Raw genomic sequence first — 54,695 nt, 5'->3', positions numbered from 1 at the left:
ACGGCATCCGCACCAACGTCATCTCCGCGGTGGAGAACATGACGGGCTTGGAAGTGACGGAAGTCAACATCACCATCCACGATGTCCATTTCGCCGACGACGACGATGACAGCAGTGCCCGCGCCGGCGAGCCCCGCGTCCAGTGACCGAACCGACGATCGGTGATCGGGTCGACCGGGTGGTAGCCGCGGTGACCGCCGTCGACGGTGTGGTCGGGTTGCACAGCGGCCTGGGTGTGCCCGCCACATACCTGCCAGGACGCACCATCGGGGGAGTGCGCCTGAACAGTGATGGCGGTCAGGTGCACGTGGTCCTCGAACTGCGGGGAGTGCTGCTCGAGACGGCGGAGAAGGTCCGGCAGGCCGCGACATCGGCGGCAGGCGTGCCCGTCGATGTCGTCGTCGGCGACGTCGTCGCGGTCACCGGGTCGACGAAGCGGACGCGGTGACCGACGTACGGCGCGCCCGCCGCGCGGCCATCCGGCGTCACCATCCTGATGCGGGAGGCTCGGCGCCGGCCTTGATGGCGGCACTGGCAGCACTGGACGACCCGCGCTGTGGACGCGCGGTGATCCGCGTGCACCGCACCCGGCGGGGCCGGTGGGCGGCATTTCTGACGCGCCACCGCCGCGGCCACCGGCGCGTAAAAGCTTTGCAGGAGAGGACTACACGATGAACACAAAACACACCGCCATCGGTCTTGTCGTCGGCGTGCTGCTGGCGATCGCGGCGGTCGCCGGCGGGATGCTCGGCCTGCTGCTGGCGGTCGTGCTCGGCGGCGCCGGCGCTGCCATCGGCGCCCATCTCGACGGGACCATCGACCTGACCGCACTTGGTCGCCGGCCCAGGAGCTGACGGTGGGATCGCTGATCACCCCGTCGCCGGGCCCACCGGCTTCACGGGGACGCACCGTGATCGCCGATCGAGTCCGGCGACGATTGATCGAGCGTGCGGTGTTGTCGGTAGACGGCGTCGCGCATCGGCGCGCCATCGTGCCCGGGCGTACTCTGCCGTCGATCACTGTGCGCGGCGCAGGGCATTCGTCACTGACGGTCGATGTCGAGATCGCGGCCCGCTGGCCCGTCGACACCGCAACTGTCGTCGAGGATGTTCGCGGTGCCGTGGCTCGCGAGTTGGCAACACTGGCAGAACATCCCGCCCGGATCGGCGTGGAGATCACCCGTATCGACACCGACCGGACGCCGGCACAGGTCGCCGACGCGTATGCCGCCGACGATTGCGCTGAGGGCGCGGCGGGAGCGCCTGCGGCGCCGACACGTCATTCGCCACGCCGGATTGCGGGCTCGACCATTACCGGCGTGCTCATCGCATTGGCACTGGTGGCCGTTGGATGTATCGCGATTCGCGATACTGCGGTCGCAGCAGGCTGGATCACCGGTGGTGCATGGATCAGCCCGGCGCTGCACTGGGCGCCACGAGCGCATTGGCAGTGGTGGGTATGGCCGTCGGCGGTCTTGGGTGTCGGAGTGGGGCTGACATTGCTCGTGGTTGCGCTCAAACCCCGCCGCCGCACCCATGTTCATGTCGGTGACGGCGTCTGGGTTCCGCGCGCCATGGCGCACCAGTGGACGGACGACGATGTCGTGCCACCGCTCGTGGACGTCGAGGCAGGTGCGCGATGACACCAACACTGCGAGTAGTCGACAGACTTCTCACCGGGCTGGTGGCGGCGATGTTGCTCGGCGGTTCGGTCTGGCTGATCGGATATGGTGCCAACGTCGCCGCCGCGCACCGAGCGGCGGAGCGGCTCGATCCCGGTGCCATCGGCGCCGTCGGCGACTGGCATTGGTGGCCAACGGTTCTCGGGGCCGCCGGAGTGGTCGCGGTGCTGCTCGGGACGTGGCTTGTGCTCCTGCATCTGCGGCCCCGCACTGTACGATCACTGCAAACATCTTCGGGCGCAGTAGATCTGGCTCGCATCGCGCAAGCCGCTGCAGAGGACCTGGGCCGCCATCCTGCGGTGCAGTTCAGTAAAGGCGTCACCCGGGCAGAGGGCGGACGGCCCATCGTGCGTGTCTCGGTCGGTGTGGCGCCCTCCACCCCGTCAGCCGAAATCCGTCGACTGGCCCGTCGGGTCGGGGCTGACGTGCGGTCCGCGGCTGCCGGCGATGTCGACGTCCAGGTGGTGATAGCTCCCGTGGCCGCGCACAAGGTGCGATCACAGGTCACCTGAGAACGTCCAGTGCAGCGTATGACGAGGGGACTGCACTGGATCCAAAGTAGTTGGGGCGACATGCATTCGCATTCAACCCAACCCCATTGGTAGCGGAGCAACGCTGCCACCAACGAGAGGAAACACCGAATGGGAATCGCCGACGACGCACAGAACACCGCGGCCGACCTGAAAGGACGCGCCAAAGAAGCCGCCGGGGCCGTCACCGGAAACGACGACCTCAAGGCTGAAGGCCAGGCCGATCAGGCTGTGGCCGCCGTCAAAGATGCGATCGCTGACGCCGCCGACAAGATCAAAGACGGTATCGACGCGGTCAAAGACAAGCTGACCGGTAGCTCATAACGGCGCTCACACGGTGCCGGGTCGCCTGATCGGGCGTCCCGGCACCAGAGTGCATGCGCGAGCGGCGTTGCCTGCGCAATTGAGCAAAAGGGGAGGACCCTCATCAATGGCTGTACGCATCGTCGTTCTGTCGTTTTGGATCATGGTCGCCATCATCGGCTACGCCACAGGACACTCCTGGTTGATGGTGATAAGTCTGGTTGCCTTCGCGCTCAACAGCGCAGTCGCGTTGAGTCGCTGGCCGTCCGACCCGCCATGAGGCGCGATCACTCGTGAGGAGGTCCACGAAGGCTGATCGGAGCCATTAAGGATCGTAATCCAACTCCGGCGTTCAACCACATACCGTATGGACTCCTTGGTGCCGTTACAAAGGAGTTCACACATGACGCAGCTCGCCCAGGACATCGAGGTGGTGACGCTCGGTGACCGCGACATCACGATCGAGGAGTTCGTCGCCGTGGCGCGCCATCGCGCCCGGGTCGAATTCGCGCCCGCCTATGTCGGCCGGGTCCTGCACTCGCGCAAGCTGACCGAGCGATTTCTCGCCGAGAACCGGCTGGTCTACGCCGTGACCACCGGATTCGGTGACAACGTTTACGGGCGCTGGATCGGCCACAGTGAACCGCTGAGCCGGCTGATGAAAAGGCATCGAATGGACGTTGAACTGTTTCAACCTTTATCTGCTGCGGCGGCTCGGACGGTGAGCGCCATCGACACACCAGCGATTATTGCTGCGACGCGAAGTGCTTCCAGGATCGTCTCGCGCTCAACACCTGACTCCCGGAGGACGCGCTCGTGTGCGCTGACGCAATGCCCACACCCGTTGATTGCGGATACGGCGAGTGCCCAAAGCTCGAACTGTGTCTTTTCGACACCGGGATTGGCGATGATGTTCATGCGCAGGCCGACTCGCAGGTCGTCGTACCGTCCGTCCAGAAATCCGCGTGCGCGGTAGAAGACGTTGTTCATGCCCATGATGGACGCGGCTCCCAGTGCTGCATCGTAGGCGTGTCTCGGTAAGACTTCGGCTGCATCGGTGGCGATGTCGGCCAAGACGGTGTCGTTACGGGCGGCAGCTGCCGAGGCAAGCAATGTGCCCCATAGCTGTTGCTGGTTTAGGGCGGTCGATCGGCGAATCGATCCGAGATTGAGTTTGAGGTCTTTTGCGTACTCGGGTAGGCGGTCTTTCAGATTCTCGATGGTCATCGTAGCGATGTCAGGCGTTCTCGGTGAGCAGCGCGCGTGTGTCGATGGTGGGGTCGCCCTTGCGCCAATTGCAAGCGCACAATTCGTCGGACTGGAGGGCGTCGAGAACTCTTAGGACTTCGTTGACGTTGCGTCCAACGGAGCCTGAAGTTACTGACACGAACTGCACGGTGTTGTCTGGATCTACGATGAAGGTCGCCCGGTCGGCAACACCGTCCTCATTCAATACGCCCGTAGCGGCGCAGAGTTCGCGCTTGATGTCGCTCAGCATGGGGAACGGTAGATCGCGGAGATCGCCATGCTGTGCTCGCCATTGGAAGTGCACGAATTCGTTGTCGACCGATGCGCCCAGGATCTGGGCGTCGCGGTCGGTGAACTCGTCGTTGAGGCGGCCGAAGGCCGCAATTTCGGTGGGGCAGATAAAAGTAAAGTCCTTGGGCCAGAAGAAGATAACACGCCATTTTTCGGGATGGTCATCACTGGTTACTCTTGTGAAATAGTCGTCAGGTTGGGAAGCGTTGATTGCGCCCAAGTTCCCGCCGATCAGAGCGACGAGGTCGTATGCGGGGAACTGGTCTCCGATGGTCAGTAGTGCCATGGTGATTTCTTTCGTCCGAATCGATTGTCGATGGTGCCGGTCCCGTTGGATTCAAACACCTTGTACTGCAACGATAGTGATGCCTTGGATGCTTGACAACGTGACGTGTGACCCACTTTTCATAATGCGGTAGTCACGTAATAGCGCTGTGGTACAGGGTCTTTCGTATCGATCTAGAAAATTGCGAGTTCTCGTTGCACTTGGTGGACCAGGGCTGCGGTGGCCTGGCGTATGAGACGTGCACTCAGTGTCGGGTCAGAGGAGCAAAGGGGGTCCATGCTGTCCAGCGCAATGACAGCCGTGAACGGGGAGTTGAGGCCGTGGTCGTTGAGGCGGTTGGTGCCGACGATGGCTGCCGAGGGTACCGAGAGCTCGGATGCCAGCGCTGCGACAGCGAAAGGTGCTTTGCCAAGGGCGCTTTGGTCGTCCATGCGGCCCTCGCCGGTCAGGACAAGGGCGGCACCTTCGATGGTCTCGGACGCGCCCAGCATGTCCAGAAAGAGCTCGGCCCCGCGGCGCAAATGTGCACCGAGCAGAAGCCCGGCCCACGCAAGGCCTCCGGCCGCGCCGGCACCGGGGCGCAGGTGCTCGTCTGGTCGGCCGAAGGCGGGTCCGGCGACTGCGGCGAGCTGGTCCAGGGCTGCGGTCAGGCTGTGAACTCCTTGCTCATCGGCGCCTTTTTGTGGACCGAACGTGGCCGCGGCTCCGCGTGGTCCGGTCAACGGCGCATCGACATCGCACGCGACGGTAAGTGTGGTCGTTTTGAGTCGGGGGTCCAGGCCGTCGGTGCAGACAGAGGAGAGGTCTTGTAGGCCAAGGGCATTCGGAGCTATCGGGGTGCCAGTGCGGTCACGCAGCTGTGCGCCGAGCGCGAGGAGCATGCCGGCACCCCCGTCGGTGGTGGCGCTGCCGCCGAGCGCCAGCGTGATGTCACGAAAGCCGAGGTCCAGCAGTCTCGTGATCACCTCACCGACGCCGCGACTGGTTGCCTCGAGTGCTTGAGCGGAACTTGGTCGCGACCCGCGTAGGCCGCAGATGGCGGCGATCTCGATGAGCGCCTGGGTGTTTGAGATGGCGACGGTAGTGATGCTCGGCTGCCCCCACGCGTCGGTGCAGTGGATCTCGCGGCGCGACCAGCCAGTGCGTAGCGCAGTGCCCACGCTACCGTCGCCTCCGTCGGCGATAGGCATGGTGATGCAACGATTCTCCAATCCCGCATCGCGGCATCCCAGCGCCATTGCGGAGGCGACTTGATCAGCGGTGAGGGTGCCTTTGAACTTGTCTGGAGCCAAAACGATATAGGGATGGTGTGCGTTCACGGTTGGCCTCCCATAGCGGTCAGCGGGCGCTGGCCATGAAGTCGACGAGAAATTGCGAGAAGATGACAGCGACGATGATGGAGAACACGAGAAAGCCGAGGGCCCACGTTCGCGCGTTGAGTAGCGGAAGCATTGTCGGCGAACCGTTTTCAGGAATCTGGTCCATGTCAGAGTTCCTTGCGATAGACGATGTCGGTGAGGACGGCTCCGACAGCGCACAGGGTTACGATGATGCCGCAGAATACCCATCCTGCTCCGCCTCCGCCCGATTGGGCGTACCAGTCGTTGACATAGACGAGCAGAAGTACGCCGAGCAGTAGTGCGCAGAGAACGACCAGTGCCGAGAGGCGGCGCAGTTTGGCGGTCCGGGCAGCGCTCAGGTAAGCCTCGATGAGTTCGGTGTCGTTGTCAGGCTGGTGGATCGGTTGAGGGGACATGTGTTTCCTTGCCGGTTATCCGCGCTGGCGGGCGATGTAGGACTTGGGCTCGGTGACGATGAACATGGCACCGAGGACTGTGCAGATGGATCCGATGGTGACGATCAGGCTGAATGGCGCGCCGTAGACGGTCAGCGAGAAAATGGCGATGAAGAAGAAGGCGAGAGTGTTGGTCAGGACGCCGCCGCGGACGGCGCCGGCGTAGGAAATGCCGATGTAGTAACCCATGATCATCCAGATGGCCCAGCCCAAGCCGATGACGGCTCCCATGGCAACCAGGCGGGGTTCTGACCACGCTTGACGGGCGATGTCGCGCCCGGTGGGAAACAGGAGGAACAGCAGTGCGTTCGCGATGAGAAGTTCGAGGAACGCACGCCACCAGAGGAACCCCTCGGCGGGCATGAGGTCGGTTCCGGCGGAGATCGCGAAGCTCTCAAAACCCCATGTCAGTACCGCGACGACGATGATGACCAGACCGGTCGCGAAGTAGACGCCGTGGGTGGGCGCGCCGATCTGCCCGCCGGAGACTGCGAGCCAGATGCCGACGGCGAGGGCGGCGAGCCCGAGGACGGTCGAGGGGCGCAGAATTCGCTCCCGGTACAGCGCGGCACCGATGACCGCCCCGACGACGCCGGCGAGTCCGCCGACTGCTCCTGCCAGTGCGCCGCCGATGAGACCGGAGGCGGCCGCGAAGCACAAGTCACCGACGAAGCCGCCGACGGCGACGAACAGATTCCACCAACTGACTCGGTGCCCAAGGACGCGCAGGATGTCGCGCCACGTACCGCTGACGGCGAGGAACGCCCCGATTCCTAATACGCCGAAGGGCACCTGGAGTGTGGCGACGAGGGCGAAGGCGCCGGTCGGGGCTTCAATGTTGAACGGTGGCGCGGTGACGATGGAGCCGAGGAGGCCGAACGCGAGGCCGAGTGCCGGCGCGGCCAAGACGGCGTAGATCATGCCCATCCGGGTTTTCTTGCCGTCGGCCAGGCGGGAGCGCTCCGCCAGATGCGTTGGGTCTACCGGGTGCAGGTGGGTCATCGCGCGGTGTCCTTGCTGGAGAGTGCCACCGCGGTGGCCATGTCGATGGGAAGACAGTTGTCGAGGTTGAGTTGGTAGGCGACGAGAGGTCGTGCGGATTCGGCGAGGCGGTAGCGGCGCAGAATTTGTCCGCAGTGTTCGCGGTGATCGAGGACGTCGACCCAACCGACGGTGCTCAGTCCGATGAGGTCCTCGCGCAGGCCACGGAGTTCACTGTCGCGGTAGTGCTGGCGCAGCAGCGCGAACAGTTCGTATTCCCAGGCACCTTGGGATCCAAGGTGATAGAGAGTCATGGTGGCCTGGTATTTCGGTGCTGGTTTCATTTTGAAATCCTGGTGATGACAGTGCCGGTAGCCAGGGAGGACCCATGGTTGGACGGCGTCGGAAGGGCGGTCAGCGGCTACGGTGCGGTGTTCGGTTTGGGCATCGCGATGGCATCGAACTGGGCTGCGATGAGGGAAGCTGCTTGCTGGTAAGGCATGTCCCAGAGTTGTTGGTTGAAGATCTCCACTTCGACGTCGCCGGTGTAGCCGGCGGCCAGCACCGCCTGGGTCAACCGCGGCAGATCGATGTGGCCATGTCCCATGACGCCGCGGGCGAGCAGACTGTCGGCGGGCAGAGGGGTGATCCAGTCATTGACTTGGTAGGAGGCGATGCGGCCCTGGGCGCCGGCCCTGGCGATCTGGTCGAAAACCTCAGGGTCCCACCAGATGTGAAAGGCATCCACGACAACCCCGACAGTGTTCGCGGGGAATGGTTCGGCGATGTCCAGGGCTTGACCCAGGGTTGAGATGACGCCTCGGTCGGCGGCATACATCGGGTGCATGGGTTCGACTGCCAGCATTACCCCGGCGCCGTGCGCGTGCTCGACGAGGTGACCGATGGCGTCTTGGACACGCTCGCGTGCGCCACGCAGATCGGTGTCCCGATCGGGCAGACCACCGGCGACCAGGACCAGGACGGCAGCTGATCCTTCGGCTCCCGCGTGTGCGAGAGCCGCAGTTTCGTCGATGGCTCGGCGGTTCTCGTCGAGCGCCGCGGTGCGGGCAGCATGGTCGGAGGCGGTGATGAATCCTCCTCGGCACAGGCTGGAGACGCGCAGACCCGACGCGGCGACCAGCTCGGTTGCTTTCGGCAATCCGACGTCGGCGACGGGTTCTCGCCATAGCCCTATCGATGTGATGCCGGCTTCCGCTGTGGCAGTCAGCGCTTCCTGCAGTGGTGCGTACTTGATGCTGGCCTGGTTGAGCGACAGGCGGGGATGGGCACTCATAGGAACACCCGCATCGGCGAGCGCACGCCATGCACGGTGAGCAGATCCGTCCAGCGCTGCGCAGCCAGTTCGGGGTGCTCCAGTGCGCCTGCCGCATCTGCGAGTTGCACGAGCCGGGACAGGTGCGGCAGGCTGCGAGCCGACTGCAGGCCGTTGACCATGGTGAACGCCGGTTGGTGACCATTGAGCCAGGACAGGAACGCCACTCCGGTCTTGTAGTGCTCGGTGGGTGCGGCGAAGACATGGCGGGCCAACGTCTGGGTGGGGTGCAGCAGCGCCCGGAAGCGGTCCTCGTCGCCGTCGTCCAATGCCGACAACGCGGCCGACGCCACAGGAGCACAGGTGGCGAAAGCGCCGAGCAGGGCATCACAGTGGCCGTCGGCGTCGCCGGCGATGAGATCGACGTAGTTGAAGTCGTCGCCCGTGTACACCCGCACCGATCCGGGCAGTTCCCGGCGCAGAGCGATCTCGGTGCGCCCGTCGAGCAGGCTCACCTTGATCCCCGCGACCCGGTCGAGGTTGTCTTCGATGATCGCGCGCACCGTTGCGCGTGCAACGCTCAGGTCGTTCGACCCGAAGTAGCCCGCCAGCTGTGCGTCGAACGGAGTGCCCAGCCAGTGCAGGATCACCGGCTGCACCGCGCGCGCAAGCACGGCGCCGTAGACGCGGCGGTAGTCCGCAGGATCGTGGGCCGCGCGGGCCAGGTGGCGGCTGGCCATCAGGACTGCTTGGGCTCCCGCGTCTTCGGCGTGGTGGAGCTGCTCGAGGTATGCGCTGATTATCTCGTCGACCGAGATGTCTTGGCTCTCAATGTGATCGGTGTTCACACCGACGACCAGAGCGCCGCCTACCTGTGCTGCCTCGGCAGCGCTACGGGTGATCAATTCGCGTACCGCGGGCGCGTCGAGACCCATGTTGCGTTGCGCGGTATCCATGGCGTCCGCAACGCCGAGGTGCCAGGACCACAGGTGATGGCGGAACGCCATGGTGGCGTCCCAGTCGATGTCGGCCGCAGCTCCTGGCACATTGTTGCCCGCGATCCGGGGCACGACGTGTGCGGCGGCGAAGGCGACCCGCGCGCGGGGGGAGGCGGGCCCTGGATCGCCAACAGCGTTGGACTGCAGCTCGTAGGGCGACACCGTGCCGGATTCGTCGATGAGACTGATGTCGCCCATCACACGCTCACTGCCACGTTGTGCGGAGCCTCGAGGGTCAGTTCGCGCAGCTGTACCCGAGTGCCGGTGCGCGAACTTTGCAGCCCTGCTTCGGCCAGCTGCACTCCGCGCGCGCCGGAAAGGAAGTCGTACGGGTGGGGGGCGTCCTCGACGACGTGGCGGATGAACTGCTCCCACTGCACTTTGAATCCGTTGTCGACGGGGACGTTGTCGGGCACCGTGGTCCAGTCGGCGAGGTAGTTGTGTGTGTCAGGTAGGTCGGGATTCCATACCGGGCGGGGAGTGAGCGTTCGGTGCTGCACTCTGCAGTCGAAGAGTCCTGCGACGGCACTTCCGTGAGTGCCGTCGACCTGGAATTCGACCAGCTCGCGGCGGTTGACCCGTACGGTCCAACTGGAGTTCAGCTGAGCGACGATGCCGCCGGCCAACTCGAAGATGGCGTAGGCGGCGTCGTCTGCGGTGGCGGTGTAGGCGACGCCCGTCTCGTCGACGCGGGCCGGAATATGGGTGCGGGCTGCTGCGTACACCGATTTGACGTTCCCGAACAGGTACTCCAGCACGTAGTTCCAGTGCGGGAACATGTCGACGATGATGCCGCCACCGTCCTCGGCGCGGTAATTCCAGCTTGGGCGCTGCGCGGGTTGCCAGTCCCCTTCGAACACCCAGTAGCCGAATTCTCCACGGACCGAGAGGATTTTCCCGAAGAATCCCGAGTCGATGAGAGTCTTCAGCTTGACCAGTCCGGGAAGGAACAGCTTGTCGTGCACCACGCCGTTCTTGATGCCTGCGCGTTGGGCGCGGCGCGCCAGTTCGAGAGCGGCGTCGAGGCTTTCGGCGGTGGGCTTCTCGGTATAGATCGCTTTGCCGGCGTCGATGGCTTTGTGTAGAGCGGGAACTCGCGCCTTGGTGAGCAGGAAGTCGGCGTAGATATCCCATTGGGGATCGGCGAGGCAGGCGTCCAGGTCAGTCGAGACGTGGGCGATGTTGTGGCGGTCGGCGATCTCCTGGAGTTTCTTGCGGTCGCGACCTACCAGGATGGGCTCGACCTGCACCCGGGTGCGACCGTCGGAGAGCAGCACTCCGCCTTGGTCGCGGATCGGCAGGATCGACCGCGTGAGGTGCTGGCGGTAACCCATCCGGCCCGATGCCCCGTTCATGATGATTCCGATGCGCGATGGTGGCATGAATGGTCCTCCGAGATTACGATTTGGGTAAGCGCTTTCCATAGAAGCATGGGCACCGTGAGGTGCGCAACACCGGTAGTGAAATGTGGGGTGCATGCGCGGTGCGGCCCGCTTCGTGCTCCCATTCGGGGGATAAAATTACTGGGGGATAAGCCGAGATGACGGGGCGGTGATGGACAACAGCGGGGTCACACTGCAGGACGTTGCCGACCGGGCCGGGCTCTCGTTGGCGACGGCATCACGGGTGCTCAACGGCAGTTCCCGCACTGTCGGGGCGGCCGCGGCGGAGAAGATTCGGCGTGCAGCCGCTGACTTGGGTTATGTGTCCAATGGCCCGGCCCAAGCGTTGGCGCGCTCGACGACCTCAGTCGTGGGCCTTGTTGTCCATGAGGTCGACGATCCCTACTTCGCCGCGATCGCCCGCGGCGCGATGACCGTCGCTGCGAGACATGGCTTGCTCACGACGCTGGCGAACACCTTCAATGATCCCGACCGTGAGATCGAGTACGTCAAACGCCTTCAAGCTCAGCGGGTTCGAGGGTTGCTGCTCGCCGGCAGCGGGGTGATCACCGAGGGATACACCGAAGCGCTGGCTGCTGTGCTTGCGGGCTTTGCCCGCGGAGGCGGGCGCATCGCACTGGTCAGTGACCACAATCTGCCGTATCCGGGCGTCTTGCCGGCCAATAAGAACGGCGGGGCCCAGGTCGCCCGGCATCTCCACGATCTCGGCCACCGCAAGGTAGGCATCATTTCTGGCCCCTCGTTCTTGTCGTCGGTCAGCGATCGGCTGTCGGGCTTTACGGGCGCGTGGGAATCTCTCGGGCTCGACGCCTCCCAGATCCCCGTCGTCGGTGGCGATTTCACGCGCAGCGGCGGATTTGCAGCGACCCTCGCCCTGTTCGAGCGCGACCCTGCGATCACGGCCATCTTCGCGCTCAATGACCTGATGGCGGCGGGTGCCTTGGCGGCCCTCGCCGATCCACTCGGGTACCGGGTACCTGCCGAGGTGTCCGTGGTCGGCTTTGACGACCTGTGGATCGCCGCAGACCTCCGCACGCCCTTGACCACGGTGCGGCTACCGCTTGAGGACATGGGCGCGCAGGCGATGGACCTGCTGCTTTCCGCCGAATCCATGGGCGCTGACAAACCCCGAAACATCCACGTGCCGGTGGACCTGGTGGTGCGCTCGAGCACGGCTCCGGCACGCATCGCCGGTCCCTTGGCCTGATCTTCTCTCAGCGCGACCTCGCTATCTCTTTCAGGCATTTTGACGTGACCCTTGCCACATACACCGAAGTGCTCGTATGGTCTGGGGAAAGCGCTTACCAATTGCGGGTGCTCGCCGCGGACGTAGGAAAGGGATCGTTATGGAACACGCTGACGTGCTCATCATCGGCGCCGGGGCGTCCGGAGGTGTTGCTGCCGGAGCGCTGTCCGGCGCCGGCTTCGATGTGCTGTGTCTGGAGCAGGGCAGTTGGCCCGATCGCGCCGACTACCCTGCGCAGCGGCCCACCTACGAGCTGGAGGCCCGTAAGCAGTGGTCGGGTAGTCCCAACATTCGGGGTAATCCGGCGGACTATCCAGTCGATGACAGCGCCTCGGATGTGGCGCCGCTGATGTTCGCCGGTGTCGGCGGGAGCATGGTCCTCTACGCGGGGGACTGGCCTCGATTGCTGCCATCTGATTTCCGAGTGCGCACGCTCGACGGTGTCGCTGATGACTGGCCGTTGCGTTACGCCGACCTGCAACCGTTCTACGAACGCACGGATGTCGCGTTCGGTGTCTCGGGAGTCGAAGGGGACCCGGCATACCCGGAAGGGACCGGTCCACCACTTCCCCCGCTGCCCATCGGGGCGATCGGAACCCGAATGGCAAGGGCCCATGACCAACTCGGCTGGCACTGGTGGCCGGCGGCGCAGGCGGTCCTGTCGGCACCCTATCGCGGCCGGCGACCGTGTGTGCAGATCGGCGCATGCATGCAGGGCTGCCCAGAAGGCGCAAAGGCCTCGACCGACCTGACTCACTGGCCGCAGGCTATCGCGGAGGGTGCCCGGCTCCTCACCGGCGCGCGGGTATCACGGATCGTGATGTCGCCCAACGGTCTTGCCTCGGGCGCGGAATTCGTGCGTCCGGATGGAACATGGGACGCGGCATATGCCGATGTCGTGATCGTCGCGGCCAATGCGATCGGTACACCGCGCATCCTGCTCAACTCCGCTACGGCTGCGCACCCAGATGGACTCGCCAACTCCAGTGGTGCACTTGGACGTCGGTTGATGATGCATCCGTTCGCCAACGTCACTGGGTATTTCGACGACGACATGGCCAGCTGGAATGGTCACGTCGGTGCGAAAATCGCCTGCTACGAATTCTACGAAACCTCCCCAGACCGCGACTTCGTGCGCGGCGCAAAATGGAGTCTGGCGCCCACCGGTGGACCGCTGAACGCGGCGATGCCCACCCGGGCGGGACAAGACGTATGGGGACGGGCCCACCACGATCACGTGCGGCGACACCTGGGCCGCTCCATCAGTTGGGGAATCTTCGGTGAGGACCTACCGGATGTCGATAATCGCGTCACCATCGATGCCACACTTACCGATTCATCCGGGATCCCGGCACCCAAGATCACCTATGCGGTGAGCGAAAACTCCCGACGACTACTCGATTTCCACATCGCGCGAGCTGTGGAGTCGTTGCAGACTGCGGGTGCCTACGACACCGCGGTCGAATCACTCATGCGCTACTCGGGCTGGCATCTTCTCGGCACCGCCCGCATGGGTAATGACCCGCAGACCTCCGTGGTCGACCAGTACGGGCGCACTCACGACATCCCGAACCTCTACATCGTCGATGGCAGTGTTTTCGTGACATCCGGCGGAGTGAACCCGACCAGCACCATCACCGCTCTGGCGCTGCGATCGACCGAGCACATGATCGCCAACCGCCGCGACCAGAAGGTCCCCGCATGATTGTCAGCACAGCTCAGGAGCTTTCGATGAAGACCGGCACCACCACGGCCACCGGCAAACACGACGCGGCAGTTAGCGGCGCGTGCAGGCTCTGGCTGGGCGCCATCGGAGATCTACTCATTCCCGCGGGGGAGCACATGCCCTCGGCAAGCGAGGTCGATGTCAGTACAACCCAACTCGATGTTGTGCTCAACGCCCGGCCTGATCTGATCGAGGATCTGAACACGGCGTGGGCACGGGCCGCGGGGCTACCACCCCAGATGGCGCTGGATCACCTGCGTACGACCTATCCTGTGCTCTACCAATCGCTTTGCCTCATCGTTGCTGGCGGGTACTACGCCCATTCCGACGTGCTCAAGAGGCTCGGTTACACCGGGCAACAACCGCGCACGGTACAGGCCGGTGTCGACATCGATGAGGATCTGCTCGAGCGAGTCATCGAACGCGGACCCCGATTCCGGCAGGCCTGAAACCCCAAGTCCCCGCATCTCACCGTAGGAGCATTGTGACCAGTACTGACATCCGAACGATCATCACCACCAACCCGGCCACCGGCGAGCCCTTGGCGCACTACCCTGCACACGACGACGCCGCAATCGAAGAGGCAGTCGACCACGTCCACGAGACGGGCCTGAAATGGCGAGGCGTAGCTGTTCCTGAACGCGCCCGGCTACTGGGCACCGTCGCTGACGTCCTGGTGCATCGCCGCGAGGAGCTGGCTGCCCAAATCACGCTCGAAATGGGCAAACCCATAACGGAAGCGACTGCCGAAGTCGACAAGTGCATCTGGCAGTGTCGGCAGTATGCACAGGACGGCGCAAGCTACCTGCGGCCGGAGGGCCTCGATGTGTCCGCGCAGTCCTGCCGCGCTGTGTACGAGCCGCTGGGCGTCGTTCTCGCTGTCATGCCGTGGAATTTCCCGCTATGGCAGGTTTTCCGGTTCGCCATCCCGGCCCTGCTCGCCGGAAACACCGTGCTGCTCAAGCACGCCGCCAACGTCACCGGCAGCGCTCTGGCGATCGAGTCGGTACTGCGGGCCGCCCAACTGCCGGCCGGGGTGTTGCGCACTTTGGTCGTTGAGGAATCCGAGGTACCCAACGTCGTCGCCCGGCTCATCGCGGACCGCCGTATGGCTGCGGTCACCCTCACCGGGTCGACGCGTGCAGGCGCCTACGTAGCGTCGGCCGCCGGCCTCGCTCTGAAAAAGAGCGTCCTCGAACTAGGCGGATCCGACCCCTTCGTAGTACTGGCAGACGCCGACGTCGATACCGCGGCTGTGCACGCCGCGAAATCGCGATTTATGTGCGCAGGCCAGACCTGCATCGCAGCCAAACGTCTCATCATTCATCGCGATATAGCCGATCAGTTCGAATCGAAGTTCGTCGCCGCGGTCAACGCACTCACTGTCGGCGATCCGCTGGATCCGAGCACCACCGTCGGTCCACTGGCCCGGCCGGACATCCTCGATCAGGTGCAGCGGCAGATCGAGCAGTCCGTAAGTCGGGGAGCCACAGTACTGACCGGCGGCCACCGGCTCGATCGCCCGGGAAACTTTTACGCGCCCACCGTGCTCACCGATGTCACCGACGATATGCCGGTGGTATCGGAAGAGACCTTCGGACCCGTCGCCGCTGTGATCCGGGTGGATGACGACGATCAGGCGATCCAGGTGGCCAATTCCACCGAATACGGCTTGGCGGCAAGCGTTTGGTCTTGCGACGTGAACCGTGCGCGCACGGTTGGCGAGCGCATCGAATCTGGGGTGCTGTTCATCAACTCCATGGTGACCTCGGACCCGCGAGTGCCGTTCGGAGGTATCAAACGCAGCGGGTACGGCCGCGAACTCGGCGCTGCGGGCGTGCGCGAATTCACCAACCTCCGCACAATCTGGGTCAAATGAACTGACGCTCGGGCCTTCAGGTGGCCGCCAGTCTGGCTTACTTTGTCGTGAAATCAGGGTGCGTCAGCGAGTTGCCCCAGCCAGGCATGATCGGGATAGAGCCGGCCGATCCAACCGGCGAGTCGGGTTCTGGCTGCATCGGTCAAATGCGGTGCGACACGGTCGAAGTCGTTTTGATCCTTGGGGTCGGCGCGGCGCGCCTTGAACAGCAGAGCCACCTCGGGGACGAGATACGGCATACCGTCGCGGTGACCGATCACCTCGTCGTAGGGCAGCGTGATGGACGGGTCGCGGCGGCACACCCATCGGCCGCCGGTGTGCGGCTCGCGGAAGACGTCCAGGTGGTAGTGGCCGCTGGCGGGATCACGGCACCACGTCTGATGAAGGTCGGGATGCTCACCCGCGACGGCGTACGGCCAGAGTTGCCCGGCGCCGGCGACATCCCACTCGAAGCTAGGCAACGCGTGGACGATCTCCGGGAAATCCTGGCGCGGAACGGCGATCTCGATGTCGGCACGGAGCCGCGGTGTACCGCCGAGGTAGAGGTCGATCGCCCAGCCACCGGCCACACACCACGGAGCGCGAACGTGTGCGAGGCGCTCGGTCACCTCGCCCGGGGTCCATGGCGCCCACAGCCGGTCGAGTTCATCGGCTGACGGCCTGCGTCCGTCGGGCGGAAGTGCTTCGTGTGGTTCGGAATTCGTCATCGCGGTTCAGGCTATCTCGGCGGGTTTCACCAGCTGGAGAACGTCGATGTCGACGCCAGGTAGTCGAGTTTGCGGCGAATGCCGTTGAGTTCCCGGCCGATGCTGCGCAGCGCGGTGCGGTCCTGGGGCGACAGCATTGACAGCTCGACCCGGTCCTCGAACTCGCCGCGGCGGCTTCCAGGCACGTCAGCATTCCATCGGGCCGCCCGCACCCGCCAGCGGATGCTCGATCCGATGGCATGGCACTTGTCGAGTTCCCTCGCGTCGAGACTGTCGAGATAGGTGCTGGCCGCCCCATCCCGCAGCCGAGCGCGGGTGCTCAGGACATCTGATCCGCAACTGAGTGCCGCCCATCGGGAGATTCGCACGACGGGGTCCACCGCGGCGAGCTTGATGTCGACACCGTCGTCGGCGGTGGTGAGGAGTCGTAGCCGCGACGGCACGTGCGCGCGGACATAGGTCGCGTCCTGCAACATGGCGGCCAACGCCGCCGGCTGCGCTCGCGCCGCCGTCCCGGCCTGACCACGGAGGTCGGGACCGGCGGTGACCGGTGACGCATCGGCCAGCAGGCCGATCATCACCACTCCGCGGTCGGCGGCGGGGTCCGCGGCCCAGTAGCTGATCGCGTCGGCCCACTCGCGGGCCGTGCGGTTGAACCGCGCCCGCGCGGCGACCGCGCCGTTGTCGTCGCCGCGGAAGCCGCAGGCGCCGAGCAGTTCGTGAACTCGTGCCGCGTGGGAGAGGGCGGCCTCGGGCATGGTGTCATCCGCCCGGACGAACAACGTTTCGAGATCCGAGCCGGGTAACGCGTCGCCGCGTCCGACGCTGCCCGAGGCGTACCAGACACCGCCCTCCGTACCCACCAGCCGTGCCGCAGCGCTCAGAGCTGTTCGGACCAGCGACGACCAGCTGTCTGCCACCCTGGCAGCGCCGGCTCTCGCGGCGATGAATTCGGCGACGGCTTCGTGCGCGTGGCCGGCCCCGCTGAGCAGGTCCTGCTCGCTTGCCGCAGCAGCCATGCGGCGGCGTGCCGGCTCCAGCGGGTCATCGGACATACGGGCGATTCTGACAGGCCGCGGTCTGTGAGTGTTCGGCAACCAAACCCTTACTGACGGCTACATGAACGAAACATCCGGGTGACGCTCCGGACATCGCAGCCCGCTTATCTATCACTTGACAGATATGGACAGGGCGGCAGCGCCCCGCACCCGAGAGACATCGCCTATGACCAGTAGCGCAACAGCGCCAGGACGCGACGTGTCCGACCACACCGGCGACCATCACGACCTGGCCGAATTCGGTTACGACCAGCAGCTGCACCGCAGGCTCGGGCGGTTCGAGTCGTTCGCGGCGGGCTTCTCGTTCGTGTCGATCCTGACGACGATCTTCCAGTTGTTCGGGTTGGGCTTCGGATTCGGCGGTCCGGCGTTCTTCTGGACTTGGCCGGCCGTTTTCCTCGGGCAGTTCTTCGTCGCGCTGTGTTTCGCCGAACTGGCGGCGCGCTATCCGATTTCGGGTGCCATCTACCAATGGTCGCGACGCATGGGCGGCGAGGTGATCGGGTGGTTCGGCGGCTGGTTCATGATTCTCGCCCAGATCGTCACTGCCTCGGCCGCCGCCATCGCACTGCAGGTCGTGCTGCCCACGATCTCGGCGCGGTTCCAGATCATCGGTGACGACCCGGCTTTGACCTCGCCGAGCGGGGCAGCCAACGCCGTGCTGCTGGGCACAGTCTTGCTTGTGGTCACGACGACGATCAACTGCCTTGGTGTCAAATGGATGTCGCGAGTCAACAGCGCGGGTGTCGTATGCGAGATCGTCGGTGTCATCGCAGTCATCGGGGTGTTCTTCACCCACGCTCAGCGTGGCCCCCAGGTGGTGTTCGACACGGGAAGCCCTGGCCAACAGCCCGGTTACATGTGGGCGTGGATCATGTCCGGCCTGATGGCCGCTTACGTGATGGTGGGATTCGGCTCGGCCGGCGAACTGGCCGAGGAGACCCGTAATCCGCGCCGGGTGGCGCCGCGCACCATCCGGTTGGCGTTGTCGGTGTCGGCGCTCGGCGGCGGCCTGATGATCTTGGGAGCGCTGATGGCTGCCCCCAGCCTCACCGACGGGCGATTGGCCACCGAAGGTTTGCCCTATGTGCTCGACACCGTGCTGTCCTCGCCGTGGGGAACGGTCCTGCTGGTCGACGTGTGTATCGCGATCACGATCTGCACGTTGGCCATTCAGACCGCGGCGTCACGGCTGATGTTCTCGATGGCGCGCGACAACCGACTGCCGGGCTCGGCGATCCTGTCCCGCGTCAATGGCCGCACCGGCACTCCCATCTGGCCCTCGGTGCTCATCGGCGTGCTGTGCATCGGGGTCTTGCTGGTCAACGTCGGCAACGCGGCCATTTTCGCGACGCTGGCCAGTGTGTGCATCATTCTGATCTACCTCGCTTACCTGATGGTCACCGCCCCGCTGTTGTACCGCAGGCTCAAGGGCTGGCCCACCGAGCGCAATCAGCTTGATTCCGAAGGCCTCCCGCTGTTCTCGCTGGGCCGGTTCGGTGTGGTCGTCAACGTTCTCGCGGTGGCCTACGGCGCCCTCATGATCGTCAACCTGGGTTGGCCGCGAGCCGCGATCTTCAACCCGACCGGCGACATGCCGATCCTGCAGTGGGCCGGCCCGCTGAGCGTCGCCGTCACCGTGCTGCTCGGCGTGGCCTGCTTCCCCCGCGGCAAGACGCACCCGAAACCCGTGACGATCGGAGCCTGAGCATGACCACTGCGACCACTGCCGGGGCGCGCGACCACGCTCGCGCCCAGGCCGGCACCATCACCGGCGCGATGCCTGTTGTCCCGGCATCGAATTGGCCGACACCACCGCCGGGGGTGGATCCACAACGGCTGACCTGGGCAGAGACGGTGCCCGGTGGGCGCTACACCACCAAGGTGCTGGCCCGTGGCACCCGGCTGCGCTTGCGCGATCTGGACGGCAGCGCGTGCGCCCACGTGTTGCTGTGGCGTGCCGATGCGCCGGCCGAACGGCTCAACGTCGCCGACACCGTGAAAGTGCCGTGGCAAGCGTATCTTTCGGTCGGTCATCCGCTGCTCAGTGATCAGGGACGAGTGCTGGCCACTGTCGTATCGGATACCTCACGCCACCACGATGCGTTGTGCGGTACCACCACGTTCGCCGGCAACATTGCGAAATACGGTGCCGGTGAGGTCTATTCGGCAAGTCCTGCCGGCCGGGAGCTGCTGGCGCTGGCCGCGCTGAAGAACGGTCTCACCCGCCGGGACGTCGCACCGAGTGTGTCGTTCTTCCATGGCGTGCGGGTGGAGTCCGACGGTGCACTGGTGTCGACCGGGTCTGCCGGCCCGGATACGGCGGTGGAACTGATCACGCATCTTCCGCTGATCGTGGCCATCGCCAACACCGCTCATCCGCTGGACCCGGCACCGGTGTTCGATGTCGGGCCGGTCGAGGTACTGGCCTGGTCGGCAGTTGACGACCTCACGGCCATCGGGGACGGGCTCAGTGCCCGCGACCCGGAATACCAACGCGCTTACCTGAATTCCGAAGACGTCTGGAGTGCCCGATGACTGTGCTTGCTGCCGAGACCATCGTTGACGAGATCGTTCCGCCGCGGGCGCCGTGGTCGAAGATTGTGCGTGCCGGTGACGTGTTGACCATCGTCGACCTGCACGGCAATCAGGCGGTGGACACCTTGTTCTACGGGGCCGACGACCACACCGTGCGCTACAGCGCTCCGGTCACGATCGCCATGCAGGGCAACATCTTCCTGACCACCGGATCGGTGCTGCGGGACAGCGACGGCGCGCCGATGCTGACGATCGTCGAGGACGAGGTCGGTAATCACGACACCCTCGGCGGCGCCTGCTCGCAGGAGTCCAACACACTGCGCTACGGGCACCACACCAAGCACCAGCACGCCTGCGTGGAGAACTTCATCGGCGAGGGTGCGCGCTGGGGGCTGACCAAGGCCGACATCGTCAGCAATATCAACTTCTTCATGAATGTGCCGGTGGATCCGGACGGTTCACTGGGCATCGTCGACGGCTTGTCCGCACCGGGCAAGAAACTGTCGCTGCGCGCCGAGATCGACACCCTGGTGCTGGTGTCGAACTGCCCGCAGATCAACAATCCCTGCAACGGCTTCGATCCAACCGCCGTGCGCATGGTGGTGACGCGCCGATGACGGAGTACTTTTCTGCTCCTCGCGTGCGCACCATATCTTCTGCTCCTCGCGTCCGCACCATGACTTCTGCTCCTCGCGTGCGCACCCTGGAAGTCGTCCGGCCGGGCATGGCCACCACCGTGCAGGACTGGCCGGGCCGGATCGGCTACTGGCAGATCGGGGTGCCGCCCTCGGGACCGATGGACGACGTATCATTCCGGCTGGCCAACATCGCGGTGGGCAACCCCGAAGGCACGCCGGGCTTCGAGGCCACCATGGCGGGCCCCGCGTTGCGGTTCGACACCGACACCTGGGTGTGTGTCACCGGTGCGCCGGCGCCCGTCACGATCGACGGGGTGCGGGTGCCGCAATGGGAACCGGTGCTGGTGGGGGCGAATCAGATTCTCGACGTGGGCGCGGTGGCTGGTGCGGGTTTGCGCTCGTACATCGCGGTGGCCGGCGGGTTGCGCGCCGACGAATATCTCGGCAGTGCTGCGACATTCGTCCTCGGCGGGTTCGGCGGACACGAGGGCCGGGCATTGTGCGTCGCCGACAAACTCGAGATTGGCGACGCGCCGGTGGCGCGGCGGCGGCGCATCCTGTACGACGAGCAACCCGCCATCGGCAAGCACTGGTACATCGCGGTGACCGTTGGCCCACATTCGGCACCGGAGTTCTTCACCCGCAGTGACATCGACACCCTGTTGCAGCACGACTATGAGGTGCACTTCAATTCCGACCGCACCGGGGTTCGGCTGACCGGGCCGAAACCCGAATGGGCCCGGCCCGACGGCGGAGAGGCTGGACTGCACCCGTCGAACATTCACGACAACGCCTATTCGGTGGGTTCGCTCGATTTCACCGGCGACACCCCGATTCTGCTGGGGCCCGACGGCCCCAGCCTTGGCGGCTTCGTCTGCCCGGTCACCGTCACCGCTGCCGATCGGTGGAAGCTGGGTCAGCTCGCGCCGGGCGCCACGGTTCGGTTCGTCCCGGTGCGGGCCGATGCGGCACCGTCGCCCGCCACGGTCGGCAGGTCGCGACGCGCGTTCATTCCGGCCGTGTTCTCCTCCGGCGGCGATGAGGACGACGGAATCCTGCACCGCGCAACCTCATCCGATGGATCGACGGCGGTGACCTACCGGCGCTGCGGCGACGACAACGTGCTCGTCGAATACGGGGAGATGCGGCTCGATCTGGCGCTGCGGGCCCGGGTGCACGCCCTGCACCACGCGCTGCAACAGGATCGGCCCGCGGGCCTCGTCGACCTCACACCGGGTGTGCGTTCGTTGCAGGTGAAGGTGGATCCGGCCCAGCTCCCGCTGTCGAAACTGGTGCCCCTGTTGACCGAATGGGAGGCGTCGCTGCCTGCCGCACATGAGCTCGTGGTGCCCAGCCGCACCGTACGGCTGCCATTGAGTTGGGACGATCCGGCGACTCGTGAGGCGATCGAGCGTTACATGCACGGCGTGCGGTCAGATGCGCCGTGGTGCCCCTGGAACATCGAATTCATCCGCCGGATGAACGGCTTGCAGTCAACCGACGATGTGCACCGGATCGTGTACGACGCAGAGTATCTCGTGCTCGGCCTGGGCGATGTGTACCTCGGCGCACCGGTGGCGACGCCGCTGGATCCCCGGCACCGGCTGGTCACCACCAAGTACAACCCGGCCCGCACGTGGACTCCGGAGAACGCCGTCGGCATCGGCGGGGCATACCTGTGCATCTACGGCATGGAGGGTCCCGGCGGATACCAGTTCGTCGGACGTACCACGCAGATCTGGAACCACCGCCATCCGCTTCGGGCCGATGGTTTCGAGCCCGAACATCCTTGGCTGCTCAGGTTTTTCGACCGTATCCAGTGGTATCCGGTGTCCGCGGACGAGCTGCTCGACCTGCGCGCCGACATGGCTGCCGGCCGCGGACGCGTCGAGATCACCGGCGGGACGTTCTCGCTCGCCGAGCATGACCAGTTCCTGCAGGACAACGCCGACGACATCGCCGCCACGCGCGCGGCGATGGAGGCCGCCCGCGCCGAGGAACGGCAGCGGTGGGCTGCGGCAGGGGAGTTCGCCAAGAAGGAGTCCGCGTGAGCGAGCACAGGAGCGCAGTCACCGAGGCCTACCGGCGCATCGAAGACAGCGGCCGCAGTGAAGTGTTCATCCACCTACGTCCCCAGGCCGACGTCGAGGCTGATTTCCGCGTCGCAGAAGGCCCGTTGGCCGGGCTACTGTTGGCAGTCAAAGACAACGTCGATGTGGCGGGTATACCCACCACGGCGGCGTGTCCGGGCTTCAGTTACCTCCCCGATGCCGACGCACCGGCGGTCGCCGCTCTCAAGGCCGCCGGTGCCGTCGTCATCGGCAAGACCAACCTCGACCAGTTCGCCACCGGGCTGGTGGGGACACGCAGTCCCTATGGTGCCGTGCGGGATTCACGACGACCGGAGTACATCTCCGGCGGATCGAGCTCGGGTTCGGCGGTCGCGGTCGCGCTGGGATTTGCCGACATCGCGATCGGCACCGACACCGCGGGCTCCGGACGGGTGCCCGCCGGTCTGCAGGGACTCGTCGGGATCAAGCCGACCATCGCAGTGGTGAGCACCGACGGTGTCGTACCGGCGTGCGCCAGCTATGACTGCGTCACCATCTTCGCGACCGATCTGGCCACCGCCCAGGCAGCCATGGCCGCCATGAACGCCGCTGCGTCCCAACGAGCCTGGCCCGCCGATACTCCGCTGGCCGCGCCGCCTGCTCCGCGAGTCGCGGTCCCGGCCGAACTGCCCGAACTCGACGCCGACTGGCGGGCGGCGTTCGACGCAGCTGTGCATCGGGCACAGGAAGCGGGATTCGAGACCACACCCGTGGCCATGGAAGCGTTCTTCACCGCCGCCGACCTGCTGTACAACGGCGCGCTTGTCGCCGAACGCTGGGATGCAGCAGGCGGGTTCGTGTCAGGCGCGTCGACCGATGCGGGATTGGATCCGACGGTAGCGGCCATCATCGTCGCGGCGGGCGGCCACTCAGCAGCCGATCTGCTGCGGGACCGTCGGCGGGTCGACGAGTTGCGATGTGAGGCGCTCGCACAGCTCACCGGCTGCGACGCGCTGTTGGTGCCCACCGCACCCACGCATCCACGGATAGCAGAGGTCATGGCCGACCCGATAGCAGTGAACACCCGCATGGGCCGATACACCAACTTCTGCAACCTGTTCGACATGTGCGCGATCGCGATTCCTGCCGGGACGGTCGCCGATGGCGCGCAGTTTGGCGTCACGTTGCTGGCACCGGCTTTTCACGACGCCGTCGTCGCCGACCTCGCCGGGCGTTTCCTCGGTGAGCCGCCGGCTGCCACGTGGCCCGAGCTCGGGAGGGCAGCGGTCACGGAGCTCGCGGTGTTCGGCGCGCACCTGCGGGGCCAGCCGTTGGAGCATCAACTGACCAGTCGAGGCGCTCGCTGGGGCGGAGCCATCAAGACCGCACCGCACTACCGGCTGTACGCGCTCGACACCGTCCCGCCCAAACCTGGATTGGTCCGCACCACGGAAGGCGGCGCGACCATCGTGGGGGAGCGGTGGGTGCTATCGCGGGCCGCCCTCGGTGACTTCCTCGACGAACTGCCCGCGCCGATGATGCTCGGCAAGGTCGAGCTCGACGACGGCACCTGGATCACCGGATTCGGTTGCGATCATGCCGCAGTCGCGCAAGGCCGGGACATCACGCGATACGGCGGCTGGTTGGCAGCTCAGGCGGGCTGACACCCGGGGATGAACCTCGGCTTGGCGATAACGCGTCGGTCACCGAGCGATCTCTGCTTCGGGTTCCTTGGGTGCGTGGGTGGCCAGTACCGACCCGGCGAGGATCAGGGCGAGCCCTGCCACGTTCCAGACCGTCAGCGGCTCACCGAGCACGATCACCCCGGCGGCCAGGGCAACGGCCGGGTTGATGTAGGTGATCACCAACGCGCGCGACGGGCCCACTTCGCGGATCAACGCGAAAAATGTGATGAACGCGAGCGCCGTGCAGACCACCGCCAACACCGCCAATGCCAGTAGCGCTTGCGTCGAAGGCATCTCGTGAGGCCAGGCCGCTACGGCCGGAGCGGTGTAGATCAGCGCCGCGAGCGCCAAACAGGCCGCGGTCAACGGCAGGGCGGGCACGTCGCCGAGGTAGCGCGCGGCCACCAGCGGGGCGATCGCGTAACAGGTCGCCACCAGCAGCACCTCGGCGATCGGCACGCCGTGCCCACCCGTCAGGCCCGGGCCCGCGAGCACCGCCACCCCGGCCATCCCGACGCCCAGCCCCGCGATGCGTCTGGCGCGCAGACGTTCTCCGCCGGTGAGCCGGTCCAGCATCGCGGCGATGATCGGTGCGGCCGCGATCAACAGGCCGGTCATCGAACTGCTCAAGGTGCGTTCGGCGTCGGTGAGCAGCACCCAGGCCGCGATGATCTCGAAGAATGCGAAGGCCAGCACGGGTTTCCAGTGCCGCAGTACCGGCGCCCAGGCTGCCCGCGACAGCGCGAGCGGCAGGAGCACCAACGCCCCAACGGCGGTGCGGGCCAGGACCAACACGGGTACGGAGACGCTTTCGACCGCGACCTTGATCAGCAGGTAGGGGATGCCCCAGATGATGCTCATCGCGCTGAACAACAACCATCCCCGCGCACTCACTCCCACACCCTACGGAGATGTCAGCCTCTCGGGGTGGATTCTGTCGTGAGATCCAGTGCGATGTCGACGAGCAGGTCCTCTTGGCCGCCGACCATATGCCGGCGGCCGGCTTCCTCGAGCAGCGTGCGCGCGTCGATGCCGTAGCGCTCGGCTGCCGCCTCGGCGTGCCGCAGGAAGCTCGAATACACCCCGGCATAACCCAGGGTCAGAGTTTCCCGGTCCACTCGCACCGGACGTTCCTGCAGCGGACGCACGATGTCGTCGGCGGCATCCTGGAGCGCGTGCAGGTCGCAGCGGTGTGGGGTGCCCAGCTTGCTGATCGCGGCGACGAACACCTCGAGCGGGGCGTTGCCCGCGCCTGCACCCATGCCCGTGAGTGAAGCGTCCACGCGGTGTGCGCCGTGTTCCACGGCCGTGATGGAATTGGCCACACCGAGCGCCAGGTTGTGGTGCGCGTGGATACCGATATCGGTTGTGGGGGAGAGATTTTGGCGCAGCGCGCTGACCCGGTCAGCGACGTCGCGCATGGTCATCGCACCACCTGAGTCGACGACGTAGACGCATGTGGCGCCATAGCCCTCCATCAGGCGGGCTTGTTCCGCCAGCACGTTCGGGGTCGTCATGTGGCTCATCATCAGGAAACCGGCGGTGTCCATGTTGAGTTCGCGGGCCGCTGTGATGTACCGGGCGGAAAGGTCGGCTTCGGTGCAGTGTGTGGCGACTCGCACCACACTGGCCCCGGCGTGGTACGCGTCGGTCAGATTTCGGACCGTGCCGATGCCCGGCAGCAACAAGGTGGCGACCTTGGCGCGGGTTGTCGCGCCGGCAACGGCTTCGATCCACTCCAGATCGGTGTGGGCACCGAAGCCGTAGACGCAGCTCGACCCTCCCAGCCCGTCGCCGTGCGCCACCTCGATCGAGTCGACTCCGGCGGCGTCGAGCGCCTGGGCGATCCGCACGGCCTGGTCGATGCGGTATCGGTGACGCACCGCGTGCATGCCGTCGCGCAGCGTCACGTCGCTGATGTAGAGGGGGCGGTTCATGGGCGAGTTCCGTTGGTACGAAAGGCGATGTGCTCCGCGGCCGCCTTGGCCGCCGCGGTAACCATGTCGAGGTGACCGGAGTAGGCCGGTAGGTGGTCGGCTGCACCGGTGACCTCGAGCATTGCGGTGACGCGGGTGCCCGTGAACGTGCCGGTCTCCGGGAGGTACAGCGGGCTTTCGGCGCCGAATGTCTCGAACTGCACGCGTTGTTTGAGGCGGTAGCCCGGCATGTACCGGCTGACCTGCTCGACCATGTCGACGATGTCGGTCTCGACGGCTTCGTGGTCGATATCGCCATCGACAAGGCAATAGACCGTGGTTCGCATGAAGGCCGGTGGATCGGCCGGGCTCAGCAACAACACGGCCTTGCTGCGTCCGGCTCCGCCGACCTCCCGCAGTGCGGCACCGGTGGATTCGATGAATTCGTCGATGCCGGCCCGGTCGTCGGACCCGACGGATCGCGACGCCACCGCGCAGACGATCTCGGCGTAGGACACGACACCGGATCGTCCGATCGCGGCCACGATCGGCACGGTGGCCTGCGCGGCGCCTGTGCCGATGGTAAGGGTGCGGGCAGTACGCGAGTCGTCGAGATTGACGACCGGCACACAGTGCGAACCGATCGTGGTCGCAGCGAGATCGATCATCTGCACCCCCTTCCCGGCCAAGGCGGCCCAACTGCCGGTGCGTAAGCGGGGTGCCGTGGTATCGAAAACCAGCTTGATGTCGGCGCTGTTCGGCATGGCGAGCAGTTCGTCGGCGCCGTCGACCGTCGCGGCCACCGACAGCGGGCCGCCGCCCTGCCGGATCTTGACCATGAGGTCGGTGGCGACGCTGCCGGACCCGAGAATCGCGACAGGCCAGCCGACCGCCGTCATCGGTCAGACCCTTCGGCGATCATCCGCATCGCCGTGTCGTAGATGGCAAGTGCGTGTACCTCGAACAGCGCGAGAATGTCCACAGAATCCCCGCCGATCTCTTTGGCGACGAACAAGCCGTCTGCTCCCGCGATCGCATAGGTGACCAGCAGATCGATCTGGGTGTCGGTGAGGCCGGTGGTGACTCCGCTGAATGCGGCTTTCAATTCGTCGGCAGCCTGCGCTCGCACACGCAGGAACATCGTCCTGGCCCGGGGTTCGATCGGGCGTCTTTCCAGCGTCAGCATCAGCCCGAGCCGCAGAAAGTCGGGCGCGTCGAGCAGTGCTTTGGCGATTTGCGTCGCCATCGCGGTCACACGTTCACGGGGTGCACCGTCCGCGGGGAGGCGCCAGGCATCGAGCCAACCGGAGAAGCTGCGCTCGATCACCGCGGCGATCAGATCGTCCTTGTCTGTGAAGTGCCAGTAGATGGAGCTGGCCGGTAATCCGCAGACCTTGCTGACCAAGGCGATGCTGGTTCCCTCGTACCCGCGCTCGGAGGCGATCTGGGTGGCGGCGTCGAGGATTCGCTCGCGTGACTGTTCCCCGTCGGCGCGTTTGCGACGAGGCGCGGGACGTGTCTTGTCTGCCATCTGCCCTCCTGAAACGACCTCTTGACTCTATAGTGATCGCTACATTACCGTAGTGATCACTACAGATCAAACTCTCCCGAAAGAGGCGCCCGTGACCAGTACCGACATCTATGACGTAGCGGTGATCGGCTATGGGCCGACCGGCGCCACCGCGGCCAATCTGCTGGGCCGGCTCGGATTGAAAGTGGTTGTGATCGAGCGTGATCCGGACGTCTACAACCGCGCCCGTGCCATCTCCACCGACGAAGAGGTGATGCGGGTGTGGCAGTCGGTCGGCCTGGCTGCGCGCCTGCAGCGTGACATGCTGCCCGGCCGGCCGCTGGCATTCGTCGACGCCGACGGGCGAGCCTTCATCGAAACGGTCATCACGGGCCGCGGCTGCGGCCACCCGTCACAGCAGTTCCTGTACCAACCCGCCGTCGACGAGGTTCTGCGGGAGGGGGTGGCGCGGTACCCGAACGTCGACGTGCTGCTGGAGCACGAATGCCTGCGGGTCGGCAACCGCGAAGACCACGTCGAACTCATGCTGGTCGACCTGGCCGCCGATGCCTTCAGGCGCGTCCGGGCGTCCTATGTGATCGCCGCCGATGGTGGATCATCGCCAACGCGCGGACAATTCGGAATCGAATACACCGGCCGCACATACGCCGAACGGTGGGTGGTCATCGACACCAAAGTGCGCAAGGAATGGGACGCCCACGACCGCTTGCGATTCCACTGCAATCCCGAGCGGCCCACCGTGGACTGCCCGACGCCACTCGGGCATCACCGGTGGGAATATCCGGTGCGTGCGGGCGAGGATGAGCGGGAATTGGTCACCGATGCCGCGGTATGGCGGGTGCTCAAGGCTCAGGGCGTCACACCCGAGAATGTCGAGATCCTGCGCGCGGTGGTCTACAGCCACCACGTCCGCGTCGCCGACCGGTGGCGGGTCGGCCGCGTGTTCCTCGCGGGTGACGCCGCTCATGCCATGCCGCCGTGGATCGGTCAGGGCATGTCGGCCGGGGTGCGCGACGCGGCCAATCTGTGTTGGAAGCTGGCAGGGGTACTGCGCGGCGAGCTTGCCGATTCGGTACTGAATTCCTATGAGACCGAACGCAAGCCGCATGTCACCGAAGTGACCCGGCGCGCGGTGATCGTCGGCCGGATCATCACCGAACGCCGCTCGGTCGTGGCAGCGTTGCGCAACCACGCCCTTCGGGCACTGACCAAGGTGCCCGGCGTTCTGGCTGCCGGACAGCGTCGGTTCTGGATTCCCGAAGCCCGCTACGCCGACGGATTCTTCGCCGTCGCGCCCAACGAGGCCATCGGCCGCCAGATCCCGCAACCGATCATCGACCACGGCGGCGCATCGATGCCCCTCGACGATCTCCTCGGCGGGACATGGGCCCTGATCTACACGACGGCGATCCCCACCGGCGCGCCGGCGTGGCAGCAGATCGGTGTTCAGACCCACCGAATCGCCGAGCCCGGGCTGACGCGCTGGCTGCATGAGCACGGCGCCGACGCGGTTGTCCTGCGTCCCGACGGATTCATCTATGCCGCAGCCGGATTCGGCGAACCCCTGCCCGCCCCGCCGGTGGGACTGACCCTACACGACATGACCGGAGCCCACGCATGACCACCACTGTCACCGAACGTACCGTCCGCGCCGCAGACAAAGACATCTTCTTCGCCGAGGCGGGCGCGGGACCCGCGGTCGTCATGCTGCATGGCGGGGGGCCCGGCGCCTCTGGCGTCACCAACTACTCCCGCAACATCGACGCACTGGCACAGCGTTACCGCGTGATCGTGCCCGACATGCCGGGCTACGGGACCTCCGACAAGCACATCGACAAGACCGACCCGTTCGGTTACCTCGCCGACGCCATCCGGGCTCTGCTCGACGAACTCGACGTCGACACAGCGCATCTCGTCGGCAACTCCTACGGTGGGGCGGCAGCACTGCGGCTGGCGCTTGACACGCCGCATCGCGTCGGCAAGCTCGTCCTGATGGGTCCCGGAGGTATCGGCACCACCCGGATGCTGCCCACCGCAGGGCTCAAAAACCTGCTGTCCTACTACAGCGGCGACGGCCCGAGCCGTGGGAAACTCGCCGATTTCATCCGCAATTACCTGGTGTACGACGGAGCTTCGGTTCCTGACGACTTGATCGACGTGCGCTACCGGGCATCGATCGATCCCGAGGTGGTGGCGCATCCACCGCTGAGTCGGCCCTCAGGAGCGATGGCGCTGCGCACGTTGTGGCGGATGGACCTCACCCGTGACAGCAGGCTCAAGAAACTGCAGACACCGACCCTGGTGTTGTGGGGCCGCGACGACAAGGTCAACCGCCCGGCAGGCGGCCCGATGCTGCTCAACCTGATGCCCAACGCGCAACTCGTGATGACCTCGCACACCGGGCACTGGATGCAGTGGGAGCGTGCCGGACTGTTCAACGAGCTCGTCGCCGAGTTCCTCAGCCCGGATTCGAGTTTGGCCCATGTCTAGCGTGTTCGGCAGCGTTCAGCTCGGGTACATCGTCATCGAAACCGAGAAGTTCGCCGACTGGCGGCGCTTCGGTCGCGAGGCGATCGGGCTGCATCTCGATGATGCGCTGCCCGGTGTGGTGCGATTCCGCTTGGACGACAACGAGTGCCGATTCCTGCTGCAACGTGGCCCGGCCGAGGATGTCACCGCGTTGGGCTGGCATGTCGACGACCACGACACGTTCGACGAGATCCTTCGCCGCGTCACCGGCCACGGTGTACCCGTGGCCCCCGGCACAGATGAGGAAGCCGCACTGCGGGGCGTCGAACGTCTTGTGCGGTTCCCGGGACCAAACGGGCTGGTCCAGGAACTATTCACCCGGGCTCGAACAGGTTCCGGGCCATTGCAGATGGCCGTGGGCGGCGGGTTCGTCACCGGCGAGTCCGGGCTGGGTCACGTCGCGGTCACCACCAAGAAGCCCCATCAGATGCGCGGCTACTACAACACGGTGTTCGATGCGCGGCTGTCCGACTACATCGACGAGACCATCAGCGGTGTCAAGCTCAAGATCCGGTTCCTGCGGGTCAACCAGCGGCACCACTCGATCGCGATCGCCGCAGTGAACCGGTTGCCCCTCAACCCGATCCGGACCCGCGTCCAGCACCTCAACATTCAGGTTGCCGATCTTGACGACTTGACCGCGTCGTACCAGCGGGTGAAGCATCTCGGCTTCGACATGGCGTTGGACGTGGGACAGCACACCAATGACCGCGAGCTGTCCTACTACGCAGTGACCCCGTCAGGGTTCGAATGGGAAATGGGCTGGAATCCGGTCGTCGTGGACGAAACCACTTGGGAGCCGACCACATACCGGGGCATCAGCATCTGGGGCCACACGTCGGAGGGCCGCAGCATCATCGACAAGCTCGGCCAGTTCAAGCTCGGCGCACGGTCTTTGGGGCGCCGAGAAGACGTCGTCCCGGCGCTGGCCGGCGCAGGCATCCCCGACAACTGAGCAAGGACGAGACATGACCCGCATCGACACTCACCAGCACATGATCCCGCCGGAGTATCGAAAACTCCTGCGAAAAGCCGGAATCGACGAGTCAGGTGGCCGGACCCTGCCGGACTGGAGTGCTGACTCGGCGCTGGAGACGATGACCGAGCTCGGCGTCGCGACAGCGATCCTGTCGGTCTCAACGCCCGGTACGACATTCCTGCCCGCTGCTGCCGACGCCGCCGCGCTGGCGCGCGATCTCAACGATTTCGGCGCCGACCTGGCAGCGGCCCACCCGGACAGGTTCGGCTTCTTCGCCACCGTGCCCATGCCGCACGTTCCGGAATCGGTCGCCGAAGCCGTGCGGGCGCTCGATGATCTGCACGCCGACGGCGTCGTGCTGCTTGCCAACAGCGTGGGCACGTATCTCGGTCAGGACGGGCAGGACGAGTTGTGGGCCGCCCTGAACGCGCGATCGGCGGTGGTGTTCATCCATCCGGCGGATCTGCCCGGGCCGGTGGTGGCCGGTGTCGCGCCGTTTGCCGCCGACTTCCTGCTCGATACCACGCGGGCCGCTTATCTGTTGGTGCGCAACGGAATCCGGCGCAGATATCCGAGCATCCGCTTCATCCTCAGCCACGCAGGCGGCTTCGTGCCGTATGCGTCACACCGTCTGGCGCTCGGGATCACCGCGGACACCGGTGCCAGTCCCGCCGACAGCCTTGACGACTTCGCCGGCTTCTACTTCGACACCGCTCTGTCGTCGAGCGCTGCGGCATTGCCGACCCTGCTGGCGTTCGCCAAGCCCGGCCATGTCACGTTCGGTTCGGACTGGCCGTTCGCGCCTGTCGCGGCCGGCAAGCTGTTCGCCGCAGGCCTGGAGACCTACGGTGCTCTTGACACGTCCGCGCGAGTGGCCATCGACAGGACCAACGCGCTGGCCCTCTTTCCGCGCCTAGGTACCGCACCTGGGCTGCCGGCACCCACAGCGCTCGAGCGGGTCCGGCACACCGTCAGCCGGGCCGTCATGCGTGGTGTCGCGCGGATGATGCAGACCGGCTGACCGAGGCGTCTCCGCCGCTACGGGCGCGTCAAGTCCGCATACCGACTCACGTGCGAATCGGTCGAACCGAACTCGTACTGAACGGCGGTGAGCCGCTTGAAGTAATGACCGATGGCCAACTCTTCGGTCATGCCCATCCCGCCATGCAGTTGCACCGCGTTCTGGCCGACGAAGCGGGCCGCTCGGCCGATGGTGGCCTTGGCCGCCGACACCGCTTTGGCCCGGGTTGCCGCGTCGGAATCGAGGCTCAGCACGGCGAGATACACCGCGGCCGCAGCCTGCTCGACCTCCATGTGCATGTCCACCATGCGGTGCTGCAGGGCCTGGAAACTCCCGATCGCCGTGCCGAATTGGTGCCGCTGCTTGCAGTACTCGACCGTGTCGCCGAGGACCTTGCGCATGGCGCCGACGGCTTCCGCGCATACGGCAGCTGCGCCCTCGTCGCGGGCCTGCTCCACCGACGGCCACGCCTGGCCCGCGCCTCCCAGCAGGGCGCCGGCCGGAACCCGCACGTTTTGCAGAACCAGGTCGGCCGCGCGCCGGTCGTCGACCGTGCGGTAGGGATGCATGGTGAGACCCGCTGGGCGTGAGGCGATCTCGACCAGAAACAGCGATATCCCGTCGGTATCGGTGGGATCACCCGACGTGCGTGCGGTGATCAGCAGATGCGTCGCCAACGGAGCATTGAGGACCATCACCTTGCTGCCGTCGAGCACCCAGCCGTCGCCCTCACGTTGCGCGGTGGTGGTGACGGTGCGCCAGTTGTCGCCCGAGGCCGGCTCACCGGCAGCCAGCGTGACGATGGCGCTGCCGTCGACGATGTGGGCGAGCAGCTGCTCGGCCCCACCCGCGCGGTGCAACAGCCCGCCGGCCACGACGACGGTGTCCACGAACGGTTCGATCAGCAGCGCGTGGCCCAATGCCTCGGCGATGAGCATGGCCTCCACCGGGCCGCCGCCACTGCCGCCGGCATCCTCGGGGAGCGTGGCGCCGAGGATGCCGAGCTCGTCGGCGAGCCCACGCCAGATCTCCGGCTGCCAACCCGGTCCCGTCTTGGCGGCGGTCCGGCTTGCCGCGAGGTCGTAGCGGCTGGCCAGGAACTTGGTCAGTCCATCCCGCAGCAGGTCCTGCTCGTCGGTCAGGTTGAAGTCCATCTACAGCCCCAATTCCGCTTTGGCGAGGATGTTCCGCTGAATTTCGTTGGTGCCGGCGTAGATTGAGCCGGCCCGGTCGTTGAAGTAGCGCAACGGGGCCACCGCTTGCCAGGGTTGGCCGCTGACATACCCGTCGACCGGTGGTTCGAAGTCGGCCACCGGGCCGCCCGGGCGTGTGGCGTGTGGTTGATAGGCGCGCCCCCGCGGCCCAGCCGCCTCCATCGACAGTTCGGTCAGCGTCTGGCTCAGTTCCGTACCGAGGATCTTCAGCATCGACGACGCCGTTCCCGGATTGCGGCCTTCTGCCACTGCCGCCAGCACTCGATACTCGAGGATCTCCAGGACATCGGTGCGGATGCGCGCCTCGGCGAGCTTGCGGCTGAACGCGGCGTCATCGATGAGGCGGCCGCCAGCAGGGCCGGGCTGTTCGGTGGCGACCGTCGCGATCTCCTCAGCGAGCACCTGCAGCGCAGGAGCCGACGTGCCGCCTCCGCGCTCGAATTCCAGCAGGTACTTGGCGACGGTCCAGCCGTCGTCGATGGCGCCGATGACGTTGCTCTTGGGCACCCGGACGTCGTCGAAGAAGACCTGGTTCTGGACTTCCTCACCGGAAGTCATGACCAGCGGCCGGATCTCGATGCCCGGTGTGGTCATGTCGATCAACACGAACGTGATGCCCTGCTGCTTCTTGGCGGCGCGCGTGGTGCGGACCAGTGCGAACATCCAGTTCGCCTCGCGGGCATGGGTGGTCCAGATCTTGCTCCCGGTGCACACCAGATGATCGCCATCGTCGACCGCGGCCATCGACAGGGCGGCGAGGTCCGAACCGGCCTCCGGCTCGGAGTAGCCCTGGCAGAAGAACACCTCGCCGGTGAGGATCCGCGGCAGGAAGTAGTCCTTCTGTGCCTCGGTGCCGAACTTGATGATCGCGTGGGCGACCATGCGGATACCCATCGGCGACAGTGCCGGCGCCCCCGCGAGGGTGGACTCCCTGCTGAAGATGTAGTGCTGGGTCAGGCTCCAGTCACAGCCGCCGTACTCGACCGGCCACGCCGGCGCCGCCCAGCCGTGCTGATGCAGGATGCGCTGCCAGGCCATGCTGGCGTCGTGGTCGGCGTAGACGCTCGTCATCAGCCGCCCCGCCTGCCGAAGATCGTCGGTCAGATTCTCCGCGAGAAAGTCGCGCACCTCGGCGCGGAATGCCTGGTCGGTCGTAGACCACTTCAGGTCCATGCGTGCCCCCTGTCTGCCGGTGTCGCCCTCACAGAGTAAACCTAGTTAGTTAAGTACTGCAGGCAGGGCCCTGCGGTGCGACGCCGACCGGTGCGTCCGATGCTGTGAGCTGCACGGCTGCGCTGGTACCGAGCTGGCGCGTCGGGCAATAATTGAGGGCGTGGAGCGGCGTCAGAGCGAGCAGGACACCCGATCTCCGATGACCATGTTGCAGCAAATGCCCGCGTTGGTCGTCTTGGAGCGGTTCCCTGTTCCGGTGCTGGCAATTGCCGAGGATGGCAGCATTCTGTTCGCTAACACTGCATTCGCCGAAATGATCGGGCACAGCGCGGAATCAGTGAAGGCCATGAAGTTTGCCCAGATCTTTCATTCGCTGCCCGACGACGAGTCCGCGGTGTCGGTCGTGCGGGCCAACGCCGAGCTGGTCGTCGACCTGGTGCACCAGGACCGCTCGATCGTGCGCGCCCGCATGAGCAAGTCGGCACTGCTTCGTGGAGACGATCCGGTGGCGCTGGCGACGTTCCACGATCTCACCGAGCAGCTGTGGGTGGAGGAACTGTAGGCGCGCTACCCGTCGCCCGTCATCGGCGATCGCCGGAGTGACTCGCGCGCGAGAAACTCACGGAAGTACTCGAGTGATTCCTCGTTGACGACCGCGGGTAGCAGCAGTTCCCATGTGCGCCCAACGCGTTCCCGCAGGTCATTGTCGGTCCCCGTGGCTCGCGACAGCGCTTCGGCGCCCAGCATCGAACCCAGGATCACCTCTGCGGCGCTCTTGGGATCGATGTCGCTGCGGAGGTCACCTTCGGCGGCGGCGTGGCCGACCTGTTCGACGAGGTCGTCGAGCCAGCTCCCGTAGACCCGGCCTGCCGCGTCGTTGAGACCGCTGAAAGTCCGCAGCAGCTGCATGCCGATCCACGCCAGCTTGTCCGCCACGGTGAAATCGGTCACCACGAACATGCCGTGGATGAGGTTCTCCAGCGCGGGCGAGGACGATCCGGTGATGGTGCGAAACGTCGCCAACATTCGGGAGCCGGCCTCCTCGATGATGGCCTCGGCCAGCGCCTCCTTGGCATCGAAGTGGTAGTAGAACGCGCCCTTGGTCAACTCGGCGCGTTCGATGATGTCGCCCAAACCTGTTGCCGGATAGCCGGTTTCATCGAACAGCGCGACGGCCGCCGCAATGATCTTGCGGCGGGTGACCTCTGATCGGGCCTGGCGTGCCATGGCGCGTTCCGTCAGGCCGGCCCGGGGGCCGGGTCGGTGTCGAGGCGGGGTTTGATGGGTGCGGCCTTCTTGAGCGCTGCCGTGGTGCGACGCCTGATGAACTGAGCCAGGTACCCGAGTCGGTCCGGGTTGGCCAGGCCGGGCAGCACCAACTTCCACGCCCGCTCGAGATCGCCGAGGAATCGTTGGGGATCGTCGAGATCGCTGGTCTGGCGGATGCCCAGCTGCATCGACACGAGCAGCGTCGCCGCCACCTGTGGATCGGTGCCGTCGGTGAAATCGCCCTCGGCCACCGCGCGTCGGACGATCGTGGCGTACCCGGAGATCCAGGGAGCCAGAACCTTCGGTCCGAGCCTGTCGGTACGTCCGATCGACTCCACCAGGTTGCCGGCCGCCCGGGCCATCGTCTCGCCGATGTCGTCGACGGCCAGCTGGTAAGAGATGTCGACCAAGGTCTCCATCGCGGACAGATTGCGGGCGAGCACCTCGGTGACCCGTTCCCGGGCCCGTTCGGCGCGGTTGTCGATGATGGATGACGCCAGTGCGTACTTGGACCGGAAATGGAAGTACAGCGCGCCCTTGGTGACGGCAGCGTCGGCAAGGATGTCGTCCAGGCTCACCGCACTGTAGGGCTTGTGGGCGAACTGGCGCGCCGCGGCCTGCAGAATCTGAAGCCGTGTGACGTCGGCTCGTCGGTCGAGCTGCTCAGTCACCAGGACACCCCAAAATCTTCACGACTGCGTGATCGGACGGGGCATCGGGCGCCGCCCGGCGCGTGCCCCCGGATTGTTTCATCCGGTTTTCCGGAACACGAGCACCCCGGCGGCTGAGCCCATCCGCCCACCCGCCAATTGGGATACTCGAAGTCATCGCCACGCGTGCAAATCATTCTAAAGGTATGTAGGGTGCTTAGCGTGATAACTCTTGGTTCGCAGTCGGCGGACCACGCAGCCCGGCTGTGTGTCACCACGGTGGATGTCGGCGCTGCTCGCGCCGCAACCTCCCCGGCGGTTGCCAAGGGTTATCGTGGAGACGTTGCCATAGCCTGCGCTGGCTATCCCCCTCGAATCCCGGTGCGGGCTGTGGCAACCTCCTCGGCAGTTCCTCGACGCGACGTGGCTCGTACGCTGGTCATGGCGTCGAAGAGCTGGCAAACTGACTGAAGAGTTCTGTTGAGTACTGTTGATCGCGCACCGATCGGTACCGGCGCGTCTGGGTTGGCGGGCCACGGGCTGCCGGCGCTGGCAAACTTGAGGTATCCGTAGATGATGTGGGACGACGAATGTGACGTCGTTTGCTGTGGTTCAGGCGTCGGGGTCTTGGCGTGTGCCATCGCCGCGGCGGACGCCGAACTGGACGTCCTTCTTGCGCACCCCGGGGTCGACGACCGGCACGATGCCGCCGCGCCGCTCCTGGGCCCCGGCATCGAGGATCCGGAGACGCGGGAGTACTTCGACGCGCTGTCCGCCGACGTGGGGTCGTTGCCACCCCGGCCGAACGACGTCGAGCTCACCGTCCGGGCAGTGCGCGCTCCGGAGCCGGCCCGGCCGGGGTCTCCCATTGCGCCGTTCTACGGGGCGCGCCTGCGTGACTGGGCCGTCGAATGCCTGCTGTCGCCTTACGGTGTGCTCTACACCCGGTTGACCGACCGGGAGACCAAGGCCATGCAGACGCCATCGGGCGAGGACATCGAGGTGAAGGTCATCGGGTCGGTGACACCCGGCGACGGCGCGGTATCAGCGCTCGACGAATGGCTGACCGGTCAGACCCGGGATCGCGACATTCCCATCCACGAGAACAGCACCCTTGAGCGCATCGTCTTCGAGGAGGACGAGATCGTCGGTGTCGTGCTCGCCACCCCCGAGGGCCCACGGGCGGTCCGGGTCCGGCACGGTATCGCCGTCGCCGGCCGGCACGACGGCCCGGCCCGTGGCGCATTGCCGGTCGATGAGCCGGACCGCACGTATCAGGTGGGGCTGGTCGGGCACAGCGCGAGCCGGTTCGCCCGCGTCGAGCTGCTCACCACGGACCTCACCGCAGGGCCGGGCGGGTCGGAGTACTGCACGTCCAATCCCGCGCGCGACGGGGGCCGGTCACATGTGCGGCACTGGCGGAAAGCGGACCGGAACCCGCCCCTTGGCTAGCAGCTGCTGCATCTCCCGTCCCGAGATCGGTCTGGACAGCAGGAATCCCTGGGCGCGATAACAGCCGTGCCGAAGGAGCGTGAGCGCCGCGGTCTCGGTCTCCACGCCCTCGGCGACCAGTTGCAGGCCGAAGGCGCCGGCGAGCGCGATGACCGCGCGGACGATCGGCAGATCTCCGGGATTGGAACCCAGCTCGGCGACGAAACTGCGGTCGATCTTGAGTGTGTCGACCGGCAGGGATTTCAGCAGGGACAGCGCGCTGTAGCCGGTGCCGAAGTCGTCGATCGCGACATGGACGCCGGCGTTCTGGAGGCCGAACAAGGTGCGACGCGTGGTCTCGATGTCCTGAACCACCACGCTTTCGGTGATCTCCAGGCACACCGAGCCGCGCGGTAGCCCGAACTCGTTCATGATGCTGGCGACCGAGTCGACGAACCCTTCGGTCACCAACTGCACCGGCGAGACGTTGATCCGCAGCAGGATGCGCCTGCCCAGACCGTTGGCGCGCCAGCGGGCGAATTCGGCACACGCGTTGCGCAGCACCCAGCGGCCCAACTCGCCGGCCAGGTTGATGGATTCGGCGACCCCGATGAACGAATCGGGGGCGAGCAGCCCGCGCGTCGGATGCTGCCACCGGACCAACGCCTCGGCCGCCAGCACCTCGCCGGTGCGCATGTCGATCTCGGGCAGGTAGTGCAACACCAGTGATCCGTCCTCGATCACGTTTTGCAGGTGCAACTCGATGTCGTTGCGGAAATCGATCTCCATGGCCATCGCATCGGAGAACACCGCCACCTGGTTCCCGCCGGCGCTCTTGGCGGTCAGAACCGCCTGGTCGGCGCGGCTGAGCAGATCCGAGGTCGAGTCCTGGCCGGGAATGCCCTCGGCCAGGCCGATACTCACCGTCCGGGTGAGCATCTCGCCGTCGACCGTCACGCGCTCACGCAACATCGACTGCAGGCGGTAGGCCAGGCCTTCGGCGTCTGCGGCCGACATCGGTGCCGCCGGGACCACGACGAACTCGTCACCGCCGAGGCGTGCGATGAGTTTCGGCTCGTCGTCGCCCTCCTCGAGACGCTGCGCCAGCACTCTGATGAATGCGTCCCCGGCGGTGTGCCCGAGATAGTCGTTGATGGCCTTGAGCCGGTCGAGATCCAGGAACATCACCGACACCGGACCCGGTTGACCGGCCGCGAGCCGGTCGTCGAGATGAGCCAGCAACGCGCGGCGGTTGTACAACCCGGTCAGGTGATCGTGGTCGGCCAGGTAGCGCAGGCGCTCCTCGGCTGCGATGCGCGCCTGCACCTGGGCGAACAAGGACGCGATGGCCTGTAGCGCGTTGAGTTCCTCGGGCCGCCATTCGCGGTCGCCGAACTTGACGAAGCCGAGCACGCCCGTGGTGATCTCACCCGACAACAACGGCACGGATGCCATCGAGGTGCTCGGAACCTGACGCCCCGCCTCGATGGTGCGCTGGTAGTCGTCGGTGGCGGGTTCGGGCCGGAACACCGCAGGCTCTTTGAGATTCTCGGCCATGGCGAACACCGGGTCGGCATCGGCGAACCGAACGACCGCGATCGGATCCGTCGGGGCGTCCACCGGCCGCGGTGGCCATTCAGCGACCAGTTTCGTGGTGTGGGCCAGGTGATCGTTGTGCCGCAGGAAGCTCACGTCGACGTCGAAGTAGGACACCAGGTCGGCGAGCACCTGCTGACTGACCGCCGCAGCGGTGGCGGCATTGACTGCCATCAGCTGTGTGGCCACCGATGTGACGACCAGTTCCAGACTGCGTGGCACACCAACCTCCGGAGTCACCTCAGCCATGGAGCGGCTCATGGACCAGCGGCAGCGGCCTGCGGCGGCTGCGTACCGTTCGGCGTGGCGCACAGAACAACCTGAGCACCAACGCCTGGGACGCATCGCGTTCAGTCGCCGTCAACTGGCGGAAAGAGTACTGCAGATCGCGTAACGACCCGGCATGGTCGGGGGACAGGCGCGCCCGCTCGTCGAGGGTGGCACCGACGTCCGTCCGCACCCGGCCTGGCGCCGGCGGTTCCCCGATGCCGATGCGCCGGTCAGCGTCGGCCACCATCGTCGCGCCGAGCTGGACCTCATCGTCCAGCTGTGGCCACGTGGTGAGGGTCCTGCTCATCCCGACCAGGGAGGCGGCCATCCGGGGCGACGATTCCGCGGCGTCCAGCAACCGCAAGGCACCCGACGGACCGTCAGAGCCGACGATGACCGCATTGCCGTCCGCTGACTCGTCGATGGCGTCGATCATTGCCCTGCAGCAGTCGAGGCGTCAACGCCTTCGACGTCGTGCAGCCCGGCCGAGATCCGCTGGACTTCGCTGTAGAAAGCCGAAAGCTGTTTGGGTTCAGCATGGTTGGCGAATGTGCGTCGATCCCACCACATCATCTTGGTTTGGTAGCGCTCGTCCGGGTACGGCGTCGCGGGGATCTTCGCGGCGAGCACGCCGCCGGAGGACAGCCAACGCTTGAGCACGTAGGCCGCCGCGGTGGCCATCGCGAATCCGATGTCGAGGCGGGTCATGAAATGCAGTGGCATGCGGGCCAGGGTGTCCGTCAGCGCTCGGCTCTGGTCGGGGTCGTCGCACACCCACGCGGTCTTCATCTCGACGACGCCGAACGGCAGCCGGTCGTCGATCATCTTGCGCACGGCGCTGAGCCCGGGCTGGCCCGCCCACTCGACGGTGGCATGGCATTCGTCGGTGTGCTGATACGGGCCTTTGGCCCGCAGGCCGCCGACCACCACGCCCGCTTGATTGATGCCCGCGCAGAACAATGCCGTGTCACCACCTGTGCGCAGTGCGTCCATGTCGAGCGCCCGTTCCACGCCGTGCTTGCGATAGTTGCGTTGAGCCCCGCTGACATAGTCGTGCCACAATTCGCGTTCCGCACCGGGGGTCGCGATGACGATCGTGCAGTCGCTGCCCGGATCCCACCAGCTGTGGGTTTTGTCCAGAGACAGGGTTGAACGAGCAGCGACATCGCGCTGGGGAGCGGTCATTGGTGATCCATTTCTTCTGGCAGCCGCACCCCCCGGACCGGTTCGGCTGATTAGTTGTGCGCACCACGGCTGTGCGATTACGCGAGATGAGTATCACGCCGCAGGCACAGGTAATTCCAGCTAGCAGACGAAACTTGTCCAGTAGTGTGTCCATTTCTGCACTCGGGAAGTCCATTTATTTACGGCGGCGTGCAAATTTGGCAAATCTTATGGACGATAACGTTACTGGATATTCCTGCTGAATGTTTGGCGAGCAAAGTTTGTGCACCGCTGAGATTCCGCTTCACCATTCTTCGTGTCGGATTCGGCCAGTTTTGCTGTCTGGACACGAGCCAGTCATACGGACGACGTTTCGGGCAGCGAGGCTACCGTGGTACCCGGGTCGAGTGCCGGGCGACCGCACGGGCGAGAATCTGGTGGGTGACGACTGAGGAGTACCCGAGAGCCAAAAGCCTGCCGGTCCGTGATGTGGGCCGGCTTCTGCTGCGTTGCGCGGACCGACCGGGGCTGGTGGCAGCCATCAGCAGCTTCCTCACCGGAGCCGGTGCCAACATCGTGTCGCTGGATCAGCATTCGACCGAGCAGACCGGTGGCACCTTCATGCAGCGCACCATCTTCCACCTGCCCGGCTTGACGGCGGCCCGTGAGGAGCTGGAGCGCGAGTTTCGCGAGCGGGTGGCCGAGCCGTTCGAGATGGACTTTCGGCTCACCGAGGCCGCCAAACCAAAACGCGTGGCGCTGATGGCATCCCGGGAGGACCACTGCCTGCTCGACCTGCTGTGGCGCAACCGCCGCGGTGAGCTGGACATGTCCGTTGTGATGGTCATCTCGAACCACCCCGATCTCGCCGAGCAGGTGCGTGCGTTCGGCGTGCCCTACATCTACGTTCCGGCGACCCGCGACAATCGGGCAGAAGCCGAGCAGCGGCTGCTCGATCTGCTGCGCGGCAACGTCGACCTCGTGGTGCTCGCGAGGTACATGCAGATCCTCACCCCGGAGTTCCTCGATGCCATCGGGTGTCCGCTGATCAACATCCACCATTCGTTCCTGCCCGCGTTCATCGGCGCCGCGCCGTATCGCAGGGCCAAAGAGCGGGGGGTGAAACTGGTCGGGGCCACAGCGCATTACGTCACGGCTGACCTCGACGAAGGACCGATCATCGAACAGGACGTGGTGCGCGTCGATCATCGTCACGCCGTCGAAGACCTGGTGCGCCTCGGCTCCGATGTCGAGCGGGTGGTGTTGTCGCGCGCGGTGCTGTGGCACTGTGAGGATCGCGTCATCCGGTTCGGAAACCAGACCGTAGTGTTCTGAACGTCGTTCGGGTGCGGTCCGAGAGGAGTTGCGATGAAGGTGTTCAGCGGGCTCGACGAGTTCGCGGCGGCGGTAGGCAGTGAGGTCGGACCGACCGAGTGGATGGAGATCACTCAGGACCGGGTGAATCTGTTCGCCGACGCGACCGACGATCACCAGTGGATCCACGTCGACCCGGAGAAGGCTGCCGGCGGCCCGTTCGGCGGGACCATCGCACATGGGCTGCTCACCCTGTCGCTGCTGCCGCACTTCACTCACCAGCTCTACCGCGTCGACAACATCGCGATGGCGATCAACTACGGCTACAACAAGGTTCGCTTCATCACGCCGGTGAAGGTCGGCGCAAGTGTGCGGGCCCGTGCGCGGATCGATGACGTCGCCAAGCTGGATGGTGCCGCGCAGGCGACGGTGACGGTGACCGTTGAGATCGACGGCGCGGCCAAGCCCGCCGCGGTGGCCGAGTCCATCGTTCGATTCATCGGCTGACTTTCCCTCGCGGGATTTTCCCTGGCGAGATTTTCCCTGGCGAGCAGACGCGGCGGTACGCGAAAACCGGCGTGTCGGGTGCCTTCACGTCTGTTCGCGGGATAAGGCCCAACGGGAGAAGGCTCAACGGGTGGAGTTGCGCTGCGCGGCCTTGACCAGTCCGCCTCCGATGATGAGACGCTGGATCTCGCTGGTGCCCTCGTACAGTCGCAGCAACCGGACCTCGCGATAGATGCGCTCCACCGGAACCTCACGCATGTAGCCGGTGCCGCCGTGAATCTGCACTGCGAGATCGGCCACGTTGCCTGCCATTTCGGTACAGAACAGCTTGGCGGCCGACGGCGCGATGCGGCGGTCTTCACCCGACACCCACTGGCGGGCGGCATCGCGTACCAGCGCTCGGCCTGCCATGACGCCGGTTTGCTGGTCGGCGATCATCGCTTGGACGAGCTGGAAGTTGCCGATCGGCTGACCACCCTGCGTGGCCGCGGCGGCGTAGGCCACGGACTCGTCGAGGGCGCGCTGGGCGGAGCCGACGGCCAGCGCGGCGATGTGCACGCGTCCGCGTGCCAATGACGTCATCGCGGCCCGGTAACCCACGTCTTCGCTCCCACCGACGAGGGCGCCGTCCGGAACGCGGACATCGGTGAAGCTGACATCGGCTGTCCAGGCGCCTTCCTGCCCCATCTTGGCGTCCTTGGCCCCGATCTGGACACCGGCGGCGTCGGCGGGCACCAGGAATACCGCGATGCCCGGTCCGGCATCATCGGCGGGGCGGGTCCGGGCGAACACCACGAACAGGTCGGCGGTCGGGGCATTGGTGATGAAGCGTTTCTGGCCGTCGATCACCCAGTCGTCGCCGTCGCGAACAGCCTTGGTGCGCAATCCCGCTGGATTCGACCCGGCTCCGGGTTCGGTGAGGGCGAACGATGCGACGACGTCTCCGGACGCGATGCGTTCCAGCCACTGCGTCTTCTGCTCGTCGGTGCCGAAGCCGACCAGCACCTGGCCGGCAATGCCGTTGTTGGTACCGAACATCGATCGCAGCGCCAGCGCCGTATAGCCGAATTCCATTGCCAGTTCCACATCTTGGGCGAGGTTGAGGCCGAGGCCGCCCCAGCGCTGCGGTATGGCGTAGCCGAACAGCCCCATCTTCTTGGCCTGCTCACGCACGTCGTCGGGCACCTTGTCGGTGGCCAGGATTTCGTTCTCGCGGGGCACCACGGCGGAGCGGATGAAACTGCGCGTCTGCGCCAAGATCTCCTGGAAGTCCTCGTCGCCGACTTCGGCCACAGGGGTGGTCACGGGGCAGCTCCATTTCTCCACGCGGGGACCTGAGTGTTTGCAATATCGTATATGAAATATGATCGGCGGCTGAGAGAGCCCACGAGCGAGAGTTAGGTGATCAGGTGTCATTGCTTACCGGCCAGACTGCGGTGGTGACCGGCGGTGCGCAGGGGCTGGGCCTCGCCATCGCGCAGCGATTCGTTGACGAGGGTGCCCGGGTGGTGCTCGGTGATCTGAACCTGGAGGCGACCGAGGCGGCAGCCGCCCAACTCGGCGGTCCCGAGACCGCCGCCGCCGTTCGCTGCGACGTCACCTCGGGCGCCGAGGTCGAGGCCCTGGTGCAGACCGCCGTGGAGCGGTTCGGCGGGCTGGACATCATGGTCAACAACGCCGGCATCACCCGCGACGCGACGCTGCGCAAGATGACCGAGGATCAGTTCGACCAGGTGATCGCGGTGCACCTGAAGGGCACGTGGAACGGCACCAAGTCGGCCGCGGCGATCATGCGGGAGAACAAGCGCGGCGCGATCGTGAACATGTCGTCGATCTCCGGCAAGGTCGGTCTGATCGGCCAGACCAACTATTCGGCCGCCAAGGCAGGCATCGTCGGCATGACGAAGGCCGCTGCCAAAGAACTGGCTCACCTCGGGGTGCGGGTCAACGCGATTCAGCCCGGGCTGATCCGCTCGGCGATGACCGAGGCCATGCCGCAACGCATTTGGGACCAGAAGCTGGCCGAGGTGCCGATGGGCCGCGCCGGCGAACCCGACGAGGTCGCCAAGGTCGCGCTGTTCCTGGCCAGTGATCTGTCGTCGTACATGACCGGCACCGTGCTCGAGGTGACCGGCGGGCGATACGTGTGAGCATGCGCGACGCCGTCATCTGCGAACCGGTCCGCACGCCGATCGGGCGCTACGGCGGCATGTTCGCGTCGCTGACGGCCGTCGAGCTCGGTGTGGCGGCGCTCAAGGGTCTCCTGCACCGCACCGGTGTCGCACCGGACGCGGTGCAGGACGTGATCCTGGGCCATTGCTACCCGAACAGCGACGCGCCCGCGATCGGGCGGGTGGTGGCACTGGATGCGGGGCTGCCGGTCACCGTCCCGGGCATGCAGGTCGACCGGCGCTGCGGGTCCGGTCTGCAGGCCGTGATCCAGGCGTGCATGCAGGTGCGCAGCGGTGACAGCGACCTCGTCATCGCCGGCGGCACCGAGAGCATGAGCAATGTCGCGTTCTACTCCACCGATATGCGGTGGGGTGGATCCCGCGGCGGGGTGCAGATCCACGACGGGCTTGCCCGGGGACGTGTGACTGCCGGCGGGCAGTTCCACCCGGTGCCCGGCGGCATGCTGGAGACCGCCGAGAACCTCCGCCGCGAGTACGGCATCACGCGGGCCGGACAGGACGAGCTTGCGGTGCGGTCGCATCAACGTGCGGTGGCCGCGCAGACCGCCGGGGTGCTGGCGGAGGAGATCATCCCGGTGACGGTGCGTTCTCGTAACGGCCAGACCATGATCGACACCGACGAGCACCCGCGCGCCGACACCACGGTCGAGGCCCTGTCCAAGCTGAAACCTGTTCTGCTCAGCCAAGACCCGGAGGCCACGGTGACCGCGGGCAATTCCAGCGGTCAGAACGACGCGGCGTCCATGTGCATTGTCACCACGCCGGACAAGGCGGCCGAACTCGGCCTGACTCCGCTGGTGCGGCTGGTGTCCTGGGGCGTGGCCGGCGTCGCTCCTCAGGTCATGGGTATCGGCCCGGTGCCGGCTACCGAGTCCGCGCTGGCCAAAGCCGGGCTGGATCTTTCCGATATCGATCTCATCGAGCTCAACGAAGCCTTCGCCGCGCAGGCGCTCGCGGTGATGAAGGAATGGAAATTCGGGGCGGCTGACCACGAACGCACCAATGTGCGGGGCTCGGGCATCTCGCTGGGCCACCCCGTCGGCGCCACCGGAGGCCGGATGCTGGCGACGCTCGCGCGGGAACTGACGCGACGCGACGCGCGGTACGGCCTGGAGACCATGTGCATCGGTGGCGGTCAGGGCTTGGCGGCGATCTTCGAAAGGGTGGCATCGTGACCAAACTCGCTCAGACCCTGGGACTCACCGAGTTCCAGACCGAAATCGTCTCGACCGTACGGCAATTCGTCGACAAGGAAATCATCCCCACCGCTCAGGAGCTGGAGCATTCCGACACCTATCCGCAGGCCATCGTCGATCAGATGAAAGACATGGGCCTGTTCGGGCTGATGATCCCCGAAGAGTACGGCGGCCTCGGTGAGTCGCTGTTGACCTATGCGCTGTGCGTCGAAGAACTGGCCCGCGGGTGGATGAGCGTTTCCGGAGTGATCAACACCCACTTCATCGTGGCCTACATGATCCGCCAGCACGGCACAGCCGCTCAGAAGCGGAAGTTCCTGCCGCGCATGGCCACCGGGGATACCCGCGGCGCGTTCTCGATGTCCGAACCCGAGCTGGGCTCCGACGTCGCCGCGATCCGTACCCGTGCGACCAGGCAGAGCGACGGTGACTACGTCATCGACGGTCAGAAGATGTGGCTCACCAACGGCGGTAGTTCAACGCTGGTGGCCGTCCTGGTGCGCACCGACGAAGGCGCAGACAAACCACACCGCGACCTCACCGCGTTCCTGGTGGAAAAGCCCACCGGTTTCGGGGAAGTCGTTGCGGGACTGACCATCCCGGGAAAGCTCGACAAGCTCGGTTACAAGGGCATCGACACCACGGAGCTGATCTTCGACGGCTACCGCGCATCTGCCGACGACGTACTCGGCGGCGTCACCGGACAAGGCTTCTTCCAGATGATGGACGGCGTCGAGATCGGCCGCGTCAATGTCTCTGCGCGCGCTTGCGGCGTCGGCATCCGGGCGTTCGAACTCGCGGTGCGCTACGCCCAGCAGCGTCACACCTTCGGCAAGCCGATTGCCGAGCATCAGGCTGTGGCCTTCCAATTGGCCGAGATGGCAACCAAAGTCGAGGCCGCTCACCTCATGATGGTCAACGCCGCGCGGCTCAAAGACTCCGGTGAGCGCAACGACGTGGCCGCGGGGATGGCCAAGTATTTGGCCAGCGAGTTCTGCGCCGAGGTGACGCAACAGAGTTTCCGGATCCACGGCGGCTATGGCTACTCCAAGGAGTACGAGATCGAGCGGTTGATGCGTGACGCGCCGTTCCTGCTGATCGGTGAGGGCACCAGCGAGATCCAGAAGAACATCATCAGCAAGCGGCTGCTCTCGGACTACCGGGTCTGAGCGGTGAACGTTCCCGATTTCGCTTCGCGCCCACAGCTTGCCGAGGACGTCGCCCGGCTCATCCGCCGGCGGATCTTCGACGGCACCTACCCGTCCGGGAAGTTCATCCGCCTCGAGCAGCTCGCAGCAGAACTCGGGATCAGCGTCACACCGGTGCGTGAAGCGCTGTTCGGCCTGCGTGCCGAGGGGCTGCTCACCCAACAACCCCGGCGCGGGTTCCTGGTGCTGCCGGTCACCCGTCGCGACATCGACGATGTGGCGGGTGTACAGGCCCACATCGGCGGTCAGCTGGCCGCCCGTGCGGCCGGCCAGATCACCGACGGTCAGCTCGATGACCTCGAGCGCGTTCAGCGAGAGCTGGAAGACGCGTATGCCAACAACGATCATGAGCGGGCCGTGCGGCTCAACCACGCGTTTCACCGGGGCGTCAACCGCGCGGCCGAGTCGCCGAAGCTGGCGCAGTTGATGTCCCAGATCACCCGCTACGCACTGGAATCGGTCTATCCGACGGTTGAAGGTTGGCCCGAGCAGTCCACGCATGATCATCGCCGGATCCTCGCGGCCCTCAAGGCGCGCGATCAGGACGCCGCCCGCGACGCCATGGCCGAGCATCTGTGCGCGGCAGCCAAGCCGCTCGGCGATCACCTAGAACGTGTCGGTGTTTTGGCGTAGCGGTACATACCGGCACCCATACCTGCTACCGTTACACAAACACGGTAGATCGTAAAGGTTGATGCTCATGCCAAAACCCGTCATCGTCGGTGCTGCTCGCACAGCCATCGGCCGGTCTTTCAAGGGCACGCTGGTCAACACGCCTCCCGAGAGCCTGATCACGACGGTTTTGCCCGAGGTTGTGCGTCGTGCCGGCATCGCTCCGGAGGCCATTGATGACCTGATCTTCGCGGAGTCGAATTATGGCGGGGGCGATATCGCGCGCTATGCCGCGGACGCTTTGGGCTGGGAGTCGGTGCCGGGGCAGTCGGTGAACCGGCACTGCGCGGGCAGCCTCACCGCGATCGGCAACGCGTCGGCGCAGATCGGCTCCGGCATGGAGCGTGTCCTGGTGGCGGGCGGTGTGCAGTCGTTGTCGTCGTCCCCGCTGATGAAGTGGCGGGTGCCGGGGCCGGAGCTGACCTTCATCGAGCCGTGGATGACGCCGACTCATGTGGAGACCCCGGACGCGCCTATGCGGGACATGTCGATCACGGTCGGCTGGAACACCGCGCAGTCCGTCGGCATCACTCGTGAGGAGATGGACGCATGGGCGGCCCGGTCGCATCAACGCGCCATAGCGGCGATCGACGAGGGCCGATTCGTCGACGAGATCGTGCCGTTGAAGGTGACCCAGCCGGACGGCTCGGTCACCGAGTTCAGTGTTGACGAGCACCCGCGCCGGGGGACGACGGTCGAGAAGTTGGCAGAGCTCAGGGTGCTGCACCCGGAGATCGAAGGATTCTCGATCACCGCGGGCAACAGCAGCGGCACCAACGACGCTGCCGCTGCTGTCGCGCTCGTCGACGCGGACTACGCCGCGGCTGAGCGGCTCGGTGTGCTGGCCACCGTAAAGGCTTGGGCCGCAGTCGGTGTCGCGGCGCGCGACACCGGACTGGGTGGGGTCAAGGTGATCGGCAAAGTGCTCGACCGGGCCGGGCTCAAGCCATCTGACGTGGCGCTGTGGGAGATCAACGAGGCCTTCGCGTCGGTGCCGATCGCGGCGGTTCGCCAATACGGCGTCGACGAAGAACTGGTCAACTTCTCCGGAAGCGGTTGCAGCCTGGGGCATCCCATCGCCGCGTCAGGTGCGCGCATGGTGACCACGCTGGTCTACGAGCTGCAGCGCCGTGGCGGAGGTATCGGTGTCGCCGCCATGTGCGCCGGTGGTGGTCAGGGCGGCGCAGTCGTCATCGAGGTGTAGTCGAAGCAGGTCAGACAGCCTTGCGGCGGGTCGTCTTCTTGGCGGGTTTTGCGCCCTGCTCGATCAACCGTGCCGCGTGCTCGAGGATGCACTCCAAGCCGTACTCGAAGTTCTTCTCGTCGGCCGCTCCGATGCGATGTCCTTCACTGGTCACCTGCGCGAGCAGGGGAGTGCTCTCAGGATCGATCACCATGGTCTCTTCGTAGTCGCCGGGCGCGTTGTCGTCGGCCCGGTTCTTTGTGTAGAGCCGGTGCAGTACCACCGATCCGCGGACATGAACGGAGACAGCCGAATACGTATCGAACGCATCCTCCACCGAGAGGCCGGCCTCGACCAGACCGCTGATCGCGGTTTCTATCTCCCGAGCGCCGAGGCGTGCGGCTCGTGGACTCAGAGCCGACCGGATCAGTATCAAATCGCACAGGATCGGATTGCCCAGGAACGCCGTACGCATCGTCCGGGCGTGGTTGGCGAGCGACTCACGCCAATCGTTGGCCTCCACATACGGTGTCGCGAGGACGAATTCGCGCAATGCGCGATCGGTCATCGCGTTGAGCAGATCGTCCTTCTTGCGGAAGTACCAGTAGATGCTCGTGACGCCGACGCCGAGGTGTTTGCCGAGCAGCGGCATGCTCAGGTTGTCGATCGAGACCTGCTCGGCGAGCTCGAACGCGCCGGCGATGATGTCGTCGGGGTTGATGGATCCGCGTTCGCGACGTTGCCGCTTCTCCGCGGTCGGTTGCTTTGCCACTGCGGACACCTCCATCGAAATCGATACTGCTCCGGCAGTTCCTGTGCCGCGGGTATTGTCACCGTCAACCTTACCGGTGGGCCTCCCGTAGGCTTTGCCCTCAGGTTGCCACGGGCCACCAGTGACGGGCGGTCGGCCGCCCTTTACTGAAATCCATATAGTAGGGTTTTCCAGGATATTGAACCGCGGGCGAAGGGGCACTGGTGTCAGAGGTAGTTCTGCGGGAGCGGCAAGGTCGAACACTCGTCATCACGATCAATCGGCCGGAGGCCCGTAACGCGTTCAATCTGGCGGTCGCTCAAGGACTCGCCGATGCGGTCGACGAACTCGACAACACGCCAGGGCTCTCGGTGGCAATCATCACCGGCGCCGGTGGCAACTTCTGCGCCGGCATGGATCTGAAGGCGTTCGCCTCCGGGGAGGTGCCCCACGTGCCGGGCCGCGGGATCGGGTACACCGAACGGCCGCCCCGCAAACCACTCATCGCCGCGGTCGAAGGCTATGCGCTCGCCGGCGGCACCGAGCTCGTCCTGGCCGCCGATCTGGTGGTGGCCTCCAAAGTTGCCAAGTTCGGCATTCCCGAGGTGAAGCGCGGTCTGGTCGCCGCAGGCGGCGGTCTTTTGCGGCTGCCCAAGCGCATCCCGTACCAGAAGGCCCTCGAGCTGGCCCTCACCGGCGACAGCTTCACCGCAGAGGAAGCCGCGGCCTGGGGCTTCGTCAACAAAGTCACCGAGCCGGGCGAGGCGTTGGCCGGCGCCCTCGAGCTCGCCGAGCGGATCACCGCCAACGGCCCACTCGCGGTGGCGGTTACGAAGGAGATCATCGTCAAGTCGGCCGGCTGGTCCGAGGACGAGATGTGGAAGAAGCAGGGCGAGTTGATCACTCCCGTCTTCACGTCGAAAGACGCGATCGAAGGGGCGACGGCGTTCGCCGAGAAGCGTGCCCCGAACTGGACCGGTTCCTGACGGACCGATGGGCAGTTTCTGAACCTGAATTACCAGTCCTGATCGCCCGGCGGCTCAATGCGGATGCGCTGGGTATCAACCCATTCCACGTAGCCGGAGCCGCCGACGGGCCTGCCTCGGTACCGGCCGTCGAATGTGTACGCGCTGACATAGCCGCGCCCGTGCCCGTAGCGCCACGGGGCGTCGATTGTGCAGTCGAGAGTGAGGACCGGGGCGCCTGCGTCGTCGGTCACCGTCCACCGGAATCGCTCGGGCACGTCCATGGTGCGGCCGCGCTCATCGATCAAACCAGCCTCGCGGTAGTCGAGGATGTCCATGCGGGTGTTGGTGTAGACCTCAGAGGTTTTGCCGAGGACGCGCAGATGTGCCAGGCGGCAGGCGATTCGGCCGCGGGCCCGAACATCGGTGAGCAGGAACTGGGTTCCGGCGTCGAGGTTGACGATCTGATAGGTGAAGAAGTCGACCGGCAGTTTCAGCAGGGGCGGTATGGGCCGTCGGGTCAGCGACTGGTGAGTGAGCAAGCGTGCGTACTCGACGGTGCCGAGGCCGTCGATCGCGGTGGTGCCCGACGCGTCCTCGATGGTGCCGGAGTACGTGGCCAGGAGGCTGAGGTGGTCGTAGACCGGCGTCTTCACGAAGTAAGAGACCTGGTCGGTCACCGAGAGCCGCAGGTCGACCGAAAAGTGTTGGTAGCGGCCGCAGACCGTGACACTGGGGTAGTGCACATCGATGGCCAGGTCGTCACCCCAGCGTAGGGATGCGCCGTCCTCGGAGAAGAGGCAATCTGCCGCCATGTCATACGCGCGGTAGTGGTGTTGGTCTCCCGCGGCCGTCGACGACAGCACAGTGGCGGCGTGCCGGGCGTCGCGGGCAGTGAGGTAGTCGTTGTCGAAGAGTTCCGATCCCGTCGCCCCGATGAGCGTCATCGTGTTCAGATACCGGTACGGTGCCGGCAATTGCGGGACGAACACGCCGTAGTGGGTGGCCGTCCACAGGCCCGACGCGGCGTGTGGACGCAGCATGGCGGGTGCGTCGAACGGCAGGCGCGAGGCCGGCAGGCGTCTGTCGATCCGGGGCGACAACCCGTCCACGATGAGGCGTGATGCCAAGTGCGAGATGGGTTGTTCGAGCACCGTCGCCCTCGCTCGCCCACGCAGTGCCGATGCCATATGTCCCCCGTTCGCATGCCGGTCGCTCCGCGCTGCATGAAGTGACCTAGCGGTAACATACGGCTATGTGACCTCTAGGTCAATCTCCTGTCGCGTCGCCAATTGGTACGCGGCGGGCCGAATGCTCGGCGGTTCGATAGCGTCGTACAGGTGGGACCCAACCGAACCGGCACCAAGGGCATGCCCCGCCAGCAGCGAGAACAAGCGATCCTCTCGGCAGCCTCGGCCGAATTCGGTGCATCGAGTTACGTGGGTGCACACATGAGCGTCATCGCCGCCAACGCCGACGTGTCGAAGGCGCTCGTACTGTCGTACTTCGGTTCGAAAGAGGATCTCTACGTTGCCTGTGTCGAGCGTGCGGGGGAGACGCTGGCCGCCGCCATCGGTGACGCGATACCCGTGCCGTCGGGCGGAGCAAGCGATGGCGAGCGGGTCCTCGAGGCGATCTTCACCACGCTGGCCGACCGGCCCAGCGACTGGCCCGTCGTCTACGACCGGACGGTGCCCGCCGGTAGGGCCCGCGATGCTGCGCGCGAGCAGCGCACCATCCTGCGGGAGCAAGCCATGGCCGGGGTCACTCGCGCACTCGCCGAAGTAGGCCTCGACGATCCCGACGACCTCTCGGCGGCAACGGTGGTCTGGGAGCACATCGTCTCGGCGTTGGTGCAGTGGTGGCAGCAGCATCCGGAGCAATCGGCCGCAGACATGACGGCGCGCGCACGGCGGATCCTCGCCGCGTTGTCGGACCGCCCTGTCCCGACGGCTTAGCAGTCGGAACTGCTCAGCCAGTCGGAACTGCTCAGCCGCAGCGGTGGCTCCCTTTCTCGCGGAGGTTCTCGCGGAGGAAAGTGGCGCTCCCATCCGGCCGAGCGCACTACGGTATAGATTTCGGTATCAACCGTGGAGGGCGCATGGCCGACGACATCGAGGCGATCAAACAGCTCAAGGCCCGCTATTGCCGGTTCCTGGACACCAAGAACATCGATGCGTGGCGCGCACTGTTCGCCGAGGACGTCGTGGTCACCCTGGACATGGCGGTGTCGACCGGAGGTGCGGATCCGCAGACCGCGCCGCCGCTGAACGGCTTCGACGAGTTCTTTCCCGTGGTGTGGGGCGGCGTCGAACATGCAGCCACGGTCCACCACTGCCACACCCCGGAGATCTCGTTGACCTCGGATACCACCGCGACGGGCATCTGGGCGATGGAGGACATGCTGTATTTCGCGGACGGCGGCCAGCTCCATGGTGCAGGGCATTATCACGAGACGTACGAAAAGCGCGACGGCACATGGCAGATCACCAGCCTGCACCTCACCCGAACGCTGTTGAAGTTCATCACCGCGTAGCCGATGGGCGTGGGGCGCCCGGTCATGTGCCGTCCCAGTGCGATGCGATGCCCTGCCATTGGCGGTCGAGTGTCGCATCGCGATGAGTTTCGTCCTCCAGGGCAGTCTGATCGGCATGGGCAAATTGATCTATGGCTTCAACGTATCGGTGGACGGTTACATCGCCGATGCGCAAGGCAACATCGATTGGACCGATCCGAGCGAGGAACTTCACCAGTACTGGAATGACTTCGAGCGGGAGACCGCGCTGTCGTTCTACGGGCGGCGGCTCTACGAGCTCATGTCTGCTTACTGGCCGACCGCTGACAAGGCCCCGGACGCCACTCCTCTGATCGTCGACTTCGCCCACATCTGGCGCAACATGCCTAAGGTCGTGTTCTCGCGCACCCTCGAGTCGGTCGATTGGAACTCCCGGCTGGAACGGGGCGACCCGGTCGAGGTGGTGCGGAAGTTGAAAGCGGAGACCGACGGCAGGCTGGAGGTGGCGGGCGCGACGCTGGCCGCACCGATCGTGCAGGCCGGGCTGGTGGACGAGTATCAGATCGTGGTCGCGCCCACCGCCGTGGGCGGAGGGACCCCGTTCTTCCCGGCTCTGCCGTCGTGGATGTCGTTGCGACTGTTGGAGAACCGCACTTTCCCGGGTGGCACGGTACTGCTGCGCTACGAAGCCAAACACGACTGATCGAACACAGCCAGACTGTGCCGCTGGTACGCGACAGCCGTGACGGTGGGCGGGGTTGTGCCTAGTTGGGCGATGGTGGTGGTTTTGGTTGGAAGGGGGTGTACCACCACCAGTCGGCGCGTTCGCCGGTGGGTCCGCGGTAGGGCGGGACATCGGGTGGGGGTGTGGTTGGTGGCCGGGCTAGGGATCCGGAGTGGAGTTGTCGGCCGGTGGTGTCGGTGACCCTGAGTTGGTGGGCGGGGCCGGTGATGGTGATGCCGCCTTTGTGGTGTAGCCGGTGGTGGTATGGGCAGAGCAGTGCGAGATTGTCGAGGTTGGTGGGTCCGCCGTCTTCCCAGTGGATGATGTGGTGGGCGTGGAGTCCGCGGGTGGCGCCGCAGCCGGGTATTGCGCAGCAGCGGTGGCGGTGTTCTAGGGCGCGGCGCAGTC

At 65.8% G+C, this 54,695-nt stretch carries 60 protein-coding genes and 1 pseudogene (1 of these 61 running past the window's edge); 34 read left to right on the top strand and 27 right to left on the bottom strand.

The window, feature by feature from the left end:
- From RMCB_RS12255 to RMCB_RS36970, 8 genes and pseudogenes are all read left to right on the top strand, one after another.
- Positions 1 to 146: the 3' end of an Asp23/Gls24 family envelope stress response protein gene (locus RMCB_RS12255; protein ID WP_062829039.1), read on the top strand. Its footprint begins 328 nt before the window's first position; only the last 146 of its 474 coding nucleotides appear in the window; the start codon falls outside the window, past its left edge; the stop codon is at positions 144 to 146.
- Positions 143 to 448, top strand: a complete 306-nt coding sequence (locus RMCB_RS12250) for a hypothetical protein (RefSeq protein ID WP_062828988.1) — start codon at positions 143 to 145, stop codon at positions 446 to 448. The genes RMCB_RS12255 and RMCB_RS12250 overlap by 4 nt, the downstream gene beginning before the upstream one ends.
- Before the next feature lie 223 nt (positions 449 to 671).
- Positions 672 to 854, top strand: a complete 183-nt coding sequence (locus RMCB_RS12240) for a hypothetical protein (RefSeq protein WP_062828987.1) — start codon at positions 672 to 674, stop codon at positions 852 to 854.
- 14 nt (positions 855 to 868) lie between these two features.
- Entirely contained in the window at positions 869 to 1,642 is a 774-nt protein-coding gene (locus tag RMCB_RS12235; RefSeq protein WP_063979608.1) for a hypothetical protein, read from the top strand.
- Positions 1,639 to 2,193: a hypothetical protein gene (locus RMCB_RS12230; protein ID WP_062828985.1), complete on the top strand. Its 555-nt coding sequence runs from the start codon at positions 1,639 to 1,641 to the stop codon at positions 2,191 to 2,193. Before RMCB_RS12235 ends, RMCB_RS12230 begins: the two co-directional genes overlap by 4 nt.
- Before the next feature lie 129 nt (positions 2,194 to 2,322).
- Complete coding sequence (locus RMCB_RS12225; RefSeq protein ID WP_062828984.1) at positions 2,323 to 2,535, top strand: CsbD family protein; 213 nt, start codon at positions 2,323 to 2,325, stop codon at positions 2,533 to 2,535.
- A gap of 106 nt (positions 2,536 to 2,641) precedes the next feature.
- Complete coding sequence (locus RMCB_RS36040; RefSeq protein WP_165606282.1) at positions 2,642 to 2,794, top strand: hypothetical protein; 153 nt, start codon at positions 2,642 to 2,644, stop codon at positions 2,792 to 2,794.
- Positions 2,795 to 2,881: 87 nt separating this feature from the next.
- Positions 2,882 to 3,178: pseudogene (locus RMCB_RS36970) on the top strand (aromatic amino acid lyase); the annotation flags it as partial.
- A 26-nt stretch (positions 3,179 to 3,204) separates the two neighbouring features.
- Here the strand turns inward: RMCB_RS36970 and RMCB_RS12215 are convergent.
- From RMCB_RS12215 to RMCB_RS12180, 10 genes are all read right to left on the bottom strand, one after another.
- The gene (locus tag RMCB_RS12215) at positions 3,205 to 3,741 is read right to left on the bottom strand and encodes an alkylhydroperoxidase, AhpD family (RefSeq protein WP_062828982.1); all 537 of its coding nucleotides are present in this window, start codon (positions 3,739 to 3,741) and stop codon (positions 3,205 to 3,207) included.
- Between the two features lie 10 nt (positions 3,742 to 3,751).
- Positions 3,752 to 4,339, bottom strand: coding sequence for a peroxiredoxin (locus RMCB_RS12210; RefSeq protein WP_062828981.1), 588 nt, complete (start codon positions 4,337 to 4,339; stop codon positions 3,752 to 3,754).
- Positions 4,340 to 4,512: 173 nt separating this feature from the next.
- Positions 4,513 to 5,658 (bottom strand): glycerate kinase, encoded by a 1,146-nt coding sequence (locus RMCB_RS12205; protein WP_062828980.1) that lies wholly within the window; start codon positions 5,656 to 5,658, stop codon positions 4,513 to 4,515.
- Between the two features lie 19 nt (positions 5,659 to 5,677).
- On the bottom strand, positions 5,678 to 5,824 hold the full coding sequence (locus RMCB_RS36035) for a hypothetical protein (protein ID WP_157680315.1): 147 nt from the start codon (positions 5,822 to 5,824) through the stop codon (positions 5,678 to 5,680).
- Between the two features lies 1 nt (position 5,825).
- Positions 5,826 to 6,095 (bottom strand): hypothetical protein, encoded by a 270-nt coding sequence (locus RMCB_RS35820; RefSeq protein ID WP_029367531.1) that lies wholly within the window; start codon positions 6,093 to 6,095, stop codon positions 5,826 to 5,828.
- A gap of 15 nt (positions 6,096 to 6,110) precedes the next feature.
- On the bottom strand, positions 6,111 to 7,136 hold the full coding sequence (locus tag RMCB_RS12200) for a hypothetical protein (protein ID WP_062828979.1): 1,026 nt from the start codon (positions 7,134 to 7,136) through the stop codon (positions 6,111 to 6,113).
- A complete protein-coding gene (locus tag RMCB_RS12195; RefSeq protein WP_062828978.1) occupies positions 7,133 to 7,459 on the bottom strand; it encodes a hypothetical protein in 327 nt (108 codons plus the stop codon). Before RMCB_RS12195 ends, RMCB_RS12200 begins: the two co-directional genes overlap by 4 nt.
- A gap of 77 nt (positions 7,460 to 7,536) precedes the next feature.
- Complete coding sequence (locus tag RMCB_RS12190) at positions 7,537 to 8,409, bottom strand: sugar phosphate isomerase/epimerase family protein (RefSeq protein WP_062828977.1); 873 nt, start codon at positions 8,407 to 8,409, stop codon at positions 7,537 to 7,539.
- Positions 8,406 to 9,584, bottom strand: a complete 1,179-nt coding sequence (locus tag RMCB_RS12185; RefSeq protein ID WP_062829038.1) for a dihydrodipicolinate synthase family protein — start codon at positions 9,582 to 9,584, stop codon at positions 8,406 to 8,408. The genes RMCB_RS12190 and RMCB_RS12185 overlap by 4 nt, the downstream gene beginning before the upstream one ends.
- Positions 9,584 to 10,768, bottom strand: coding sequence for a Gfo/Idh/MocA family protein (locus tag RMCB_RS12180; protein ID WP_062828976.1), 1,185 nt, complete (start codon positions 10,766 to 10,768; stop codon positions 9,584 to 9,586). Before RMCB_RS12180 ends, RMCB_RS12185 begins: the two co-directional genes overlap by 1 nt.
- 172 nt (positions 10,769 to 10,940) lie before the next feature.
- Between RMCB_RS12180 and RMCB_RS12175 the strand changes: the two genes are divergently transcribed.
- From RMCB_RS12175 to RMCB_RS12160, 4 genes are all read left to right on the top strand, one after another.
- A complete protein-coding gene (locus RMCB_RS12175) occupies positions 10,941 to 11,996 on the top strand; it encodes a LacI family DNA-binding transcriptional regulator (RefSeq protein ID WP_062828975.1) in 1,056 nt (351 codons plus the stop codon).
- Between the two features lie 139 nt (positions 11,997 to 12,135).
- On the top strand, positions 12,136 to 13,740 hold the full coding sequence (locus tag RMCB_RS12170; RefSeq protein ID WP_062828974.1) for a GMC oxidoreductase: 1,605 nt from the start codon (positions 12,136 to 12,138) through the stop codon (positions 13,738 to 13,740).
- Entirely contained in the window at positions 13,737 to 14,210 is a 474-nt protein-coding gene (locus tag RMCB_RS12165; protein WP_131805515.1) for a hypothetical protein, read from the top strand. The genes RMCB_RS12170 and RMCB_RS12165 overlap by 4 nt, the downstream gene beginning before the upstream one ends.
- Positions 14,211 to 14,245: 35 nt before the next feature.
- The gene (locus RMCB_RS12160) at positions 14,246 to 15,640 is read left to right on the top strand and encodes an NAD-dependent succinate-semialdehyde dehydrogenase (protein WP_234792086.1); all 1,395 of its coding nucleotides are present in this window, start codon (positions 14,246 to 14,248) and stop codon (positions 15,638 to 15,640) included.
- Positions 15,641 to 15,693: 53 nt separating this feature from the next.
- On the opposite strand, the gene RMCB_RS12155 is transcribed toward RMCB_RS12160, so the two are convergent.
- The gene (locus tag RMCB_RS12155) at positions 15,694 to 16,347 is read right to left on the bottom strand and encodes a nucleotidyltransferase domain-containing protein (RefSeq protein ID WP_062828972.1); all 654 of its coding nucleotides are present in this window, start codon (positions 16,345 to 16,347) and stop codon (positions 15,694 to 15,696) included.
- Between the two features lie 26 nt (positions 16,348 to 16,373).
- Positions 16,374 to 17,402: a putative nucleotidyltransferase substrate binding domain-containing protein gene (locus RMCB_RS12150; RefSeq protein ID WP_234792085.1), complete on the bottom strand. Its 1,029-nt coding sequence runs from the start codon at positions 17,400 to 17,402 to the stop codon at positions 16,374 to 16,376.
- A gap of 169 nt (positions 17,403 to 17,571) precedes the next feature.
- Here RMCB_RS12150 and RMCB_RS12145 point away from each other — a divergent pair, with 169 nt between their 5' ends.
- The 5 genes from RMCB_RS12145 to atzF are packed head-to-tail and all read left to right on the top strand — an operon-like array spanning position 17,572 to position 24,296.
- On the top strand, positions 17,572 to 19,113 hold the full coding sequence (locus RMCB_RS12145) for an amino acid permease (RefSeq protein ID WP_062828971.1): 1,542 nt from the start codon (positions 17,572 to 17,574) through the stop codon (positions 19,111 to 19,113).
- Between the two features lie 2 nt (positions 19,114 to 19,115).
- Positions 19,116 to 19,943 carry an urea amidolyase associated protein UAAP1 gene (locus RMCB_RS12140; protein ID WP_062828970.1) on the top strand — a complete coding sequence of 276 codons (828 nt, stop codon included), beginning with the start codon at positions 19,116 to 19,118 and terminating at the stop codon, positions 19,941 to 19,943.
- Positions 19,940 to 20,560 carry an urea amidolyase associated protein UAAP2 gene (locus tag RMCB_RS12135; protein WP_062828969.1) on the top strand — a complete coding sequence of 207 codons (621 nt, stop codon included), beginning with the start codon at positions 19,940 to 19,942 and terminating at the stop codon, positions 20,558 to 20,560. Before RMCB_RS12140 ends, RMCB_RS12135 begins: the two co-directional genes overlap by 4 nt.
- 59 nt (positions 20,561 to 20,619) lie before the next feature.
- Entirely contained in the window at positions 20,620 to 22,632 is a 2,013-nt protein-coding gene (locus RMCB_RS12130) for a 5-oxoprolinase/urea amidolyase family protein (protein WP_062828968.1), read from the top strand.
- Complete coding sequence (atzF, locus tag RMCB_RS12125; RefSeq protein ID WP_062828967.1) at positions 22,629 to 24,296, top strand: allophanate hydrolase; 1,668 nt, start codon at positions 22,629 to 22,631, stop codon at positions 24,294 to 24,296. The genes RMCB_RS12130 and atzF overlap by 4 nt, the downstream gene beginning before the upstream one ends.
- Positions 24,297 to 24,335: 39 nt before the next feature.
- Here the strand turns inward: atzF and RMCB_RS12120 are convergent, their stop codons facing one another.
- Genes RMCB_RS12120 through RMCB_RS12105 form a run of 4 tightly spaced genes read right to left on the bottom strand, consistent with a single transcriptional unit; the run spans position 24,336 to position 27,764 of the window.
- Positions 24,336 to 25,211 (bottom strand): DMT family transporter, encoded by an 876-nt coding sequence (locus RMCB_RS12120; RefSeq protein WP_062828966.1) that lies wholly within the window; start codon positions 25,209 to 25,211, stop codon positions 24,336 to 24,338.
- 20 nt (positions 25,212 to 25,231) lie between these two features.
- Positions 25,232 to 26,254, bottom strand: a complete 1,023-nt coding sequence (dmpG, locus tag RMCB_RS12115; protein WP_062828965.1) for a 4-hydroxy-2-oxovalerate aldolase — start codon at positions 26,252 to 26,254, stop codon at positions 25,232 to 25,234.
- Positions 26,251 to 27,132, bottom strand: a complete 882-nt coding sequence (locus RMCB_RS12110) for an acetaldehyde dehydrogenase (acetylating) (protein ID WP_062828964.1) — start codon at positions 27,130 to 27,132, stop codon at positions 26,251 to 26,253. Before RMCB_RS12110 ends, dmpG begins: the two co-directional genes overlap by 4 nt.
- The gene (locus tag RMCB_RS12105; RefSeq protein ID WP_062828963.1) at positions 27,129 to 27,764 is read right to left on the bottom strand and encodes a TetR/AcrR family transcriptional regulator; all 636 of its coding nucleotides are present in this window, start codon (positions 27,762 to 27,764) and stop codon (positions 27,129 to 27,131) included. The genes RMCB_RS12110 and RMCB_RS12105 overlap by 4 nt, the downstream gene beginning before the upstream one ends.
- 91 nt (positions 27,765 to 27,855) lie before the next feature.
- On the opposite strand from RMCB_RS12105, the gene RMCB_RS12100 reads away from it, so the two are divergent.
- Genes RMCB_RS12100 through RMCB_RS12085 form a run of 4 tightly spaced genes read left to right on the top strand, consistent with a single transcriptional unit; the run spans position 27,856 to position 32,293 of the window.
- Positions 27,856 to 29,385 carry a bifunctional 3-(3-hydroxy-phenyl)propionate/3-hydroxycinnamic acid hydroxylase gene (locus tag RMCB_RS12100; RefSeq protein ID WP_062828962.1) on the top strand — a complete coding sequence of 510 codons (1,530 nt, stop codon included), beginning with the start codon at positions 27,856 to 27,858 and terminating at the stop codon, positions 29,383 to 29,385.
- Positions 29,382 to 30,254: an alpha/beta fold hydrolase gene (locus tag RMCB_RS12095; protein WP_062828961.1), complete on the top strand. Its 873-nt coding sequence runs from the start codon at positions 29,382 to 29,384 to the stop codon at positions 30,252 to 30,254. The genes RMCB_RS12100 and RMCB_RS12095 overlap by 4 nt, the downstream gene beginning before the upstream one ends.
- Positions 30,247 to 31,248, top strand: coding sequence for a VOC family protein (locus tag RMCB_RS12090; RefSeq protein WP_062828960.1), 1,002 nt, complete (start codon positions 30,247 to 30,249; stop codon positions 31,246 to 31,248). The genes RMCB_RS12095 and RMCB_RS12090 overlap by 8 nt, the downstream gene beginning before the upstream one ends.
- A 13-nt stretch (positions 31,249 to 31,261) precedes the next feature.
- Positions 31,262 to 32,293, top strand: coding sequence for an amidohydrolase family protein (locus RMCB_RS12085; protein ID WP_062828959.1), 1,032 nt, complete (start codon positions 31,262 to 31,264; stop codon positions 32,291 to 32,293).
- Between the two features lie 17 nt (positions 32,294 to 32,310).
- On the opposite strand, the gene RMCB_RS12080 is transcribed toward RMCB_RS12085, so the two are convergent.
- Together RMCB_RS12080 and RMCB_RS12075 are read right to left on the bottom strand one after the other, a co-directional pair.
- Positions 32,311 to 33,447, bottom strand: a complete 1,137-nt coding sequence (locus RMCB_RS12080) for an acyl-CoA dehydrogenase family protein (protein ID WP_062828958.1) — start codon at positions 33,445 to 33,447, stop codon at positions 32,311 to 32,313.
- Positions 33,448 to 34,680, bottom strand: coding sequence for an acyl-CoA dehydrogenase family protein (locus tag RMCB_RS12075; RefSeq protein WP_062828957.1), 1,233 nt, complete (start codon positions 34,678 to 34,680; stop codon positions 33,448 to 33,450).
- Between the two features lie 199 nt (positions 34,681 to 34,879).
- On the opposite strand from RMCB_RS12075, the gene RMCB_RS12070 reads away from it, so the two are divergent.
- The gene (locus RMCB_RS12070; protein ID WP_029367486.1) at positions 34,880 to 35,242 is read left to right on the top strand and encodes a PAS domain S-box protein; all 363 of its coding nucleotides are present in this window, start codon (positions 34,880 to 34,882) and stop codon (positions 35,240 to 35,242) included.
- Positions 35,243 to 35,247: 5 nt separating this feature from the next.
- Here the strand turns inward: RMCB_RS12070 and RMCB_RS12065 are convergent, their stop codons facing one another.
- Both RMCB_RS12065 and RMCB_RS12060 read right to left on the bottom strand, forming a co-directional pair.
- Entirely contained in the window at positions 35,248 to 35,907 is a 660-nt protein-coding gene (locus tag RMCB_RS12065; protein ID WP_062828956.1) for a TetR family transcriptional regulator, read from the bottom strand.
- Between the two features lie 11 nt (positions 35,908 to 35,918).
- A complete protein-coding gene (locus RMCB_RS12060) occupies positions 35,919 to 36,620 on the bottom strand; it encodes a TetR family transcriptional regulator (RefSeq protein WP_062828955.1) in 702 nt (233 codons plus the stop codon).
- Positions 36,621 to 37,172: 552 nt separating this feature from the next.
- Here RMCB_RS12060 and RMCB_RS12055 point away from each other — a divergent pair.
- Positions 37,173 to 38,051 carry a hypothetical protein gene (locus RMCB_RS12055; RefSeq protein WP_062828954.1) on the top strand — a complete coding sequence of 293 codons (879 nt, stop codon included), beginning with the start codon at positions 37,173 to 37,175 and terminating at the stop codon, positions 38,049 to 38,051.
- Here RMCB_RS12055 and RMCB_RS12050 read toward each other — a convergent pair.
- Genes RMCB_RS12050 through RMCB_RS12040 form a run of 3 tightly spaced genes read right to left on the bottom strand, consistent with a single transcriptional unit; the run spans position 38,001 to position 41,081 of the window.
- Positions 38,001 to 39,875 (bottom strand): putative bifunctional diguanylate cyclase/phosphodiesterase, encoded by a 1,875-nt coding sequence (locus RMCB_RS12050; RefSeq protein WP_062828953.1) that lies wholly within the window; start codon positions 39,873 to 39,875, stop codon positions 38,001 to 38,003. The two genes, RMCB_RS12055 and RMCB_RS12050, sit on opposite strands and share 51 nt — an antisense overlap.
- The gene (locus RMCB_RS36525; RefSeq protein ID WP_062828952.1) at positions 39,868 to 40,332 is read right to left on the bottom strand and encodes a hypothetical protein; all 465 of its coding nucleotides are present in this window, start codon (positions 40,330 to 40,332) and stop codon (positions 39,868 to 39,870) included. The genes RMCB_RS12050 and RMCB_RS36525 overlap by 8 nt, the downstream gene beginning before the upstream one ends.
- Complete coding sequence (locus tag RMCB_RS12040; protein WP_062828951.1) at positions 40,329 to 41,081, bottom strand: hypothetical protein; 753 nt, start codon at positions 41,079 to 41,081, stop codon at positions 40,329 to 40,331. The genes RMCB_RS36525 and RMCB_RS12040 overlap by 4 nt, the downstream gene beginning before the upstream one ends.
- A gap of 420 nt (positions 41,082 to 41,501) precedes the next feature.
- On the opposite strand from RMCB_RS12040, the gene purU reads away from it, so the two are divergent.
- Together purU and RMCB_RS12030 are read left to right on the top strand one after the other, a co-directional pair.
- A complete protein-coding gene (purU, locus tag RMCB_RS12035; RefSeq protein ID WP_109784263.1) occupies positions 41,502 to 42,395 on the top strand; it encodes a formyltetrahydrofolate deformylase in 894 nt (297 codons plus the stop codon).
- Positions 42,396 to 42,428: 33 nt separating this feature from the next.
- Positions 42,429 to 42,881 carry a MaoC family dehydratase gene (locus RMCB_RS12030; protein ID WP_029367471.1) on the top strand — a complete coding sequence of 151 codons (453 nt, stop codon included), beginning with the start codon at positions 42,429 to 42,431 and terminating at the stop codon, positions 42,879 to 42,881.
- Positions 42,882 to 43,004: 123 nt separating this feature from the next.
- Here RMCB_RS12030 and RMCB_RS12025 read toward each other — a convergent pair whose 3' ends face one another.
- Positions 43,005 to 44,186: an acyl-CoA dehydrogenase family protein gene (locus RMCB_RS12025; RefSeq protein ID WP_234792084.1), complete on the bottom strand. Its 1,182-nt coding sequence runs from the start codon at positions 44,184 to 44,186 to the stop codon at positions 43,005 to 43,007.
- A 104-nt stretch (positions 44,187 to 44,290) separates the two neighbouring features.
- Between RMCB_RS12025 and fabG the strand changes: the two genes are divergently transcribed.
- From fabG to RMCB_RS12000, 5 genes are all read left to right on the top strand, one after another.
- Positions 44,291 to 45,031 (top strand): 3-oxoacyl-ACP reductase FabG, encoded by a 741-nt coding sequence (gene fabG, locus RMCB_RS12020; protein ID WP_029367468.1) that lies wholly within the window; start codon positions 44,291 to 44,293, stop codon positions 45,029 to 45,031.
- Positions 45,032 to 45,033: 2 nt separating this feature from the next.
- Positions 45,034 to 46,248 carry an acetyl-CoA C-acetyltransferase gene (locus RMCB_RS12015; RefSeq protein WP_062828950.1) on the top strand — a complete coding sequence of 405 codons (1,215 nt, stop codon included), beginning with the start codon at positions 45,034 to 45,036 and terminating at the stop codon, positions 46,246 to 46,248.
- Positions 46,245 to 47,438 (top strand): acyl-CoA dehydrogenase family protein, encoded by a 1,194-nt coding sequence (locus RMCB_RS12010; RefSeq protein WP_062828949.1) that lies wholly within the window; start codon positions 46,245 to 46,247, stop codon positions 47,436 to 47,438. Before RMCB_RS12015 ends, RMCB_RS12010 begins: the two co-directional genes overlap by 4 nt.
- A 3-nt stretch (positions 47,439 to 47,441) precedes the next feature.
- Complete coding sequence (locus tag RMCB_RS12005) at positions 47,442 to 48,110, top strand: GntR family transcriptional regulator (RefSeq protein ID WP_062828948.1); 669 nt, start codon at positions 47,442 to 47,444, stop codon at positions 48,108 to 48,110.
- A 67-nt stretch (positions 48,111 to 48,177) separates the two neighbouring features.
- A complete protein-coding gene (locus RMCB_RS12000; RefSeq protein WP_062829033.1) occupies positions 48,178 to 49,353 on the top strand; it encodes a thiolase family protein in 1,176 nt (391 codons plus the stop codon).
- Between the two features lie 10 nt (positions 49,354 to 49,363).
- On the opposite strand, the gene RMCB_RS11995 is transcribed toward RMCB_RS12000, so the two are convergent.
- Positions 49,364 to 50,104, bottom strand: coding sequence for a TetR/AcrR family transcriptional regulator (locus RMCB_RS11995; protein WP_062829034.1), 741 nt, complete (start codon positions 50,102 to 50,104; stop codon positions 49,364 to 49,366).
- Between the two features lie 203 nt (positions 50,105 to 50,307).
- Between RMCB_RS11995 and RMCB_RS11990 the strand changes: the two genes are divergently transcribed.
- The gene (locus tag RMCB_RS11990) at positions 50,308 to 51,069 is read left to right on the top strand and encodes a crotonase/enoyl-CoA hydratase family protein (protein ID WP_062828947.1); all 762 of its coding nucleotides are present in this window, start codon (positions 50,308 to 50,310) and stop codon (positions 51,067 to 51,069) included.
- 29 nt (positions 51,070 to 51,098) lie between these two features.
- On the opposite strand, the gene RMCB_RS11985 is transcribed toward RMCB_RS11990, so the two are convergent.
- Complete coding sequence (locus RMCB_RS11985; protein WP_062828946.1) at positions 51,099 to 52,238, bottom strand: DUF6670 family protein; 1,140 nt, start codon at positions 52,236 to 52,238, stop codon at positions 51,099 to 51,101.
- 180 nt (positions 52,239 to 52,418) lie between these two features.
- On the opposite strand from RMCB_RS11985, the gene RMCB_RS11980 reads away from it, so the two are divergent.
- The 3 genes from RMCB_RS11980 to RMCB_RS11970 all read left to right on the top strand — a co-directional run bounded on the left by RMCB_RS11980 (position 52,419) and on the right by RMCB_RS11970 (position 54,266).
- Positions 52,419 to 53,006, top strand: a complete 588-nt coding sequence (locus RMCB_RS11980) for a TetR/AcrR family transcriptional regulator (protein WP_029367457.1) — start codon at positions 52,419 to 52,421, stop codon at positions 53,004 to 53,006.
- A gap of 143 nt (positions 53,007 to 53,149) precedes the next feature.
- Positions 53,150 to 53,584 carry a nuclear transport factor 2 family protein gene (locus RMCB_RS11975; RefSeq protein WP_062828945.1) on the top strand — a complete coding sequence of 145 codons (435 nt, stop codon included), beginning with the start codon at positions 53,150 to 53,152 and terminating at the stop codon, positions 53,582 to 53,584.
- A 115-nt stretch (positions 53,585 to 53,699) separates the two neighbouring features.
- Positions 53,700 to 54,266 (top strand): dihydrofolate reductase family protein, encoded by a 567-nt coding sequence (locus RMCB_RS11970; protein ID WP_062829032.1) that lies wholly within the window; start codon positions 53,700 to 53,702, stop codon positions 54,264 to 54,266.
- Between the two features lie 61 nt (positions 54,267 to 54,327).
- Here RMCB_RS11970 and RMCB_RS11965 read toward each other — a convergent pair.
- Positions 54,328 to 54,695 (bottom strand): HNH endonuclease signature motif containing protein (locus RMCB_RS11965; RefSeq protein ID WP_131805514.1); only part of this gene is annotated, 368 nt, incomplete at its 5' end.

Origin of the sequence: Mycolicibacterium brisbanense (genome assembly GCF_001570425.1) — a bacterium.
GTDB lineage: Bacteria > Actinomycetota > Actinomycetes > Mycobacteriales > Mycobacteriaceae > Mycobacterium > Mycobacterium brisbanense.
Note: the sequence above shows the minus strand (reverse complement) of the source record. Positions and strands in the feature narration are given on the sequence as shown.

Excerpts from the sequence above, each read along its gene's own strand:
- RMCB_RS12085 (WP_062828959.1), top strand. The coding sequence starts at position 31,262 with ATGACCCGCATCGACACTCACCAGCACATGATCCCGCCGGAGTATCGA.
- dmpG (WP_062828965.1), bottom strand. The coding sequence starts at position 26,254 with ATGAACCGCCCCCTCTACATCAGCGACGTGACGCTGCGCGACGGCATG.
- RMCB_RS12095 (WP_062828961.1), top strand. The coding sequence starts at position 29,382 with ATGACCACCACTGTCACCGAACGTACCGTCCGCGCCGCAGACAAAGAC.
- RMCB_RS12225 (WP_062828984.1), top strand. The coding sequence starts at position 2,323 with ATGGGAATCGCCGACGACGCACAGAACACCGCGGCCGACCTGAAAGGA.
- RMCB_RS12040 (WP_062828951.1), bottom strand. The coding sequence starts at position 41,081 with ATGACCGCTCCCCAGCGCGATGTCGCTGCTCGTTCAACCCTGTCTCTG.
- RMCB_RS11970 (WP_062829032.1), top strand. The coding sequence starts at position 53,700 with ATGGGCAAATTGATCTATGGCTTCAACGTATCGGTGGACGGTTACATC.
- RMCB_RS11985 (WP_062828946.1), bottom strand. The coding sequence starts at position 52,238 with ATGGCATCGGCACTGCGTGGGCGAGCGAGGGCGACGGTGCTCGAACAA.
- RMCB_RS12070 (WP_029367486.1), top strand. The coding sequence starts at position 34,880 with ATGACCATGTTGCAGCAAATGCCCGCGTTGGTCGTCTTGGAGCGGTTC.
- RMCB_RS36035 (WP_157680315.1), bottom strand. The coding sequence starts at position 5,824 with ATGGACCAGATTCCTGAAAACGGTTCGCCGACAATGCTTCCGCTACTC.
- RMCB_RS12000 (WP_062829033.1), top strand. The coding sequence starts at position 48,178 with ATGCCAAAACCCGTCATCGTCGGTGCTGCTCGCACAGCCATCGGCCGG.
- RMCB_RS35820 (WP_029367531.1), bottom strand. The coding sequence starts at position 6,095 with ATGTCCCCTCAACCGATCCACCAGCCTGACAACGACACCGAACTCATC.
- RMCB_RS12130 (WP_062828968.1), top strand. The coding sequence starts at position 20,620 with ATGACTTCTGCTCCTCGCGTGCGCACCCTGGAAGTCGTCCGGCCGGGC.
- RMCB_RS36040 (WP_165606282.1), top strand. The coding sequence starts at position 2,642 with ATGGCTGTACGCATCGTCGTTCTGTCGTTTTGGATCATGGTCGCCATC.
- RMCB_RS12180 (WP_062828976.1), bottom strand. The coding sequence starts at position 10,768 with ATGCCACCATCGCGCATCGGAATCATCATGAACGGGGCATCGGGCCGG.
- RMCB_RS12240 (WP_062828987.1), top strand. The coding sequence starts at position 672 with ATGAACACAAAACACACCGCCATCGGTCTTGTCGTCGGCGTGCTGCTG.
- RMCB_RS11975 (WP_062828945.1), top strand. The coding sequence starts at position 53,150 with ATGGCCGACGACATCGAGGCGATCAAACAGCTCAAGGCCCGCTATTGC.
- RMCB_RS12185 (WP_062829038.1), bottom strand. The coding sequence starts at position 9,584 with ATGGGCGACATCAGTCTCATCGACGAATCCGGCACGGTGTCGCCCTAC.
- RMCB_RS12140 (WP_062828970.1), top strand. The coding sequence starts at position 19,116 with ATGACCACTGCGACCACTGCCGGGGCGCGCGACCACGCTCGCGCCCAG.
- RMCB_RS12210 (WP_062828981.1), bottom strand. The coding sequence starts at position 4,339 with ATGGCACTACTGACCATCGGAGACCAGTTCCCCGCATACGACCTCGTC.
- RMCB_RS12190 (WP_062828977.1), bottom strand. The coding sequence starts at position 8,409 with ATGAGTGCCCATCCCCGCCTGTCGCTCAACCAGGCCAGCATCAAGTAC.
- RMCB_RS12090 (WP_062828960.1), top strand. The coding sequence starts at position 30,247 with ATGTCTAGCGTGTTCGGCAGCGTTCAGCTCGGGTACATCGTCATCGAA.
- RMCB_RS12155 (WP_062828972.1), bottom strand. The coding sequence starts at position 16,347 with ATGACGAATTCCGAACCACACGAAGCACTTCCGCCCGACGGACGCAGG.
- RMCB_RS12230 (WP_062828985.1), top strand. The coding sequence starts at position 1,639 with ATGACACCAACACTGCGAGTAGTCGACAGACTTCTCACCGGGCTGGTG.
- RMCB_RS12015 (WP_062828950.1), top strand. The coding sequence starts at position 45,034 with ATGCGCGACGCCGTCATCTGCGAACCGGTCCGCACGCCGATCGGGCGC.
- RMCB_RS12135 (WP_062828969.1), top strand. The coding sequence starts at position 19,940 with ATGACTGTGCTTGCTGCCGAGACCATCGTTGACGAGATCGTTCCGCCG.
- RMCB_RS11980 (WP_029367457.1), top strand. The coding sequence starts at position 52,419 with ATGCCCCGCCAGCAGCGAGAACAAGCGATCCTCTCGGCAGCCTCGGCC.
- RMCB_RS12110 (WP_062828964.1), bottom strand. The coding sequence starts at position 27,132 with ATGACGGCGGTCGGCTGGCCTGTCGCGATTCTCGGGTCCGGCAGCGTC.
- RMCB_RS12075 (WP_062828957.1), bottom strand. The coding sequence starts at position 34,680 with ATGGACCTGAAGTGGTCTACGACCGACCAGGCATTCCGCGCCGAGGTG.
- RMCB_RS12150 (WP_234792085.1), bottom strand. The coding sequence starts at position 17,402 with ATGTCCGATGACCCGCTGGAGCCGGCACGCCGCCGCATGGCTGCTGCG.
- RMCB_RS12165 (WP_131805515.1), top strand. The coding sequence starts at position 13,737 with ATGATTGTCAGCACAGCTCAGGAGCTTTCGATGAAGACCGGCACCACC.
- RMCB_RS12065 (WP_062828956.1), bottom strand. The coding sequence starts at position 35,907 with ATGGCACGCCAGGCCCGATCAGAGGTCACCCGCCGCAAGATCATTGCG.
- RMCB_RS12030 (WP_029367471.1), top strand. The coding sequence starts at position 42,429 with ATGAAGGTGTTCAGCGGGCTCGACGAGTTCGCGGCGGCGGTAGGCAGT.
- RMCB_RS12145 (WP_062828971.1), top strand. The coding sequence starts at position 17,572 with ATGACCAGTAGCGCAACAGCGCCAGGACGCGACGTGTCCGACCACACC.
- RMCB_RS12195 (WP_062828978.1), bottom strand. The coding sequence starts at position 7,459 with ATGAAACCAGCACCGAAATACCAGGCCACCATGACTCTCTATCACCTT.
- RMCB_RS12105 (WP_062828963.1), bottom strand. The coding sequence starts at position 27,764 with ATGGCAGACAAGACACGTCCCGCGCCTCGTCGCAAACGCGCCGACGGG.
- RMCB_RS12050 (WP_062828953.1), bottom strand. The coding sequence starts at position 39,875 with ATGGCTGAGGTGACTCCGGAGGTTGGTGTGCCACGCAGTCTGGAACTG.
- RMCB_RS12215 (WP_062828982.1), bottom strand. The coding sequence starts at position 3,741 with ATGACCATCGAGAATCTGAAAGACCGCCTACCCGAGTACGCAAAAGAC.
- RMCB_RS12200 (WP_062828979.1), bottom strand. The coding sequence starts at position 7,136 with ATGACCCACCTGCACCCGGTAGACCCAACGCATCTGGCGGAGCGCTCC.
- RMCB_RS36525 (WP_062828952.1), bottom strand. The coding sequence starts at position 40,332 with ATGATCGACGCCATCGACGAGTCAGCGGACGGCAATGCGGTCATCGTC.
- RMCB_RS12080 (WP_062828958.1), bottom strand. The coding sequence starts at position 33,447 with ATGGACTTCAACCTGACCGACGAGCAGGACCTGCTGCGGGATGGACTG.
- RMCB_RS12175 (WP_062828975.1), top strand. The coding sequence starts at position 10,941 with ATGGACAACAGCGGGGTCACACTGCAGGACGTTGCCGACCGGGCCGGG.
- RMCB_RS12055 (WP_062828954.1), top strand. The coding sequence starts at position 37,173 with ATGATGTGGGACGACGAATGTGACGTCGTTTGCTGTGGTTCAGGCGTC.
- RMCB_RS12170 (WP_062828974.1), top strand. The coding sequence starts at position 12,136 with ATGGAACACGCTGACGTGCTCATCATCGGCGCCGGGGCGTCCGGAGGT.